This window comes from Bradyrhizobium sp. HKCCYLRH1034 (assembly GCF_051168375.1).
Taxonomy (GTDB): domain Bacteria; phylum Pseudomonadota; class Alphaproteobacteria; order Rhizobiales; family Xanthobacteraceae; genus Bradyrhizobium.
Genome location: NZ_JBNPUW010000013.1, coordinates 1 through 55,257, shown reverse-complemented (window position 1 = coordinate 55,257; position 55,257 = coordinate 1). Strand labels below are relative to the sequence as shown.

The following is a 55,257-nucleotide window of genomic DNA, read 5'->3' as shown; positions in this document are numbered from 1 at the left end:
CTGCGCGGCGCCAGGCGGCAAGACGGCTCAGCTCGCCCATGCCGGCGCCCGCGTCACCGCGGTCGACCGGTCGCCGGCCCGGATGAACCGGCTGAAGGACAACATGACCCGGCTGCAGCTGACCGCCGAGACGGTCGTGGCCGACGCCGCCGAATGGCAGCCCGCCGACAGCGGCGGCTTCGACGGCCTGCTGCTCGATGCGCCCTGCACCTCGACCGGCACGATTCGGCGTCATCCCGACGTCGGCTGGTTGCGCAGCGAGGCCGACATCGCCGCGTTGTCGGGCTTGCAGGCGCGGCTGTTGACCAGGGCGGGCAGCCTGATCAAGCCGGGCGGAACCCTGGTCTACTGCACCTGTTCGCTGGAGCCCGAGGAGGGCGAGCAGGTGGTCGAGCGCGTGCTGGCCCAAACCACCGAGCTGCGCCGCGTCCCCGTCACCGCCGGCGAGGTGGCGGGACTGGCAGAGCTGGTCACCCCGGCCGGCGACTTGCGCACGCTGCCCTGCCATTTGCCGCACCAGGACCCCCGGCTCGGCGGTCTCGATGGTTTTTATGCGGCGAGACTGGAGCGGCGGCCGTGAGCGTGTCATCGTGCGCCGTGCGCCGGCCCTGCGTCGGCCGGGCTTTAAGGGCGTCGGCGTTGCGTTAGTCCGTTAAATCCTGATTTTGCACCAGATTCTGGTCCCGCGATGGTGCTGCACCGGGGCCAAAAATGGTGTATCGGCGGCAGTTGCGATCTATGAAGGATGCGCAACCGAATCCCCCTCTGAATCCAAGGCTTGGCGTGTCCGCCGCTCAACGCAGACGCATATCGACGCTGGTGATGGGCCGCTTTGCGCGCAGCCTGATGTCCAACGTCAGCGGTGTATCGGTATCCGTGTCCGGGTTGTGGCCCGGTCGCGCCGACCGACTCATCATTGCGCCGCATGACCTGCGCACGTCGGACGCGACGCGGGCGGCCGAGATCTACGCCGGCCGCTTCGTCTTCGCCGGCAAGATCGTGACCTGCCATGGCCGCTCGATCTTCGACCTGGAGCCGCCGTCCGAGGACTGGGAGGTGGCCCTGCTCGGCTTCGGCTGGCTGCGACATCTGCGCGCAGCCGACACCGCGCTGACCCGCGCCAATGCCCGTGCTCTGGTCGACGACTGGATCACCAACCAGATCGGCCGCCATCCGCTGAGCCGGCGCGCCGACGTGCTGGCGCGGCGGGTGATCTCGCTGCTGTCGCAGGCGCCGCTGGTGCTGGCCGATTCCGACGGCAAGTTCTACCGCCGCTATCTGCGCGGGCTGACCCGCGAGATCCGCTATCTGCGCTATTCGACGATCGACATCCCGGATGGCGCGCCGCGGCTGCAGGTGCTGATCGCACTGTGTTACGCCGCGCTGTGCCTCGCCAACCAGGCCAAGCACATCCGCAGCGCGACCCGGAAACTCTCCGACGAATTGCAGCGGCAGATCCTGCCCGATGGCGGCCACGTCTCGCGCAACCCGGGCGCGCTGATCGAATTGCTGATCGACCTGCTGCCGCTGCGGCAGACGTTTGCGGCCCGCAACATCGCCCCGCCGCCGGCGCTGCTCAACGCCATCGACCGCATGATGCCGATGCTGCGCTTCTTCCGCCACGGCGACGGCAACATGGCGCTGTTCAATGGCATGGGCGGCACCCCGTCCGACCTGCTGGCGACCCTGCTCGCCTACGACGACACCCACGGCACGCCGATGGCGAGCATGCCGCATTCCGGTTTCCAGCGGCTCGATGCCGGACCGATGACGGTGATCGTCGATACCGGTCCGCCGCCGCCACCGCATCTGAGCCATGAGGCCCATGCCGGCTGCCTCGCCTTCGAGATGTCCTCCGGACCGTGCCGCATCGTGATCAATTGCGGCATGCCGTCGACCGGTCGCGATAATTGGCGCGCCTTCGCGCGCAGCACGGTGGCGCATTCGACGCTGACCTACCACAACACCTCGTCCTGCACCTTCGTCGAGATGTCGGCGATGAAGCGCCTGCTGCACGGCGCGCCGATCGTATCGGGTCCGACGCGGGTCGAGAACTTCCGCGAGATCGTGCCCGACGGCACCGTGCTGTCGACCTCGCACAACGGCTACGCGGCGAAATTCGGCCTGATCCATCGTCGCGTGCTGGTGGCGGCCGAGGACGGCTCGCGGCTCGACGGCGAGGACACCGTGACGCCGGCGCAGGGCGCGCGGCTTCGCGGCGGCGGATCGGACTACGCGCTGCGCTTCCACCTGCACCCGGCCGTCAAGGCCAGCCGGCTCAGCGACGGCCGCGGCGCCATGCTGGTGCTGCCCAATCGCGAGGTCTGGACGTTCGAGACGTTCGACGATCGCGTCGACCTCGAGGACAGCGTGTTTCTCGCCGGCAATGACGGTCCGCGCCGCACCACGCAACTGGTGATCCGGCAGGACGCGCAGCAGGCCCCGTCGATCCGCTGGAGCTTCGTCCGCTCGTCGACGTCCCCGACCGAGACCAACGGGCGCCGCAACGGGCGGAGAGAGCCTGAGCTGCCGCTGTAACACCCTGGCTCTCGCTTCTCAGATCATCTCACATCACCGTCCGTCGAGACGTCCGCCTTCGGCGGGCCCTCGGAACGCGGCCGACGTTCGGGCGGCTCATCGTGAGACGTGCGGCCAAGGTGATCGTTCGATCGCCCACCCGTTGTCGCGGGCGGCAAAAGCTGATATGAGGCCCGCTCTCGCGCGACTGGCGACTTTGGATGGAGCACCATCGGGGAGCGCGGGATTTGACGCCGTGCGCCTGGGCATTTTGAACTCCTGCACAAGGACTCTGCCCATGACCAATCAGCTTCGTCGCGTTCACCGTGCCCTGCTTTCCGTATCCGACAAGACCGGCCTGGTCGACTTCGCCCGCTCGCTCGCCGCGCGCGGCATCGAGCTGGTCTCGACCGGCGGCACCGCCAAGGCGATTGCCGATGCCGGCCTCAAGGTGAAGGACGTCTCCGACCTCACCGGCTTTCCCGAGATGATGGACGGCCGCGTCAAGACGCTGCATCCGAAGGTGCATGGCGGACTGCTCGCGATCCGCGGCAATGATGAGCATGCCGAGGCGATGAAGACCCACGGCATCGCGCCGATCGATCTGCTCGTCGTCAATCTCTACCCGTTCGAGGCCACGGTCGAACGCGGCGCCCCGTTCAACGACTGCATCGAGAACATCGACATCGGCGGCCCGGCGATGATCCGCGCGGCGTCGAAGAACCACGAGGACGTCGCCGTCGTCGTCGACGTCAACGACTATCACGCCGTGCTGGACGACCTGGCGCGGCATGAGGGTTCGACCACGCTGCTGCTGCGCCGCCGGCTTGCCGCCAAGGCCTATGCGCGCACCGCCGCCTATGATGCCGCGATCTCCAACTGGTTCGCCGCCACCATCCAGAACGACGCGCCCGATTACCGCGCCTTCGGTGGCAAGCTGATCCAGTCGCTGCGCTATGGCGAGAACCCGCACCAGCACGCCGCGTTCTACGCGCTGCCCGGCCGCCGTCCCGGCGTCGCCACCGCGCGCCAGCTGCAAGGCAAGGAGCTGTCCTACAACAACATCAACGACACCGACGCGGCCTATGAGTGCATCGCCGAGTTCGACCCGGCGCGCACCGCCGCCTGTGTCATCGTCAAGCACGCCAATCCCTGCGGTGTCGCCGAAGGGCCCGATCTCGTCACCGCCTACCAGAAGGCGCTGGCCTGTGACTCGACCTCGGCGTTCGGCGGGATCATCGCGATGAACCGCAAGCTCGATGCCGCCACGGCGCACGCGATCACCGGCATCTTCACCGAGGTGATCATCGCGCCCGACGCGACCGAGGAGGCGATCGCGGTGATCGCAGCGCGCAAGAAGCTGCGGCTGCTGCTCGCCGGCGCCCTGCCCGATCCGCGCGAAGCCGGCCTCACCGCCAAGACCGTGGCCGGCGGCCTGCTGGTGCAGAGCCGCGACAATGCTGTCGTCGATGACATGGAGCTGAAGGTGGTGACCAAGCGCGCCCCCACCGAAGCCGAGCTGCGCGACCTGCGCTTCGCCTTCCGCGTCGCCAAGCATGTCAAGTCGAACACCATCGTCTACGCCAAGGAGTCGGCGACAGTCGGCATCGGCGCGGGACAGATGAGCCGGGTCGATTCGGCGCGCATCGCCGCGCGCAAGGCGCTGGATGCGGCCAGCGCGCTCAAGCTCGCCGAGCCGCTGACCAAGGGATCGGTGGTCGCCTCCGACGCGTTCTTTCCGTTCGCCGACGGCATGCTCGCCTGCATCGAGGCCGGCGCCACCGCGGTCATTCAGCCCGGCGGCTCCGTGAAGGACGACGAGGTCATCAAGGCGGCCGACGAGCACGGCATCGCCATGGTGCTGACCGGCGTGCGGCACTTCCGGCACTGATTGCGCCCACAATCTCCGCCGTCATTCCGGGATGCGCCGCAAGGCGCAGGCCCGGAATCCATAACCACGATCGTGAGTATGGATTCCGGGCTCGCCCTGCGGGCGCCCCGGAATGACGGCGGAGCAAGTTTCAGGCGCCCTGCCCCGCACGACCACCTGCATTCACCCGCGCCAGCAACACTAGCCCCACCGCAAAGAACAGCACCAGCACGGCCATGCCCGCCTTCTGGCTCGCGGTGGCCGCGGTGATGATGCCGATCAGCAGCGGGCCGATGAACGACGTCACCTTGCCGGTGAGCGCGAACAGACCGAAATACTGCGCCACGCGCTCCTTCGGCACCATGCGGATCAGCAGCGAGCGCGAGGCCGCCTGCAGCGGCGCGCCGCAGGCGCCGATGACGCAGCCGAGCAAGAGATAGGCGCGCTCCGGCAGCGAGGCGAACAGCGGGCCGCCCGGCACGGCCGGCGTAACCGAAATGAACAGAACCGAATCACGGCTCACCATGAGAATCGCGATGATCGCGAGCAGCAGCAGCGTCATGCTGCCGGCGATCACGCGCTTCGGCCCGAGAAAGTCATCCAGCTTGCCGCCGAGCCAGCCGCCAAACGCGCCGGCGGCGGCGAGGATGATGCCGAAGGTGCCGATCTGGATCGTGTTCCAGCCGAACGTGCCGGCGGCATAGATGCCGCCGAAAGCGAACAGCGACACCAGCCCATCGGTGTAGATCATGTTGGCGAGGAGAAAGAGCGCAACGTCGCGCTGCTGCGGCAGGCTGCGCAGCGTCTGCTTCAGTTGACCAAGCCCCTCGCCCACCGCCGCGCGCAGCCGGTGCCGCGCCGGAAAGTCCGGTGTGAACAGGAACATCGGCAATACGAACACGATGAACCAGAGCCCGGTGAGCGGACCGGAGATGCGGTCGCCTTCATGGCTCACGGGATCGAGCCCGAACAGCGGCTTGAATCCAAACAGCGTGCGGCCGCTGTCGGGATTGGCGGCGAGAAAGCCGAGCACGATGACGAGCGAGAGGATGCCGCCGACATAGCCGGTGGCCCATCCGGTGCCGGACAGCCGGCCGATGCGTTCCGGCGGCACCAGGGTCGGCATCATCGCGTTGTTGAACACGGTGGCGAACTCGACACCGATGGTGGCGATCACATAGGCCGCGAGCAGCGGCGGGATCAGCTCGGGCGCGCCGGGACGCCCGATCCACATCAGCGAGGCGCCGATCACCAGCATCGCGCCGAACGCCGCGATCCACGGCTTGCGGCGCCCGGTGGCATCGGCGATGGCGCCGAACACCGGTGACAGCAGCGCGATGACGATGCCGGCCGCGGCGGTCGCAAAGCCCCACAGCGCCTGGCCGCTCGCCGCGTCCGGCGCGACATGCGCCGCGAAATAGGGCGCGAAGACGAAGGTCGTGATCAGCGTGAAGTAGGGCTGCGCCGCCCAATCGAAGAAGATCCAGCTGACGACGGCCGCGCGCCCGGGATAGATTCGGCCGTCGGCAGGACCAGAGGTCTCGATCGTGATGACGGCCATTCGAAAATCCTCTGCAATCACAGCGTCGCATCTCGCGACGATCACGGCGTTGCGTTTTACGCCGGCGACGCGGCCCTATAACATCTGACGATCCCAGGCGGATGTCAGCAACGGCAGAATTGCGATGACCACGTTCACGATTGATCGACGACGGCTCCTTGCGGGTTTCATGCTGTTGCTGGCCGGCTGCCTGCCCGCGCGGGCGCTGGATTCGCAAACCTTCGATATCCCGCAGCCCCCCGGTATCACCGCGCCGGCGCAGCCGCCCGCACATGGCATGGTGGTGGCGCAGGAGCGGATCGCGGCCGAAGTCGGCCAGCGCATCCTTGCGCTGGGCGGCAACGCGGTCGATGCCGCCGTTGCCACCGGCTTTGCGATGGCCGTCACCTATCCCGTTGCCGGCAACATCGGCGGCGGCGGCTTCATGGTCATCCACATCGCCAGGACCAACGAGGACGTGGCGATCGACTATCGCGAGACCGGTCCCGCCGCGATCACGCGCGACATCTTCCTCGGCGCCGATGGCAAGCCCGACAACGTCAAGTCGCGCGATTCGGCGCTGTCGATCGGCGTCCCCGGATCGGTGGCAGGTCTCGCGCTGGCGCTGGAGAAATACGGCTCGGGCAAGTTCACGCTGGCGCAGGTGCTGCATCCGGCGATCGTGCTGGCGCGCGACGGCATCCCCGTCGCCGACGACGTTGCCGTCACCCTGCCGATGATGGCGCCGCGGCTGGCAAAATGGAAATCATCGGCCGCGATCTTCATCCGTCCCGATGGCACGGTGCTGAGGGAAGGAGACCGGCTGATCCAGCGCGATCTGGCGGCGACGCTCACCGCCATTGCCGAGCAGGGCCCGCGCGGATTTTATGAAGGGCCGGTCGCCGACCAGCTCGCCAAGGCGATCCAGGATGCCGGCGGCATCATGACAGCGGACGATCTCAAGGCCTACCAGCCGGTGCTGCGCACGCCGGTGCGCGGCACCTATCGCGGCTATGACATCGTGTCGATGCCGCTGCCGTCCTCGGGCGGCACCGTGCTGGTCGAGATGCTGAACATCCTCGAGGGCTTTCCGCTCGCTGAGCTGAAGCAGGGCTCGCCCGCCTCGCTGCATCTGCTGATCGAGGCGATGAAGCGCGCCTATGCCGACCGCGCGCGCTATCTCGGCGACCCCGCCTTCGTCGACGCGCCGGTGCGCGCGATGCTGTCGAAGGACTATGCCGCGCGCCAGCGCGCCGGGATCGATCCCGCGCACGCCACCAGCGCCGGCGACGTGCTCAACACCACGCCGCTGCGGGAGGGCAGCAACACCACGCATTTTTCGGTCGTCGACAATGACGGAAATGCCGTCAGCAACACCTACACGCTGAACTTCCCCTATGGCGTCGGCCTCGTCGCCGAGGGCACCGGCGTGCTGCTCAACAACGAGCTCGACGATTTCACCGCCGCGCCCGGCGCCTCGAATGCCTTCGGCCTGGTCGGCTTCGAGGCCAATCTGCCAGGCCCCGGCAAGCGGCCGCTGTCGTCGATGTCGCCGACCATCGTGCTGAAGGACGGCAAGCCCGTGCTCGTCACCGGCTCGCCGGGCGGCAGCCGCATCATCTCGACCGTGCTGCAGGTGATCGTCAACGTGCTCGACTATCGGATAGACGTCCGCCAGGCCGTCACCGCGCCTCGCCTGCATCACCAATGGATGCCCGACGAGGTCCGAATCGAGAAGGGTTTTGCCGAGGACGTGCTCGCCGGTCTGCGCGCCCGAGGTCACAAGCTCGAGGAGCCGATGGGACGGACCTCGGCCAACTCCATCCTGGTGACGTCGGATGGATTCGTCGGCGCGCCGGATCCGCGCAGCAAGGGCTCCACCGCAGCCGGGCGCTGAGGCGCCGGTTCCCAGGCGATGTCGGACATCGCGGCCCCGGATGACGATTTGCCGCCGCCCGGCGGGGCCCTGCACGCGCTTCCCTCCGTTGGCGTGGTGACCGAGGCGCGTTAGAAGCATACCAGGGCGCAGCGAGGCTCGCCCGCGAGACGGTGTCGGACGTTCTGGTGCATTTGCGAAGATTCGTGGTCGGTCTGCTGGTGTTTGCGGCCCTGCTGGTGGCGGGGTGGCTCACCTATCGGCCTGACCGGGCGCTGCGCGTCGCGACCAGCGCGGTCGCCGAGATGATCTGCGCCAAGACCTACGTCTCCGGCTTCGATCCGCAAACGGTGTTTGCGGAGACCATGGAACGGCCCGGTCTGCGCCGGCTGCGGGCCGTGATGCGCTACCGGGTGGAGCCCGACATGCGCATGGTGGAGGCGTCGCTGCTCGGCCTGCACGCCACCCGGGCCACGTATCATGACGGTCTCGGTTGCGTGACGCTCCAGGGCCAGAAGCCGCCTTACGTGCCTCACACCGACGTCGCTGCGCTGCGTGCCGCGGCGCCCGCTCCCGCGTTGCCCGACTTGGCGGAAGGCGCTGCAGTGGAGCCCGGCGATCCCGCGCTGAAGGCGGCGCTCGATCACGCCTTCGAGGAGCCGGCCAACCCGCCGTTCCGCCGCACCAAGGCGGTCGTCGTTGTCAAGGACGGTCGCCTGATCGCGGAGCGCTATGCGCCGAACATCAGCGTCGATACGCCGCTCTTAGGCTTCTCGATGACCAAGACGGTCACCAATGCGCTGCTGGGCATCCTCACCCGGCAGGGCAGACTGAGCCCGTCGGTCCCGGCGCCGGTCGCGGAATGGCGCGAAGCCGGAGATCCGCGCCACGACATCACCATCGAGCAGCTGATGCGCATGACATCAGGCCTGGCGCTGGACGAGACCAATTCCGGCTTCGACCCGTCGAGCCAGATGGACATCCACCGCGACATGGCGGCGTTCGCGGTGCATGCGCCGCTGATCGCGCCGCCCGGCCAGCGCTGGGCCTATTCGAGCGCGAGCACCCAGATCCTGGCACGCATCATCCGCGATGCCGCCGGCGGTCCCGAGCAGGCGATCGAACTCGCGTGGCGCGAGCTGTTCCATCCGCTCGGCATGCGCAGCGCGACGCTGCAGTTCGACGGCACCGGCACGCTGCAAGGTTACGGCAACATGCTGGCGAGCGCGCGCGACTGGGCGAAGCTGGGGCTGCTCTATCTCGGTGACGGCGTCGCCGGGGACAAGCGCATCCTGCCCGAGGGCTGGGTGGCGATGTCGGCGACCGCAACGCTGGACACCGACTATGGCGCGGGACTGTGGACGAACCGCAGCCAGCATTTTCACGCGCTGGGACGGGCGCGCGCCGGCATCCCGGCCGACGCGTTCTTCGCCTTCGGCCTGCTCGGCCAGCGGCTCGTGATCATGCCGAGCCAGCGCATAGTGGTGGTCCGGCTCGGCGATTCCGTGGATCCAGACGGCGACATCAAAGGCGTCGCCCGGCTGGTGCGCGAGGTGATTGCGGCGACCGCGGCGCCGGCGACGGCCGCCAAATAGCGCTCAGCGGCCGACCTCGTAGGGCCCGCCCTTCTCCAGCGCGATCTTGTAGGCCGGCCGTGCCTCGATGCGGGCGAGGAAATCCATCGCCCGCGGATGGCCCTGCTCCAGGCCGCCGCGCGATGCCGCCGCCTGCAGCGGGAAGCTCATCTGGATGTCGGCCGCGGTGAACGAATCGCCCGCAAACCACTCGCTCTTCTGCAGCTCGCTTTCCCAGAACGCCATGTGCTGCTTCAACTGCGGATTGACCAGCGTGCTCAAGGCCTGGTTCGACACCTTGCGCACGATCGGGCGCAGCAGCGCCGGCGCGCGCTTCGGCATGATGTTGAACAGCAGCTTCAGCAGCAGCAGCGGCATCGCCGAGCCCTCGGCGTAGTGCAGCCAGTACGAATAGCGCAGCCGCTCCGGCGTCTTCGGCGGCGGGACCAGCCGTCCCTCGCCATAGGTCTCGATCAGATATTCGACGATCGCGCCGGACTCCGCGACCGTGTTGCCGTCGTCGGTGATGACGGGCGACTTGCCGAGCGGATGGATGGCGCGCAGCTCCTTGGGCGCGCGCATGTCCGGCTGGCGCTCGTAGCGAATGATCTCGTAGGGCACGCCGAGCTCCTCGAGCAGCCAGAGCACGCGTTGCGAGCGGGAATTGTTGAGGTGGTGAACGGTCAGCATGGGGTTCCCAGGGACGGATCGGGTGGCGGGCGCCGTTCCGTAGCAGGACAGGATGGGTTCGGCGAGGCGTCCTCGGCACTGGAGGCGGCCACAATAATTATCCGGGTAATATTGACTTTAATTTCACCCGGGTCTTATTAGGCGCATCACAGGGACCAAGCCATGGACACTTTCACCGCGTTTGCCGGCCAGACCTGGGTCGCCGCCGGGCCCCTGCCCAAGGTGGCGCTGGTGCTGAAACACGCCGCGCCGAACACCGAGCCGATCGTGATCTTCAACGACCGCACCGGGCAGCCGATCGACATCGATCTGCGCGGCAGCGACCGGGAGATCCTGGCGCGCCTGCCGGTCGACGCCGGCGCGGTCGCAGACCAGCCGACGAGCGGGCCGCGCGGCCGCGGCCGGCCGAAGCTCGGGGTCGTCGCCCGCGAGGTCACCTTGCTGCCGCAGCACTGGGACTGGCTGAACGCGCAGCCGGGCGGCGCCTCGGTGGCACTGCGTAAGCTGGTCCACGACGCCCGCCGCGTCAGCGGCGACACCGACCGCGCCCGCGAGGCGCGTGACGCGGCCTATCACTTCATGTCGGGGATCGGCAGCAACCTGCCGCAATTCGAGGAGGCCTCCCGGGCGCTGTTCGCCGGCGATCTCGGCCGCTTCGCCGCGCTGATCGCGAACTGGCCGGCCGACATCCGCGACCATGCGGTGGCGCTCGCGCATCGCCACAGGGCCGATTGAGATCGGCTGATTTCAACAGCCAGCGAGAGCGGCCGTTCGCGGCGGCTCTCATTCCAATTCCTCGCAACGCGACCGTACTCCGAATGAAGAGCGGTCGACGGAGAACCATGCCGTGTCGTCGCCAACCGCCTCGCTGCGCAAGCCGTTCCTGATGTTCGTCGTCCCGATGATGCTGAGCAACACCCTGCAATCGCTGTTTGGCACCATCAACAATGTCTATCTCGGCCAGATGATCGGCGTCGATGCGCTCGCCGCGGTCTCGGTGTTCTTCCCGGCGATGTTCTTCTTCGTCTCCTTCGTCATGGGCCTCGGCTCGGGCGCCGGCGTTCTGATCGGACAGGCCTGGGGCGCCGGCGAGCCCGCCAAGGTGAAGCAGGTCGCCGGCACGACGCTGACCATTGCGCTGCTGCTCGGCTGCCTGATCGCGGTGCTCGGCGGCCTGTTCAGCCGCGAATTGCTGACCGCGCTCGCCACGCCCGCCAACATCCTCGATGCGGCCGCGGGCTATGCCCGCATCATGATGATCACGATGCCGCTGACCTTCGCCTACATCCTGCTGTCGTCGCAGATGCGCGGCGTCGGCGACACCGTGACGCCGCTGGCCTCGCTCGCCGCATCGACGACGCTCGGGCTGGTGCTCACCCCGGTGTTCATCCGCGGCTGGCTCGGCGCGCCCGTCCTCGGCGTCGCCAGCGCCGCCTGGGCGTCGACGATCTCGACCCTGACCACGCTGGCCTGGCTCCACGTTCATCTGCGCCGGCGCAAGCATCCGCTGGCGATCGATGCGGCCTTCCTGCAGGGCATGCTGCCTGATCCGAAGCTGCTGCGGGCGGTGCTGCGGCTCGGCATCCCCGCCGCGATCGGCATGATCGTGATGTCCTTGGCCGAGATGGTGCTGATCGGCCTCGTCAACGGCTTCGGCTCGGACGCGACGGCGGCCTATGGCGCGGTCAACCAGGTGCTGGGCTATGTGCAGTTTCCGGCGCTGTCGATCGCGATCTCGGTCTCGATCTTCGGCGCCCAGGCGATCGGCCGCGGCCAGGCCGAGCAGATCGGCGACATCGTGCGGACGGGCATCGAGATGAACGTGGTGCTGACCGGCGGCCTGGTCGCGATCGGCTATCTGTTCTCACGGGTGCTGATGGGTTTCTTCATCACCGACCCTGCCGTCATCGAGGTGGCGCAGCATTCGCTGCATATCGTGCTGTGGAGCTCCGTGCTGTTCGGCATGTCCATCACGTTCTCGTCGGCGATGCGCGCCTCCGGGACGGTGTGGATGCCGCTGGCGATCTCGGCGTTTGCGATCGCCGCGATCGAGGTGCCCGCCGCCACCTGGCTCAGCCGCAGCATCGGGCTCGACGGCGTCTGGCTCGCCTATCCCATCACGTTCGCCGCGATGATGCTGCTGCAGATGAGCTATTATCTCCTGGTATGGCGCAAGCGGACGGTGCGCCGGATGATCTGACGCACCACCGGCGTCTTCCGGCCGCTGGAATATGATGACCGTCATAAAACCCTGGACGGGGCTGCTGCGCTGGACCACAATGCGAAAAACCGAGGAGACCGCCCATGAGCCGTCCAGCGCCAGAATTCATGTTCGACTTCGGCAGTCCCAACGCCTATCTGAGCCACGAGGCGATCCCGGCGATCGTGAAGCGGATCGGCGTCCAGTTCTACTATGTCCCGGTGCTGCTCGGCGGCATCTTCAAGGCGACCAACAACAAGTCGCCCGCCGAGTCGCTCGCCGGCATCAAGAACAAGCGTGAGTTCCACGAGGTCGAGACGCAGCGCTTCCTCAAGCGCTACCACGTGCAGCCCTGGCTCTGGAATCCGTACTTCCCGGTGAATACGCTGAACTTGATGCGCGCGGCCATCGCCGCCCAGCTCGAGGGCGTGTTCGAGGCCTATGTCGACGCGGCGTTCCACCACATGTGGCGCGAGCCGAAGAAGATGGACGATCCCGAGATCGCGATCGCCGCGATCACATCGTCCGGGCTCGACGGGGCCAGGCTGTTCGCCCGCGCCCAGGAGCCCGAGGTCAAGGCGAAGCTCGTGGAGAACACCCAGCGCGCCGTCGAGCGCGGCGCATTCGGTTCGCCGACCTTTTTCGTCGGCAACGAGATGTTCTTCGGCAAGGAACAGCTGCGCGACGTCGAGGACTACATCCTAGGCAGGTAATCGCCGTCATCGCGAGCGAAGCGATCCAGAGCCACGACGAAGGACTGGATGGCTTCGTCGCTTCGCTCCTCGCAATGACGCCTCGGGAGAACGGAGACCAAGCATGCAGCAGCGCAACGCCACCGTCGCGGTCGTCGGGGCCGGCGACTACATCGGCGCCGAGATCGTCAAGAAGTTCGCGTCCGAAGGCTTCACGGTGTTCGCCGGCCGCCGCAATGGCGACAAGCTCGCGCCGCTGGTCGCGGAGGTCGAGAGCGCCGGCGGGCGGATCGTGGCGCGCTCGCTCGATGCCCGCAAGGAGGACGAGACCACCGCCTTCCTCAACGACGCCGACAAGCATGCGCCGCTGGAGGTCGTGATCTTCAATGTCGGCGCCAACGTCAATTTCCCGATCCTGGAGACCACCGACCGCGTGTTCCGCAAGGTCTGGGAGATGGCGTGCTGGGCCGGCTTCGTCACCGGCCGCGAGGCCGCCCGGCTGATGCTGCCGCGCGGCGGCGGCAAGATCTTCTTCACCGGCGCGACCGCGTCGCTGCGCGGCGGCGCCGGCTTCGCGGCCTTCGCCTCCGCCAAGTTCGGCCTGCGCGCGGTGGCGCAGGCGATGGCGCGCGAACTGATGCCGCAGAACATCCATGTCGCTCATCTGATCATCGATTCCGGCGTCGACACCGCCTGGGTGCGCGAGCGCCGCGCCCAGCTCTGGGGCGAGGAGGCGCTGGACAATCCGGACCTGCTGATGCCGCCGTCCTCGGTTGCCGGCGCCTATTGGCAGCTCTACCAGCAGCCGAAGAGCGCCTGGACCTTCGAAATGGAGATCCGGCCGTTTGGCGAGAAGTGGTAGGGGCGATAGGGAGTGGCGAGTAGCGAATGGTGGCCATCCCTATTCGCCACTCGTCATTCGCCACGCGCTTCGTCATGATGCAGCCTTGCTAACGGAGAGACCCCCATGCGTATCCTCGTCGTCGGCGCCGGCGCCATCGGCGGCTATTTCGGCGGCCGGCTGCTGCAGTCCGGAGCCGATGTCACGTTCCTGGTCCGCCCGCGGCGCGCGGCTGAACTCGCCAGCGCCGGCCTCGTGATCCGCAGTCCGACCGGTGACGTCACGTTGCCCAATCCGCGGACGGTGCAGGCGGATGGTTTGAAGCAGCACTTCGACGTCGTCCTGCTGAGCTGCAAGGCCTTCGATCTCGACGACGCGATCGGCTCGTTTGCACCGGCGGTGGGACCTGACACCGCGATCATTCCGATGCTCAACGGCATGAAGCACCTCGACGTGCTCGACGCCAGGTTCGGGCGCGCGCGCGTGCTCGGCGGGCTCTGCGCCATCGCCGCGACATTGAACGAGCAGCGCGAGGTGGTGCAGCTGCAGCCGATGCAGTCGCTGAGCTTCGGCGAGCGCGACGGCGGGTCGTCGGAGCGCGTCCGCGCGATCTTCGAGATCTTCCAGCGCGGCAATTTCAATGCGTCGGCCAGCGAGAACATCATGCAGGACATGTGGGAGAAGTGGGTGTTCCTGTCCTCGCTCGCCGCGTCGACCACCTTGATGCGCGGGCCGGTCGGCGTGATCCTGACCGCGCCGGGCGGCAAGGATTTCCTGCTCGGCATGCTCGACGAATGCAGCGCCACCGCTGCGGCCGCCGGCTACCCTCCGGCTGGCGCCTTCTTCCAGCGTGTCTCCGGCATGCTCACGGCGGAGGGATCACCGATGACCGCCTCGATGTTCCGCGATCTCCGCGCCGGCCTGCCGGTCGAGGCCGATCACGTCATCGGCGATCTCGTCGCCCGCGCCGATGCCGCCAAGGTCCCGGTGCCACGGCTGCGCATCGCCTATACCCAGCTCAAGGTCTATGAGGCACAGCGGGACAAGTAGCTCTTGGTGTCGCCTCGGTGTTCGCCGAACCGTTGGTCAGGCACGACGGCGCCACAGACTCCGATGTCGTCCCGGCCTCGCGCCGGGACCCATAGCCACCGCCCGTAGTGAAGCAGGTCAGTCTCACCGACGTCCCTCGATAGCCTCCACGGTATGGGTCCCGGCGCGAGGCCGGGACGACAGTTGTGATCTGGGCGGCGTCCCAGCTACAGATGCGCCAGATAATGCGCGAGCGCCGTGATCTCCTCGTCGCTCAGCGGATAGGCAACATCCGTCATCGCCGCCTGGCTGCCGCCGACGCGCTGGCCGCTCTTGTAGTCGTGCAGCGCCTTGACGAGATATTCCTCGCGCTGGCCGGCGAGCCGCGCCACGCCCTTGGTGCCGGCATAGCTGTCGAGATGGCACGAGGCGCAGCGGCGGCCGGCGGCGGCTTGCGCGCCTTTGGCCGACAGATCCGGATCATTGTCGGGCGGCGCCTTGGCCGGCTGCAGCGAGGCGAAATAGGCGCCGAGATTGCGGATGTCCTCGTTGGTGAGCTGATCGACGATCGGCTTCATCGCCTCGTTCTTGCGTGTGCCGGCGCGGAAGAACACGAGCTGCCACTGGATGAACTGATCCTGCTGGCCGGCGAGCGAGGGAATGTTCTCGGTCTGCGAGATGCCGTTATCGCCGTGACAGCCGGCGCAGAGCTGTGCCTTGGCCTTGCCCGCCTCGAGATCGGCGGCGTCGGCCGGACGCGCCGCAAGCACGAGCATGAGCGCCAGCGCGGCCGCTGCTGCCTGGCACATTCTGGAGGTCCCTGGAGTCATCGCGGGGGTTCTCGCTCCCATCATTGCTATGGCGCGCGGACCGGCCTTCGGTCGATGAGCGGTACCTCGCCCCCGGTCAACGCGCGACTGTCAAAATAGTTGGGGCTGCGGCCGCCGTAAGGCAGCGCGCAGCCCCGCTTTCACGACGAGCTCATTTCTTCTCGTAGCTGATGCGATAGATCGCGCCGGCCCAGTCGTCCGCCACCAGGATCGAGCCATCCTTGGCGAGGATGATGTCGTCGGGACGGCCGAGATAGCCCTGGTCGCCTTCGAGCCAGCCGGAAGCGAACACCTCCTGCTTGGCGTCCTTGCCGTCGGGACCGACGATGACGCGCATGATCCGCGCACCCTGGTACTTGTGCCGGTTCCAGGAGCCGTGCTCGGCGATCAGGATGTTGTTCTTGTACTCCGCCGGGAACTGGTCACCGGTGTAGAACTTCATGCCGAGCGGCGCCACGTGCGCACCGAGGTTCAGCACCGGCGGCGTGAACTCCGAGCACTTGTGACCCATCGCGAATTTCGGATCCGGCATGTCACCCTGATGGCAATAGGGATAGCCGAAATGCTCGCCGATCTTCGAGATCATGTTGAGCTTGTCGCTCGGCAGTTCATCGCTGACCCAGTCGCGCGCGTTCTCGGTGAACCAGTAGCGGCCGGTGCGCGGATCGACGTCGCCGCCGACGCTGTTGCGGACGCCGAGCGCCCAGATCTCGGCATTGCCGGTGCGTGGATCGACGCGGCGGATCTGCGACACCGATGTCGGCGGAATGCCGATGTTGAAGGGCGGGCCGAAGGGAATATAGAACCAGCCCTCCTTGTCGACCGCGATGTATTTCCAGCCATGCGCCGCATAGGACGGCATGTCGTCATAGACGACCTTGCCCTGGCCGAGATTGTCGAGATTGGCCTCGGCATTCTCGTATTTGATCAGCTTGTCGACGGCGATGACGTAGAGATTGCCGTCCTGGAAGGCAAGGCCGGTCGGCATGTTCAAGCCCTTGAGGACCGTCTTGACCTCGCGCTTGCCGCCCTTGTCGCTGATCGCATAGACGTTGCCGAGTCCGAACGAGCCGACGAACAGCGTGCCCTTGTCGCCCCACGCCATCTGCCGCGCGGCGAGCACGCCCGACGCCCAGACCTCCATCTTGAAGCCGTCGGGCAGCTTCACTTGCTTGACGATCTTCGCAAGCTCGGCATCGGAGGCGCCGGTCGGCGGGCCCGATGGCGGCGCCAGCCCCTTCTGCGCCTCGGTCTCGTCACCGAGGAACCAGTCGTCCGGCGGATGCGTCCAGAACTCCTTGGTGCCTGATTCGTATTTCTTCAGGCCCTTGCCCTGATCGGATTGCTGCTGCGCGCCGGCGATGCTGGTGCCGGCGAGAAGACTGATTGTTGCAAGCGCAAGAATGCTTCGGTGAAAAGCCGATGTCATCGCTTCACTCCCATGAGGCAGCTCATGTGGCTGCGTCTACTATTCGGAACGTATCTGAAGACGTCCTTTGGCCGACCACACCAGTGGTCCTGCTCGAAAATGGTAGCACATCCTGAGCGGGTGAGAAGCGGATTGCTGCCAGGTTCGCGCGAGGCTCAAGAGATGCCGTTCCACTCATCTCATACTGGATGCGCATGCCCATGCTCACGCCTGCGCCGCATCGGCGATTGTCCGCCACGCGGCACGGGCCTGCCGCCATGCGCTGTATTCATATGCTCCGATCGGCCCGACGATTGGCGCGCGCTTGAACACCCGATAGGATCGGAACAACCGGCTGCGACCGTTCACCGCGCGGCAATGAGATCAAGTCGACAGGATCGATGAATGTCCGAGCGTTTCCCTGTGTCCACGCCGAAGGCCGGTGCCGGCGTTCTCGAGCTGCTGCGACGGTTTGCAGCCGATCCGACAGCGGCCACCGCCTATGGCGAAGATTGCCTGAAGAAGACGCAGGCAATCGAACCGCGGCTGAAAGCATTCGAATATCTGCCGCGGGATGTCGCTCCAAAGACCGGCCCGCTCGGTGGAATTCCCGTCGCCATCAAGGATATCATCGCCACCTCGGACATGCCGACCACCAACGGCTCGCAGATCTACCGCGATCACGTGCCGGATGCGGACGCCTGGGTGGTCGAGCGACTGCGCAATCTCGGCGCAACCATCTTCGGCAAGACGGTCTCCACCGAATTCGCCTGGCGTCATCCAGGTCCGACCGTCAATCCATGGAACCCCGAGCACACGCCGGGCGGCTCATCGTCCGGATCGGCCGCGGCCGTTGCGGCCGGCCTGGTCCCGCTCGCGCTGGGCACGCAGACACTCGGCTCGGTGATCCGACCGGCGGCCTTCAACGGCGTCGTCGGCTTCAAGCCGAGCTTCGGCGCGATTCCACGCGTCGGCGTGCATCCCCTCAGCCCGTCGCTCGACCATGTCGGCTTCTTCGCCCGCCGCGTCGACGACGTGGCCTTGGCCCTCTCTCTGCTGGCCGGCACCAGCGCCGATGATCGCCACGGCCGGCCGCTGCCGGGCTTCACCGTCGACATCGACCACGGCCCCACACCGCTCCGCACGCCACGGCTTGCGGTGGTGCGCTTCGCCAAATGGGAGCGCGCCGAGGCCGAGCAGAAGGCGGTGTTCGAATCGGTCGTCGACAAGCTGCGCAGCGCCGGCGCGACGATCGACGAGATCGAACTGAGAGAGCTCGACGCGGTGAACTGGGATGCGATCACCACGATCATGCTCAGCGAGGCGACCACGATCTTCTCCGATCTGATCGCGCGCTATCCCGACCGGGTCAGCGAGGTCATGAAGGGCCACGTCGAGAGCGGGCGAAGCAAGACGGCCATGGAATATCTCGCCGCGAAGGCGGCCCAAGCCCTCAGGCAGAAGGCGCTCGCCGCTGAGCTCGACGGCTTCGACGCAGTGCTCACCTTGCCAGCCTTCGGCGAAGCGCCGCGCGGCCTGGATTGGACCGGGGACGCCGAATATTGCGCCCCTTGGACCTTCGTCGGAGCGCCGGCCATCTCCTTGCCGGCCGGGTTCGGCAACAACGGCCTGCCACTGGGCGTGCAGATCGCCGGCCCCTATCGCAACGACCTCCACGTGCTCCGCGTCGCGAAATGGGCCGAAGCGGTGCTGGCGTTCGATCCCGGCGTGCCGCTCCTGGCGCGCTGATCGCCGCCACGACCCCCGAGCAAGGATGCCGCCGCGCCACGAGGGCCTCCTCCGACAAGCCCAGTGGCGGGTTTGCGGCCAGCGCTGTAAAACGGTCACATGACAATCACAGACATCGCGAGCAGAACCTATAATCACGGTTGGCGCCTCGACCCGATCGTGCGCAGCCTGCTCGACACCGACTTTTACAAGTTGTTGATGCTGCAGATGATTCGGGAGTTCTACCCGAGTCAGCAGGTGACATTCTCGGTCATCAACCGGACCCGGCGGGTGCGGCTCGGCGACGTCATCGACGAGGGCGAATTGCGCGCCCAGCTCGACCACGCCCGCACCATCCGCTTCGCCAAGAAGGAGCTGATCTGGCTGGCCGGCAACACCTTCTACGGCAAGACCCACATGTTCTCGCCGGAGTTCATCGCCTGGCTCGCCAATTTCCGCCTGCCCGAATACGAGCTGCGCAAGTCCGACGGCCAGTACGAGCTGCATTTCCACGGGCCCTGGACCCACACCACGATGTGGGAGATCCCGGCGCTCGCGATCGTCAACGAGCTGCGCTCGCGCCAGGCCATGAAGGGCCAGGGCCGGTTCGCGCTCGACGTGCTGTTCGCCCGCGCCAAGGCCAAGCTGTGGGCCAAGGTGGAGCGGCTGCGCAAGCTCGAGGGGCTGCGGCTGTCGGATTTCGGCACCCGCCGCCGCCACGGCTTCCTGTGGCAGCGCTGGTGCGTCGAGGCCGTCAAGGAAGGTCTCGGCCCGTCGTTCACCGGCACCTCCAACGTGCTGCTGGCGATGGACAACGACCTCGAGGCCATCGGCACCAACGCGCATGAGCTGCCGATGGTGGCAGCGGCGCTCGCCAAGGACGATGACGAGCTGCGCTTCGCGCCCTATCGCATTCTCGACCAGTGGCGGCAGACCTACGCAGGCAACCTGCTGATCGCGCTGCCCGACGCATTCGGCACCAAGGCCTTCCTGCGCGACGCACCCGACTGGGTCGCCGACTGGACCGGCTTCCGTCCCGACAGCGCGCCACCGATCCAGGCCGGCGAGGAGATCATCGCCTGGTGGAAATCGAAGGGGCGCGATCCCAAGCAGAAGCTGCTCGTGTTCTCCGACGCGATGGACGTCGAATCGATCGAGCAGATCCATCATCGGTTCTCCGACCAGGTGCGGCTGTCGTTCGGCTGGGGCACCAACCTGACCAACGATTTCGTCGGCTGCTCGCCGGACGGCTCGGTCGACCTCGATCCGATCTCGCTGGTCTGCAAGGTGACGTCGGCAGACGGGCACCCCGCCGTGAAGCTGTCCGACAACCCGGAGAAGGCGACCGGCGATCCCGCCGAGATCGCCCGTTATCTCCGCGTGTTCGGCGATGCCGGCCGGGTGCGCACGCCGGTGGTCGTCTAGGTCGCCGACAGCCCACGGCAATTTCTCTTTCCTGCCACGATTCTTGTTCCTGCTTTGTTCGAAATGCGGTAAAATCGTCGCACGAGCAGATCGGGTGACAGGAGATCGTTGGCATGCGTCGGGTGATCGGCCGAGTTGGACAGCTGCTGTCTGCAACCATCCTTGTCGTCGGCGCGATCCTGATCTCGACCGGGCCCGCTGCCGCCGACAAGCGGGTGGCGCTGGTGATCGGCAACGCCATCCACGAGCACGCACCGCTGCTGGACGAGCCGGCGGCGGATGCCCGGCTGATCGCCGACAGCCTGTCGCGGCTCGGCTTCACCCTGAGCGGCGGTGCCGCGCAGATCGACCTCGACAGGCGAAGCTTCGATCGCGCGCTTGCCGAGTTCAAGGGCCGGATCGCCGACGCCGACGTCGCGCTGATCTATTATGCCGGCTATGGGCTCAACCTGGGCGGCGCCGATTATCTCGTCCCGGTCGACGCGGCGCCGGCGACAGCTGCGGATCTCAAGACCGAGCTGCGCGACCTGACTGCGATTTTGCGCGAGCTGGGCGGATCGAGCCCCCGGCAGAACGTGATCATTCTCGACGCCTTCCGCTCCAATCCGTTCGCCGGGCGCGGCATCGCCGGTCTTGCCGCCGGCCTCGTCCCGGTCGACGTTTCCGCACGGACCGTGATCTCCTTTGCCGCACGGGCCGGGACGGCGGGACAGCGCGGCCCGGACGGTCACGGCGTGTTCGCCGCCGCCCTTGCAGAGGCGCTGCAGCAGCCAAGCCAACGCCTGATCGAGACCTTCAACCAGACCAATGCGGCGGTGGAGCGTGCCACGGGCGGAGCGCAGCAGCCGCTCGTGATGTTCACGTCGATCGACGGCGGCGCTCAACTGAGCGCCGCTGCGGCAAAGCCGGCGCAGCCCGCTGGCCCCGCCGCCGCCCGGAGCAGCGCTCCCGTTTCGAGCTCGACCGCATCGTCCGACGTGGCAGATGCGCGGACGCCCGGACTTGCCGTGCTGTATGATGAGGATCTCTCCGACCCCAAGGGTAAGCGCTATTCCGGCTCGGTCACCTGGCGGACGGAGACGGTCAAGAACGCACAATCGGGACGGCCCACGCCGGTGATCCGTGGCGAGATCGACATTCCCGAGCGCAAACTGAAGGTCAGCCTGCAGTTGCGCCGCAACGACGATCCCAGCCTGCCGGCCAGCCATGTCGCCGAGCTCACATTCAGGCCCGCTGCCGATTTCGTCGGTGGCGGCATCAGCAGCGTCCCAGGAATGCTGATGAAGACGGATGAGAAGTCGCGCGGGACGCCGCTTGCCGGGCTTTCCGTCAAGATCACCGAAGGTTCGTTCCTGGTGGGCTTGTCCAACGTCGAGGCCGATCGCGCGCGCAACGAGGAGCTTCTCGCACGGCGCGAATGGTTCGACATCCCGGTCGTCTATGCGAACCAGCGCCGGGGCATCCTCGCAATCGGCAAAGGTCCCAGTGGAGATCGGGTATTCGCCGACGTGCTCGCGGCCTGGGACAAATCCCCGCCGACAAAATGATGAGGTACGAGACGAAGGAACAACGGAGCGAAATTTTTGGAGCGGGCGAAGGGGTTCGAACCCTCGACCCCGACCTTGGCAAGGTCGTGCTCTACCACTGAGCTACACCCGCATCCGTGACGCCTTGGCGGCGTGGCCGCCAGCGACGGGCAGACCTATGCCAAATGCCGCGGACGAATGCAACAGGTCTGCGACAGGTTTCGTACGCCGGCGACGTTCAAATTTTAGCGGCCGGGACCGGCCGAACCGGGCTGAGACCTGCCCATCACCGGACCGCGATGGGCGCTGATTGAAATTTCCAGCTGGACCGCCACTTAAAGTGAAAGAAAACGTGTATTGAGGCGCGGCGGCGGCCGGTTCCCGGTCGCCGTTCATCGGAATTTTTCGGACGAGGGACCCCGTGACCATTGTTGAGCAGGGCGGCGGACCGGCGCCGCAGGTGCCGGATCTGATCAAGGACACCACGACGCAGAGCTTCGTGAAGGACGTCATCGAGGAATCGAAGCGGCAGCCGGTCCTCATCGACTTCTGGGCGCCGTGGTGCGGACCGTGCAAGCAGCTGACGCCCATCCTGGAAAAAGCCGTCAAGGCCGCCAAGGGCAAGGTCAAGCTGGTCAAGATGAACATCGACGAGCATCCGGCCATCCCTGGCCAGATGGGCATCCAGTCGATTCCGGCCGTGATCGCGTTCGTCGGCGGACGGCCCGCCGATGGCTTCATGGGTGCCGTGCCCGAGAGCCAGGTCGCCGCCTTCATCGAAAAGATCACCAAGGGCGTTCCCGGCGCCGGCGAGCCCGACATCGCCGAAATCCTCAAGGAAGCCGAAGCGGTTCTCGCTGAAGGCGATGCGGCCGGCGCGGCCGAGATCTATGCCGAGGTGCTCGCGATCGATGCCGCCAACATCCCCGCGATCGCCGGGCTTGCGAAGTGCCAGGTCGAGCTCGGCGCGATCGACGAGGCCAAGCAGACGCTTGCGATGGTCCCGGACGCCAAGCGTAGCGATTCCGCGGTCTCCGCCGTGCAGGCCGCGATCGATCTGGCAGAGCAGGCCCAGTCGCTCGGGCCGGTCGGCGAACTCGAACAGAAGGTCGCCGCCAATCCGCTCGACCACCAGGCGCGTTTTGACCTGGCGACCGCACTGAACGCCGCGGGCAAGCGGAAGGAAGCCACCGACCAGTTGCTCGAGATCGTGAAGCGTGACCGCAAATGGAACGAAGACGGCGCGCGCAAGCAGCTCGTGCAGTTCTTCGAAGCCTGGGGCGGCGCCGACGAGGCCACCATCGAGGGCCGCAAGCGGCTGTCGACGATCCTGTTTTCGTAACCCGGCTGGACGGGACGCGCGCTCGTTCCAGCGGACACGAGGTATCGCATGCCGATCAATGCCGAATATCGCGGTCCCGCCGAGCTGCCGGAGATCGTTCCGGTGTTTCCGTTGGCGGGAGCCTTGCTGCTGCCGCGCGGCCAAATGCCGCTCAACATCTTCGAGCCGCGTTATCTCGCGATGGTCGACGATGCGCTTCGTGACGGCCATCGGCTCATCGGTATGATCCAGCCCGACGTCACGCACTCCTCCAGCGAGGAGCGCCCGGTGCTATTCAAGGTCGGCTGCGTCGGCCGGATCACGCAGCTCGCCGAGTCCGGCGATGGCCGCTACATCCTTGAGCTCACCGGCGTGTCCCGCTTCAAGGTGGTCGAGGAAATGACGGTGCTCACGCCCTATCGGCAGTGCAAGGTCGATTATTTCCCGTTCGTCGATGATTTCACGGCGCGCAAGGGTGAAGACGCGGTGGACCGAGAAGCGCTGCTCGCGGTTCTCACCGACTTCCTCAAGGCGAACAATCTCAAGGTCGACTGGGCCGGCATCGAAGCGGCGCCGAACGAAGCGCTCGTGAACGCGCTGGCGATGATGTCGCCCTATGGTCCGGCGGAGAAGCAGGCGATGCTCGAGGCGCCGGACCTGAAGACCCGCGCCGAAATCCTCATCGCCGTGACCGAGATGGATCTCGCCAAGAAGCGGACCTCGGGCGATCCGCCGCTGCAATGATCACTCGGCGGGAGCCGCGCGCGGCGCTGGCGGGGCCGCCGTCAGGCGCATCAGTGCGATGGTGGTGACGATCACCCCGATGTAGACTGCGAGCTGCATCGCGGTAGGCTGATCCGTATAGCCGATCAGAGCCTTGAGCGTCCGCCCGGCGACGCCACGCTCGGGCAGAACCGCGCTCGAATCCCACACCACATGGTCGAACGTTGTCAGCCAGTTGGCGCGGGCGAGAAAGAACACCGCCTGCGCGGCCATTCCCGCCGACAGCAGGGTGATCAGCACGGTGGTGGTCTTGAACAGCGCGCGCGGCGGGATGCGCATCAGGCCGAGATAGGTCGCGAGACAGACGGCAACGCCGAGCAGCAGGCCAAGGACGCCGCCACCGAGTAGCGCCCGCCCGCTGCCGTCGCCGGAGGCCGCCACCCCATAGAGAAACAGCGCGACCTCGCTGCCCTCGCGCAACACGGCGATGGCGATCACGGTCGCCAGCGCGACCAGCGGCTTGGCGCCGTCTGCCACCGCTTGGCCCATCGTCCGCAGCTCGGTGCTCATCTCGCGGCCGTGCCGGGCCATCCAGACATTGTGCCAGGTCAGCATGATCACGGCAGCCGACAGGATCCCCGCATTGAACAATTCCTGCCCCATGCCTTCAAAGAGCTGCGTCAACGTTCCCGCGAACGCCGCGACGATGCATGCGCCGACCAGGCCGGCAAACAGCCCCGCGCCGATCCAGCGCAGGCGATGCGGAACCGCGCTGGTGACGGCAAGCACGATACCGACGATCAGGCCGGCTTCGAACACTTCGCGGAAGACGATGATCAGGGCGGCGAGCATGGGATCTGGACCTATTGGACGTTGACGAAGCCGCGGGCCTTTTCGTTGAAGTCATTATAGAACTCGTAGCGCCCGGACTTCATGGCGCGGACGTTGAGCACCGCCTCGCTGTTGGCCGCGATCACCTTCTCGACCTTCAGGGTCTCGCTCTCGAACTCGATGGCCTTGCCCTCCATGTTCCGGACGCGGATGGTCAGCGGCGCGTCCGCGGGAACGGTCGGCTCCTTGGGCTCGAATTGACCGTTGGCATAGGTGAGGCAGATCTCGCTCGATCCCCCGGCGTGCGCCTGCGCTGCCATCAACAGCATGCCGACGCTTCCACCTACGACGACCAACTTCCGCACCACGTCGACCAACATCGATCCGTCCCCTCTCCTATCCAGACAAGCAAATCGGAGAACGGTTGTGCGCCCGGATCGATGTCGACGCCGGGCACCCGTTCGCGACGACGAACAGCTAAGCGGCTCGTCGCCGTGTCTGCAAAGAGACTCCTTCTAAGTTGGAACCATTCTTGGCGAATGTGTCGTGGCAGTGGCCTCGCGGTGAACGGAGTGCGGCCGAACAGCAGTTGAGGCGACGCGGCGGTTACGGAGCGTCGCGATGCCTTCCTCTCGCCGGGTACGTGGCGGCGCTGCGGTGGACCGGGATTCGCCGCGTCAGTAGCCGGCGATGGCGAGACTGACTACGCCGGCGAGCATGACCCAGCCGAAATGCCGCCCGCGCGTCGCGAGCGCATTGGCGCCTGCGGCGAAAGCGAACACGACGATGACCGTGGTCACCGTCCAATGCCGCGCCGACTCCGACGTCATTTGCGGGGCGACGGCGAGCAGCACGCCACAGCCGATCCACGCCACCGTGCCAGTCTGCCAGACCAGCCGCAGCAGGGTTCGCAGCCGCTCCGGCGAGATGGTGGCACGCGCGAAAACCGTCGTCTCGCCGAGCACGCCGTGGATCACGGCGACGGTGATCGCCATCAGCCCCGCGGTCACGAGCAGCGCATCGCGCATGGCACGCCTCCATACAGTTATGTATGGACAATGCACGAAGCCCTGGCGGTCGTCAATACAGCTGTGTATGGTCGTCTCATGGTGACGACATGACCGATCAGCTCTCGGCCGACGATTGGCTGACACAGGGATTGAAGGTGCTGGCCAGCCGGGGCTTCACCGCGCTGAAGGCGGAGCCGCTGGCGAAAGCCTTGGGCGTGTCGCGCGGCAGCTTCTACTGGCATTTCGCCGATGTGGCCGGGTTTCACGCGGCCCTCCTCAAGAAGTGGCGGGAGATTGCGGCCGAGCAGATCATCACCGGGGTGGAGGCGAACGCCGGCGACCAGCCGGCCATTGCCGTGCTCCTCCGCCGCGCGTTCAACGTCAAGCTCACCCTGGAGCGCGCCGTGCGCAACTGGGCCGGATCCGACCCCGCCGCGCGGCAGGCTGTCCAAGCCATCGACAGGCGCCGGCTGGGCTATGTCGAGAGCCTGCTTGCAGCCGAGGGACTAGTGCCGGCGATCGCGCGCGCACGCGCCCAGGTGCTGTACTGGACCTTCCTCGGCCACGCGCTGTCGGATCGGCCGTTGCCGGCCGAGCAACTGGACGCGGTCATCGACGAGCTGATCCGGATCGCCCGGCACATGCCTTGAAGCACGACAAGCGAGCGGACGTTATGCTACAGAGGCGCCCGCCGGAGACCCTTGCCATGAACGCCCCGCTCGAACGCCCCGCCAATTCCGTCGATCCCAAGCTGCTCGAGATCCTGGTCTGCCCGATGACCAAGGGCCCGCTGGAATACGACGCGGCGAAACAGGAGCTGGTCTCGCGGTCGGCGAAGCTCGCCTACCCGATCCGCGATGGCATCCCGATCATGCTGCCCGAGGAAGCGCGGAAGATCGACTGACCGATGCGGCCCGTCGTGATCCGCTGTGCGCTCGCCGTGGCGCTGATGGCCCTCGCTTCGGGGGTCTCGGCCGAGGAGAGCGCCGTCCGCATTGGCGCACTCGACGCCGTCCTGACGACGCCAGCGGGTGTCGAGCGCCCGCCGGTGGCGCTGCTGATCGCCGGCTCCGGGTCGACGGACCGGGATGGCAATGGGCCGCAGCTCAAGCCGGCGACCTTGAAGAAGCTCGCCGAGCAGCTCGCCACCCAAGGCATCGCCAGCCTGCGCTACGACAAGCGCGGCGCACGCGGCTGGAAGGCGGAGTTCGGCAAGCCGGAGGACTTCCGCTTCAAGGACTACGTCGACGACGCCGCCGCGCTGGTCGACTTCCTGCGCGGCAAGTTCGCCCGCATCGTTCTCGTCGGCCACAGCGAGGGCGGCCTGGTCGCCATCCTCACCGCCCGCCGCACCCCGGTCGACCGCCTCGTGCTGCTCACCACATCGGCGCGGCGGCAGGGCGACCTGTTGAAGGCGCAGCTCGAGAAGAAGCTGCCGGCCGCGAAGATGGAGCCGGTCGCCAAGGCGATCGACGCCATCATGGCCGGGCAGGTCGTGGACCCGCCACCGCCCGAGCTGCCGGTCGCACCGAGCATGCAGCCCAGCATCGGCTCCGCCTTTGCCGAGGACCCGATCGATCCACTGAAGCAGCTCACGATCCCGATTCTGATCGTCGGCGGCGCCCGCGACCACCAGATCGCACGCCTCGACATGGTCGCGCTCGCCGCCGCCGCACCGGCCGCCAAGTCGCTGTGGCTGCCGGAGATGAACCACGTCCTGGTCGACGTCGCCAACGAGGACGAGAACCTCGCCTCCTACAACGACCCCGACCGTCCGCTCGACCCCGACATGGTCGAGGCCGTCGCCGGCTTCATCGCCGCCGCAGGCCCGCGCTGAGCTCTTTGTTCGAGCATGATCTCCGCGCAAACGCCTTCGGCGTTTGTCGCGAGGGAAGACCGGTTCCCGTTTTTCCGGATCATGCTCTACAGCGCCTCACCCTTCAGCAGCCGTGGCATCTCTCCGGTGAGGCCCGCGGCCTGCTTGATGAACAGCTCCTTCAACGGCGGCGCGCGATCGACGATGCCAAGGCCGATGTCGCGCACGGCCCGCAACAGCGTCGACTTGTTCGAGAACAGGAAGTTCAGCGAATTGGTGGCAACGCCCATCGCCATCGTGTCGAAGCGGCGCCAGCGCTGGTAGCGTTCGAGGACATCGACCTGCCCCGGATCGATCCCCATTCTTGCCGCATCGACCACGACCTCGGCCAGTGCGGCGACGTCTTTCAGCCCCATATTGAGCCCCTGCCCCGCGATGGGGTGGATCACATGGGCGGCGTCGCCGACCAGCGCGAGCCGCGGCGCGATGAACGAGCGGGCGACGAAGTAGGACAGCGGAAAAGCGCGCGGCTGGTCGAGCACCTTCAACTCGCCGAGATGCAGACCCGCGCGCTTCTCCAGCTCGGCATGGAATTCATCCGCGCTGAGCGCGACGAGGCGCTTCGCCTCGGCGCGCCGCTCGGTCCACACCAGCGAGGAGCGCTTGCCGGTCAGCGGCAAGATCGCGAATGGTCCGGGCGGAAGAAAATGCTCCTCGGCGCGGCCGCCATGGTCGCGTTCATGACCGATGGTCGCGACGATGCCGGACTGGTCATAGTCCCAGCCATGGGTCTGGATGCCCGCGCGCTCGCGCAGCTTCGAACGCGCGCCGTCAGCGGCCACCAGCAGGCTCGCCTCGAGCTGGCTGCCGTCGCCCAGAGTCACCGCGATGCCGTCGGCCCGCGTCACGAAGCCGGTCACCGGCATCGCCTTGAGCTCGACGCCTGCGGCCTCCGCATGCCGCACCAGCGCGTCGATCAAGAGCCGGTTCTCGACCATGTGCGCGAACGGCTCTCCGGCCTCGACCTGGCCCGCGAACGTCAGGAACGACGGGCGGGTCGCGTCCTCGAGCTTGGAATCGGTAATGACCATGTCGAGGATCGGCTGCGCCTGCGGCGCCACGTCCGCCCAGACCCCGATCGCATCGAACAGCTTGCGGCACGCCGCGACGATGGCGCTGGCGCGTGGATCGCGGCTCGGCCGGTTGGCGAGCGCCGGATCGGCCACGATCACCGGCACTTCGGGACCGAGCCCCTGCCGAAGCGCGAGCGCGAGCGCCAAGCCGGCAAAGGCCCCGCCACAAATGACAATGCTTCGCTGTGTCGTCATGCCACCCTGCTCACAGTTACTCTTGCGGGAGGATTATAGCTGGGCGAAACAGGGGCGTGAACCAAGGGCTGCCACCCGAGGCCATCAATTCCGGATGCCTGATCCCGCGAGAACGGGACCGGAGCGGCCGGCCGAGCCAGCGAAAGCACCACGCCATGTCCAAGGGACTGATCGACCTGATCTCGATCCTCGATCTCGAGCCGATCGAGGTGAACCTGTTCCGCGGCAACAGCCCGAAGACGAGCTGGCAGCGCGTGTTCGGCGGCCAGGTGATCGGCCAGGCGATGATGGCGGCGTGCCGCACCGTCGAGGGCCGACTGCCGCATTCGCTGCACTGCTACTTCATCCTGCCCGGCGACCCGCAGGTGCCGATCATCTACCAGGTCGAGCGTCTGCGCGACGGCAAGAGCTATGCGACGCGGCGCGTCACCGCGATCCAACACGGCAATGCGATCTTCTCGATCATGGTGTCGTTCCACAGCGACGAGGACAGCGCGTTCAACCACCAGGACAAGATGCCGGACGTGCCGCCGCCGGAGAAGCTGACGGCGGAGGAGATCTCCAAGCAGCCGATGTTTCAGGAAGTCTTCCAAAGGATGCCGGACTTCATCCGCCGCTACTACGAATCCGACCGGCCGATCGAGCTGCGCCCCGTCGAACTGAACCGGTACTTCGGCCAGAAGATCGAGGATGGCCGCATCAACGTCTGGATCAAGACGGCGGCGAAGCTGCCCGATGATCCGGCGCTGCACATGTGCGCGCTGGCCTATGCCTCGGACTTCTCGCTGCTCGACGCGGTCATGGCGCGCTATGGCCGCACCTTGTTCGACAAGCGCATGATGCCGGCCTCGCTGGATCATGCGATGTGGTTTCACCGGCCGTTCCGCGCCGACGAATGGCTGCTTTATGCGCAGGATTCGCCGAGCGCGCAGGGCGGCCGCGGGCTCACCCGCGGCTCGATCTTCAAGCCCGACGGCACGCTGGTCGCCTCCGTTGCGCAGGAGGGCTCGATCCGCGAGCGCCGCGCCTAGCCGCATCACACCGGCTGTGCCGTCCGCGGGACGACCGCGAATTGCGACACGTACCAGGCGCTGTACCAGCGCAGCAGCCACGGGATCGGAATGATCACCGAGCAGCCGAGCACGAACGCGAAGGTGCGCCACAGCACCTGCAGGCCCGAGCCGGTGAACACGACCTCGCGCCGCGTCCCCTGGATGTTGCGGCAGACCCAGCGCATCCAGGCGGTCAGCACCCAGGCCCAGCCGATGACGGTGATGCCCGACACGATCATCAGCAGGTACCAGCCGGCATAGACGACGGGGCTGCCTTCGAAATGGATCGGCAACCGCTCGCCATTCGAGGCGAGGTTGCTCAGCAGCCAGCGCAGCACCATCCAGCCCAGGAACGCCGGGGCAACCAGCGAGATCAGGTTGAGGATCGGCCGGTCGCTGAGGCCGACATAGGCCAGCACGCCCATGGCGATGAAGACGTACCAGATGTCGAGCGGCTGGCCGGTGAAGGTGAGGTTCGGCCGGCCGGGCACCCGCATCCGCTCGATCACGTAGCGGTAGAGATAGACAGCGGTCCAGGGCGTGATCACCACCAGGAACTGGCCGACGACATACAGCAGCGTCCAGCCGAGATAGGACCAGGTGTCCAGCTTGACCGAGAGCGCGCCGCCCGACGCGGGCACGCCGGCCTCGAACGCGGGCGGGACGCCGGGAGAGATGCTCGGCACGCCCGACATCAGGCCGGGAATGCGCCCGGCCTTCTCCCAGCCGGCCATGCCGTCGCTCCACAGCAGCGTCTCGGCCGTGACGACACCCCGGGCGATCAGGTCGCGCAGTTCGTCTTCTGAAATGGGGCCCTGTTGCTGGCCTTGCGCCGCGTAATACCAGGAACGATTCGACATGGGATGTCCTTGAATGGAGGATGGCAGGAAAACGTCTTCAGTCTGTCGGGCGATGTCGCGTTCCGTTCAGTGATATCCGTCACTCCTTGACGTTTTCGCTTAACGCTGCGCTGATTTTGTGCCATTTGCCTAGGAACAGGCCAAAACGGCCATCCCAAGCCTGCCTCCGAAACAGGCTGCTTCTACCTGAGGAAACCAGGGCCCGCCCATGAAGCTCGTCGTCGCGATCATCAAACCCTTCAAGCTCGACGAGGTGCGCCAAGCCCTCACCGCGATCGGCGTCCACGGCATGACCGTCACCGAGGTCAAGGGCTACGGCCGCCAGAAGGGCCATACCGAGATCTACCGGGGCGCCGAATATATCGTGAACTTCCTGCCCAAGCTGCGCATCGAGATCGCGGTCAACTCTGACATCGCCGAGAAGGCGGTCGAGGTGATCACGACGCACGCGCGCACCGGCCAGATCGGCGACGGCAAGATCTTCGTGACGCCGATCGATCATGCCCGCCGCATCCGCACCGGCGAAACCGACACCGACGCACTCTAAGCCCGTCAAGCAGCCGCAACGGCTGCACGCCCGCCGCAACGGCGCGGCGGACTGCAAAATCCTAACATCTGACATGCCGGGGGGACTGTCATGGAGACCAGCGCGTCTCGTAGCCTGCGCGCGTCTGCAGCATTGGCTGCAGCGGGAGCGATTGCCTTCACCACGCCAGCAGCGGCCGCAGCGCCGTCCACGATCGAACCGGCCGACACCGCCTGGATGATCGTCGCCACCGCTTTGGTGCTGATGATGACCATTCCGGGTCTGGCGCTGTTCTACTCGGGCATGGTGCGCAAGAAGAACGTACTGGCGACGATGGCGCAGAGCCTCGCAGCCGTGATGCTGATCTCGATCCTGTGGGTCGCATTCGGCTACTCGCTGGCCTTCGTCGGCGACGGCACCTGGATCGGCTCGCTCGACCGCGCCTTCCTCGCCGGCATGGGCATGGACAGCGTCCATCCCGGCGCCAAGACGATCCCCGAGTCGCTGTTCATGCTGTACCAGATGACGTTCGCGATCATCACGGTGGCGCTGGTGGCGGGCTCGGTCGCCGACCGCATGCGCTTCTCCGCCTACCTCCTGTTCAGCATCGCATGGTTCATCTTCGTCTATGTGCCACTGGCGCATTGGATCTGGGGCGGCGGCTTTCTCGCGCAGGCCGGCGTGGTCGACTTCGCCGGCGGTCTCGTCGTGCATCTCTCCGCGGGCACCGCGGGATTGGTCGCGGCGCTGGTGATGGGACGGCGCCAGGGCTACGGCAGCGAGAACCTCTCGCCGTTCGATCTGTCGCTCGCGGTGGTCGGCACCGGCCTGCTCTGGGTCGGCTGGTTCGGCTTCAATGGCGGCTCGGCTTTGGGCGCGAATGCGCATGCGGTGATGGCGATCCTGACGACGCATCTGGCCGCCTGCGCCGGCGCCGTCACCTGGGGCGCGCTGGAATGGTCGACGCGGCGCAAGCCGTCTGTGCTCGGCATGATCTCCGGCGCGGTGGCCGGCCTCGGCACCATCACGCCCGCGTCCGGCTTCGTCGCCCCCTGGCATGGGCTGGTGATCGGCGCGCTCGCCGGTATCATCTGCTACTGGGCCTGCACCTCGCTGAAGCACCGCTTCAACTATGACGATTCGCTCGACGTGTTCGGCGTCCACGGCGTCGGCGGCCTCACCGGCACCGTGCTGGCCGGCGTGTTCGCGACCGCCGCGATCGGCGGCACGGCGGGGCTGATCGAGGGCAACCCGAAGCAGCTTACGGCCCAGCTCTACGGCGTCGCCGTCACCCTGGTGTGGTCGGGCGGCGTCACCTGGGGGCTCCTGAAGCTGGTCAGCGCCTTCGTGCCGCTGCGGGTGTCGCGTGAGCACGAGCTGGAAGGACTCGACATCTCCCAGCATGGCGAGGCGCTGCAATAGCTGCAGCAATTGACGCCAATTGACCTGTTCGGCGCCGCAGGATTCTGCCCGCGCGCTGAGCAGCATTGTGTCTTGAGCCTGACATGCGCAACTTTTGCGCATGCATGCCCATTCCTTGAGCGCGACGGAATAGCGCAGCCCCTGCTGCCCCTCCCGAGGGGTGAAAAGGCCAGGATTCACCGCTCGTTAGCCCTGACCAGCCGTCTGGCACGGCATTTGATTCTATCGCTCCCGGCTGTGCCCGCGTCGTGAAGATTTCTCCGCGTGGTGAACCTCAGTCGACAGGAAGCGCTCGGTAACGTCCGTGCCGGGCCCAAGCGGGGATAGGACCCATGAAAATTGTTATGGCGATCATTAAGCCATTCAAGCTCGAAGAAGTCCGGGACGCCCTGACCGCCATCGGCGTTCATGGTCTCACGGTGACGGAAGTGAAGGGGTACGGCCGTCAGAAAGGTCATACGGAAATCTACCGCGGCGCCGAATATGCGGTGAGCTTCCTGCCCAAGATCAAGATCGAGGTCGCGATCCCCTCCGACCAGGTCGACAAGACCATCGATGCGATCAGCTCGGCCGCCAAGACCGGCCAGATCGGCGACGGCAAGATCTTCGTCATCAGCCTCGACCACGCCGTGCGTATCCGCACCGGCGAAGCGGACGCTGCGGCCCTTTGATTTCGCGCTCAAACCAGAACACTTACGGAGTACAATAAAATGACGTTCAAGCGTCCAACCAGCGCGGGATGGGTTACGCTCGCAATTGCAGGGCTCTGCGTCGCAGGCCTCGTCGATGTGGCGTTCGCCGAGGACGCGCCTGCCGCCGCTGCCGCAGCCGCCCCCGTTCCCAACAAGGGCGACGTCGCCTGGATGCTCGTGTCCAGCGCGCTCGTCCTGATGATGTCCATCCCCGGCCTCGCGCTGTTCTATGGCGGCCTCGTCCGCACCAAGAACATGGCCTCGGTCCTCACCCAGGTGTTCGCGATCGTCGCCATGGTCGGCGTGGTCTGGACGCTCTACGGCTACTCGCTCGCCTTCACCGACGGCGGCAGCATGACCAAATATGTCGGCGGCTTCGCCAAGGCCTTCCTGCACGGGGTCGATGCCAACTCCACCGCCGCGACCTTCTCGAACGGCGTCGTGATTCCGGAGTTCGCCTACTTCGTGTTCCAGATGACCTTCGCGATGATCACCCCGGCCCTGATCGTCGGCGCCTTCGCCGAGCGCATCAAGTTCTCGGCAGTGATGCTGTTCGTGCTGCTGTGGGTGACCTTCATCTACTTCCCGATCGCGCATTGGGTCTGGTACGTGCCCGCGCCGGATGACGTTGCTGCCGCCGCCAAGGCTCTCGCTGCCGCTGGCGACGCTGCCGCCAAGACGGCCGCCCAGGCCAAGCTCGACGAAGTTAGCAGCAACGCCGGCTGGCTGTTCCAGGCGGGTGCCCTCGACTTCGCTGGCGGCACCGTGGTGCACATCAACGCTGGCATCGCGGGCCTCGTCGGCGCCGTCCTGATCGGCAAGCGCACCGGCTACGGCAAGGAGCTGATGGCTCCGCACTCGCTGACCATGACCATGATCGGCGCCGCGCTGCTGTGGGTCGGCTGGTTCGGCTTCAACGCCGGCTCCAACCTGGAATCGAACGGCGTCACCGCGCTGGCCTTCGTCAACACCATGGTCGCGACCGCCGGTGCGGCGCTGTCCTGGCTGCTGTGCGAATGGGCCGTCAAGGGCAAGCCGTCGCTGCTCGGTATCTGCTCGGGCGCGGTCGCCGGTCTCGTCGCCGTTACCCCGGCCTCCGGTTATGCCGGTCCGATCGGCGCGCTGGTGCTCGGCCTGATCGTCTCCCCGGTCTGCCTGTTCTTCGTCTCCACCGTGAAGAACGCGCTGGGCTATGACGACGCGCTCGACGTGTTCGGCGTGCACTGCATCGGCGGCATCATCGGCGCTCTGGCCACCGGCATCCTGGTCAACCCGGCTCTGGGTGGCGTCGGCATCACCGACTACACCAACATCACCGGCAACAACGCCGGCACCTACGACTTCGCCACGCAGATGCTGGCGCAGATCCAGGCCGTCCTCGCCACGCTGGTGTGGTCGGGTGTCGGCTCGGCGATCCTCTACAAGGTCGTCGACGTGATTATCGGCCTGCGCCCGACCGTGGAGCAGGAGCGCGAGGGTCTCGACATCACCGACCACGGCGAGCGCGCCTACAACTACTGAGTTCTCCCGGGACTTGGTCGTACGCGACCAGGTCCGCAACTTCGGTTCGGGCAAATACCCGGCAATGCCCTGACCGTTGAGGGGCTCCAGCGCAAGCTGGGGCCCCTTTCTTTTTGCCGGGTGGCGGCATCGCCGCACGAGTTCCAATTCCGAGTCCTGATGTCGCACGGTGCCCACCCTCCCCTGGAGGGGGAGGGTGGGCACCGCCCGCGGCTCTTCTAAAGGGCATCACAACAAGCGGCTCTTTGGCTGACTCCCGGACAAGCACTGTCAGTCTCGCGGCGCATTCGCGCCCGAGCTGTGCTGATGGTCTCGCCCTCCTCAAACAGAGGGCGCAGGGAAGGCCGGGCGCTGGCCGCGCCCGTGGCCCGCCAGCGAAAGAAAATGCTGGCGGCAGGTACCACAGGTCTGGCCGAACACACCCGGCCCTCCCTGCGCGATTGGTTTTAACGGCTGCTTCGCGTTCTCCCTGGTGCGCCGGCTTGCTGGCCACCATCACGAGCGCGACACGCTGAGGGCATCGGCACCCGCTTGATATCAGCGTCGGGATATCAGGACCGCGCGACTTGACCGTGCGTGCATCGCCGTTCGTCCGCGCGATCAGCTCACGCTGCGTCGACCCACGCCCATCGCATCCCACTGCCAACGATCCGTGACGGTCGCGAAACGTCCCTCATGCGGCAGCAGGGACGTGCGGAAATCTGCAGGTGATTTGCCCGACGGTGCAATGCCGGCAGCGTGCGACAAACTAACACGACGGGCAATTCGCGCATGACAGGCTTGCGGCGGCAGCCGTCTGCCGCGCGGCGTTCCGGGACGCCGAACCGAAATCACGGAACAAGGTCATGCCCCTCGTGCGGGGCATGACGCCGGACTCGGAAGCTCGATCCCGCTGCCGGTCCATCGGCCGACGGAAGATTCGACGGAAGTCGAGGGTCGATTCAACTCACGAACCTTCGAACTTGAACGACACGTTGAGCTTGGCCCGATAGGCTTCGACTTTCCCCTTCGCATCGAGTTGCATGTCGAGCTTGACGACTTCTGCAACGCGCAGGTCCCGGAGTGTTTTCGCAGCTTGTTCGACCGCGTTCGCGGCCGCCTTTTCCCACGATTCGCTGCTGGTACCGATCAGCTCGATGACTTTGTAGACGCTGTCAGACATGTCGGTCTCCTGTTCGGTATGGAGCAGGAAGCAGGTGCTCCCTGCCACAACTGAACGTAGCATCATCGCGCGGCGTCTGAAAGGACGCAGCCTACCCATGGCAGCCGCGGGTCCGGAGCTACCACGAATGGCGCTAACGCCTTGCGCGTCTCACAAGCCCTTGCGCCCCTACACGCCGCCCAGCTTGCAGACGTGCTTCCATTCCGCAGGCGTGACCGGCTGCACCGACAGCCGCGACTGCTTCACCAGCGCCATCTCGCTCAGCATCTTGTCGGCCTTGATCGCGGCGAGCGTCACCGGGGTCTTGAAGGGCTTGTGCGCCTTGATGTCGACGCAGACGAACTTGCCGGTCTTGTCGGTCGGATCAGGATAGGCTTCCTTGATGATCTCGGCGATGCCGACGATCTCCTTGCCCTCGTTGGAATGATAATAGAAGGCGAGGTCGCCCTTCTTCATCGCCACCAGGTTCTGCCGCGCCGTGTAGTTGCGCACGCCGGTCCAGGCCTCCCCCTTCGCGCCCTTCGCCACCTGCTGGTCCCACGACCATACCGAGGGTTCGGATTTCACCAGCCAGTAGTTCATAGTTCCGTTCTCTTTCCATTCGTCGTGGCCGGGCAAGAGTGCGAAGCACGTCAAAGGCCCGGCCATCCACGTCTCACCGCCAGCCATATTATCTTAGACATGGATGCCCGCGACAAGCGCGGGCAAGAGGGCGGAGATGGCTGCATGATCAGCGGCGTGGAGTCGCGCTACACCGCTCACTCCTCCGCCTTGAACGGGCGCATCATCAGCGCCTCGATCGCGGCATCGATCGTCACGGTGCCGGCGAGAATGGCGGCGACCGCCTGCGCCACCGGCATCTCGACGCCGCGCGACGTGGCGAGTTCGACCAGCACGGGCGCGGTGTATTGTCCCTCGGCGAGCTTGCCTGCGGGCAGCGGCTCGCCGCGGCCGAGCGCGAGGCCGGCGGCGAAGTTGCGCGATTGCGGGCCGGCGCAGGTGAGGATCAGGTCGCCGAGGCCGGACAGGCCGGTCAGCGTCTCGCTGCGCGCGCCATAGGCGCGGCCGAGCCGCACCAACTCGGCGAAGCCGCGCGTGGTCAGCGCCGCCAGCGCCGAGGCGCCGAGATTGCGGCCGGCAACGATGCCGGCGGCGATCGCCAGCACGTTCTTGGCGGCGCCGCCGATCTCGACGCCGCGCACGTCGGTCGAATGATAGGGCCGGAAGGTCGGCGAGCCCAGCGCATGGACGAGGTCGGCCGCGAGCGCCTCGTCGGGCGCGGCGAGCGTCACCGCGGTCGGCAGTCCTCGCGCGACGTCGTCGGCGAAGCTCGGGCCGGACAGGATCACCGGGATCGCGTTCGGCGCGGCCTCCGCGATCACCTCGGTCATGAATTTATGGGTGCCGTGCTCGATGCCCTTGGCGCAGGCGACGAGCGGCGTGCCCGGACGGAGCAGCGGCGCGAGATGCATCACGGCGCCGCGCAGATGCTGGGCGGGGACGACGATGAGAACGGCGTCGGCGCGGGCGGCCTCGGCGAGATCGGCGGTCACGGCGATGCTGGCGGCGAGCGGAATGCCGGGCAGGCGCGGGTTTTCGCGGGCAGCAGAGATGCGCGCGGCGTGGTGGCTGTCGCGCGCGTAGAGCGTGACATCACGGCCGGCACGCGCGGCGACGGCGGCGAGCGCGGTGCCCCAGGCACCGGCGCCGATGACGGAGGTCGTTTGGAAGCGAGTCATTCGCCGCGAATTCGGCTGCGCTCCCTCCCCCCTTGCGGGGGAGGGTTGGGGAGGGGGGTGCCACGAGCGAGAATCTTTATGGAGCCACCCCCACCCCCGACCCCTCCCCGCAAGGGGGAGGGGAGCGCACCGCGTGTGGTGCAGGAGCTTGCCACATCACAGCCGAGGGCGATCCAGCCGCTTCGTGCAGGATGAAAAAGCAATTCCATCACCCTCAAAACCCCGCCCGCGTATTCGCGAACTTGCCCGGCACGCTGGCATTGGCATCCAGCAGCCAGCGCGCGCGTGGCGCGGCGTCCATGCCGTCCACCATCCCTAGCGCCAACCGCTCCAGCCCGGCCCAGGCGATCATCGCGCCATTGTCGGTGCACAGCGCCGGCGGCGGCATGATCAGGCGGGTGCCGGCCTGCTGCGCGACATCGTCGAGTGCGCCGCGGATCGCCTGGTTGGCGGCGACACCGCCGGCGGCCACCAGCGCGGTCGGCGCGCCAAAACGCTGCTTGAACAGATCGAGGCCGACGCGCAGGCGGTCGGCGGTCGAGTCCAGCACCGCGGCCTGGAAGCTGGCGCAGAGGTCGGCGATGTCCTGCTCGCTCACCTTGCCGAGCCGGCCGATCTCGTTACGCACGGCGGTCTTCAGACCGGACAGCGAGAAATTGGCATCGCTGCGGCCCTGCATCGGACGCGGGAAGGCAAAGCGCTGACCGTCGCCGTTGCGCGCGGCCTGCTCGACCTGCGGTCCGCCCGGATAGGGCAGGCCCAGCATCTTCGCGACCTTGTCGAACGCCTCGCCCATCGCGTCGTCGACGGTGGTGCCGAGCCTGACATAGTCGCCGACGCCGGCGACCGCGACGATCTGGGTATGGCCGCCGGAGGCCAGGAACAGGCAATAGGGGAAGTCGATTGCATCGGTGAGGCGCGGCGTCAGCGCATGCGCCTCGAGATGGTTGACCGCGATCAGCGGCGTGTCGTGCACCATCGCGATCGCCTTGGCGGTGGTGAGGCCGACGATGACGCCGCCAATCAGGCCCGGCCCGGCCGCCGCCGCGACGCCGCCGAGCGCGGCATAGTCGATGCCGGCCTCGCGCATCGCCGCGTCGATGAGATGGTCGAGCATGTCGACATGGGCGCGCGCGGCGATCTCGGGAACCACGCCGCCATAGATGGCATGCTCGTCGGTCTGCGAGCGCACGACATTGGAGAGGATCTGCCCCTTGCCGTCCGAATCACGCGCCACCACCGCGGCGGCGGTCTCGTCGCAGGTGGTTTCGATGCCCAGCACGAGCGTTTGCGATTCGTTACCCAATCTCAACCCTTTTGGTCATTATGAGTGCGCAGAACCGCCTAACACCACGAGGTCGCCAGGTGCAATCGTCCGTCCGTTGCAGCCCGGCCGATCCATGTTCGACGGGAGCATAGCACATGGCCGTGCTGGTGACCCGTCCCGCCCCTGACAATGAACGCACCGCGAGCGCCCTGCGCGCACGCGGCTTCGAGGTGCTGCTGGCGCCGATGCTGCGCTTCGAGCCGGTCGCGCTGCCGCCGAACGTGGGCGGCGATGCCGCCGGACTCATCGTGACGTCATCGAACGCGCTGCGCGCGGCGGCGCCGCAGCTCAGGGCGTCCGCCTTGCTGCGCCTGCCGCTGTTCGCGGTCGGCGACCGGACGGCCGCAGCCGCACGCGAGGCCGGCTTCACGCAGGTGATCTCGGCCGCGGCCGATGCGACCGCGTTGCGCGACCTGATCGCAGACAGCGGCGTCATCGAGGCCGGGGCCACCCTGCTCTATCTCGCCGGCGCCGACATCTCGCGCGACCTCGCCTCCGAGCTCGCCGAGCGCGGCTTCGATGTGATCACCCAGACCGTCTATCGCATGGCGCAGGTGACCACCCTGCCGCGCGAAGTCTGCGACGCCTTCGCAGCCAACCGGATCGAGGCGGTGCTGCATTATTCGCGGCGGAGCGCGGTTGCGTTCGTGGCGGCCATCCGCGCCGACGGCGTCGAAATCTCGGCGCTGGCGGTGCCGCATGGCTGCCTGTCGGCCAATGTCGCCGAGGTGCTGCGCGAGGCCGGCGCCACCCAGGTCACAATCGCGGCGCATCCGGATGAAAACGACATGCTGGAGGGCCTGACCCGTGCGCTACGGTCGTGAATGGCGTAAGAGGGCCTGCTCAATCTTGCCTCAGCCAGGGAACTTCCACCATGGTCGATGAACCCGACACCGCTGCACCGGCCTCCGACACCGGGCGGCCGAAACGGCCACCGCCGACCATCGATTTGGAGCCGACCTCGCGCGAGGAGCGCCCGTCGGCCAGCGAGAGCGCGGCGGAGCGGCCGACCACGTCGCCCTGGTCCGCGCCGGCCGAAGCCTTGGCCGAGGGGTCGTCGGGCGCGGCGAGCCAGTCGCATCCGCATGGCGCCGGTGACGCCGAACCGGAATCGGCCGCCAGCGAGACGCCCGAGGAGACGGTCGCCGCGGCCGAGCCGCCGCACGCCGAGCTTCCTCCACCCCGGCCGCCGCGCCCGGTCTCGCCCTGGATCATCGCGCCGTTCTCCGGCGCGGCCGCGGCGGCGCTGGTGATCGGCGTCGGCTGGATGCTCGGCTGGCCGCCTGTGCAGCCGCCCTCGGCGATCTCGCCGCAGTCCGCCGCTATCGACGAGCTCACCTCCCGCGTCGCCGGGCTGGAGCAGCGCGTCGGCAAGTCGGACGGCGCCGTGACCGGCCGGCTCGATGCCGCCGACAAGGCGATTGCAGCGCTGCGCAACGACGTCGCCGGCCTGCGCGCGCAGGCCGACAAGACCGTGGCGGCCCTCAACGATGTCCGGGCGCAGCCGCGCGACGGCTCCGCGCCGGCGCCCGCACCCGAGCCGGTCGATCTCTCCGGCCTGACGGCGCGCATCGACGCGCTGGAGCGGGCGAGCAAGAGCCAGAGCGCGGCGCTGGCACAGGAGCGCGCCAAGCTCTCCGCGGCGGCAGAGGCGGCCAAGCCGGCCGACGACGCGCCGTTGCGCCGCGTGGTCGCCGCGACCCTGCTCGACGTCGCCGTGCGTCACGGCGATCCCTATGGAGCGGCGCTGACCACCGCCAGATCGCTGGCGCCCGACGCGGCCGCGCTGAAGCCGCTGGAGGCATTCGCCACGACCGGCGTGCCGAGCCCCGCGGCACTGAGCCGCGAGCTGCTCACCATCGTGCCGAAGCTCTCGCCGCCGGCGCCCGAGAGCACCACGGGGACTTCGATCCTCGGCAAGCTCTCGGCCGGCGCCTCGAGCCTGGTCAAGGTCGAGCGCACCGACGGCGCCGGCACCGATCGCGGCGCGGTCGTGGCGCGGATCACCGCGGCGGCGCTGCGCAACGATTTCGCCGAGGCCCGCCGCGAGCTGAAGGGTCTCTCGCCGGAGGATCGCGCCCCCGCCAATGACTGGCTCGCACGCGCCGATGCCCGCGACGCCGCGCTGTCGACCGCCCGCAAATTCGCCGACGACGCGATGACCGCGCTCGCCAAACCCGCGCAATAGGACGCCCATGTTCCGGATCGTCATTTTCCTCATCCTGGTCGGGCTCGCCGCTGCGGGCTCGGCCTGGGTCGCCGAGCAGACCGGCGACGTCGTCTTGAATTGGGGCCCGTGGCGGATCGCCATGACCTTGCCGGTGTTCGTGCTGGCGCTCGGCCTGACCATCGCGGCCTGCGTGCTGGTCTGGAACCTGATCAGCGCGCTGCTGCGGGCGCCCGGCCACATCCGCAAGGCGCATCGCGCCCGCCGGCATCAGCGCGGCCGCCACGCCATCACCCACGGCCTGCTGGCGATCGGCCAGGGCGATTCGACCGCGGCGCGGCAGCACGCGGACACCGCCAAGCGGCTGGCCGGCGATGATCCGCTGACGCTGCTCCTGCACGCCCAGGCGGCGCAGCTCGAAGGCGACCGCGACGGCGCCCGGCGCGCCTTCCGCGCCATGGCCGAGCGCCACGACACCCGCCTGCTCGGCTTGCGCGGCCTGTTCATCGAGGCGCAGCGCGCCGACGACGCCTATGCCGCGGTGATGATCGCCGACGAAGCGCTCAGGCTGGCGCCCAACGCCACCTGGGCCTCGCATGCCGTGCTCGGCTTCCGTTGCGCCGAGGCCGATTGGGACGGTGCGCTTTCGATCCTCGACGGCAACTACACCGCCGGCATGATCGACAAGCCGACCTACCGCCGTCAGCGCGGCGTGCTGCTGACGGCGCGCGCGCTGGCGCTGGAGACCGGGGATCGCGACCTGTCGCGCGCGAGCGCGATGGAGGCGGTGAAGCTGGCGCCGACCCTGGTGCCGGCCGCGGTGCTGGCGGCAAAGTTCGAGAGCGAGGCGCACCAGGTACGGCGCGCGATGAAAATCATCGAGGCGGCCTGGGCGGCCGGCCCGCATCCGGATCTCGCCGACGCCTACGCCCATGTCCGGCTCGGCGATTCGGCCACGCAGCGGCTCGCGCGGGTGGAGAACCTGGCCGCGCGGACGCCCGGCCATGTCGAAGGCGCGCTGGCGGTGGCGCGCGCGGCGATCGACGCCGCCGAATTCGGCCGCGCCCGCGAGGCGCTGGCGCCGTTCACGGAGGATCCGACCCAGCGCGTGGCGATGCTGATGGCCGAGCTGGAGCGCACCGAGCATGGCGACGCCGGCAAGGCGCGCGAATGGGCGCTGCGCGCGGTGCGCGCCCGCCACGACCCGGCCTGGACCGCGGACGGCTATGTCAGCGATCGCTGGCAGCCGATCTCGCCGGTCACCGGCCGGCTCGACGCCTTCCAATGGCAGACGCCGGTGGCGAGCCTGCCCTCGGAGCGCAGCAGCGTGATCGAAAGCTCGGCCTTCGCCGAAGCCGTGCTGGCGCCGCCGGCCCGGCCCACCGTGGCCGAAGCCGCGGTCGAGCCGCCGCGCGAGGCCGTGGTGATCACTCCGGCGCTGCAGGACAACGAGCCGCCGCGGCCGGTGGTCGCGGCCGATCCCGAGCAGGCCGAACAACCGGCCGAGGCCGTGGACAAGCCTGTCGACAAGCCGGTGGATATCCCTGTGGACATGGCTGAGGATAGCCGGTTGATCGAGGCCGTCGCCGCCGAGCCGGCGCCGCCGTTGCAGGCCGCGGGTCCCGTCGAGGCCGAATCGGAGCCGGAGACGGAGGCCGAGCCGAACGCGGTCGCCGCCAAGCCGGCCGAGACGGCGGCAGCCGCGCCGACGCCGCTGTTCCGCACCCGCAACGATCTCGCCCGGCCGGCGGAGACGCCGATCCAGGCGATCGTGCCGATCATGCGGCCGCCGGACGATCCCGGTGTCGATGACGATGACCAGCCCCGCGACGAGTTCGCCGAGCAGATCGCGCCCAAGGCCCAGGCCGGCGGCTGGCGCGGGTTCTGGTCGCGGTTCGGCGGCTGAGGACCGTCAGGCCCTCCCGCCGTCCCGGTCACACCGGTTCGTTTCGGAGCCGCGGCCGCGCGCGTTGTCCTTGCCAACGGGCCGTCCGCCCGATATCAGGAGCGCGTCCGCGTCGTCCGGCCTCGTGCCGGGCGCTCGCCGCTATGGTTCGCCGCAATAGCTCAGCTGGTAGAGCACGTCATTCGTAATGACGGGGTCGGGGGTTCGAGTCCCTCTTGCGGCACCACCCCCCTTCCGCAGCCGTCCTCCCTCGTTCGTTTCTCGCCGACAAGGTACTGAAAACAAAACATTTTCGGTCATTCGTGGCCGTCACGGTTTGTTCTCGTTCGTTGACAGCCGATGAAATTGTTGGCCTCCTTGTTGGCCTTTCGGGCGATGTAGCTTTGAAAAGGCCAACAGTTGGTGCGTGGCATGGCGAGTGGAAAACTTACGGACGCTGCCGTTAGGAACGCCAAGGCTAGTGGGCGGCTAGTGAAGCTCTCGGACGGGGGCGGCCTGCAACTGTGGCTTACGCCAAGCGGTGGCAAACTCTGGAATTTCGCGTATCGGTTCGGCAGCAAGCAGAAGAAGCTCGCCCTTGGCGAATACGGCAAGGCCCCGGCCGGTGTGCCACTGGAAGCTGCCAGAAGGCTAAGGGACGAAGCTGCGGGCCTCTTGCGGGACGGCATCGATCCCGCCATCCGGAAGCGCCAGGTGAAGGCGGCGCGCGCCGAGGCTCAGGCCAACACGTTCAGTGTTCTGGCCGATGAGCTGCTTGCCAAGAAGAAGCGGGAGGGCGTTGCGACTGCGACCGCTGGCAAGCTGGAATGGCTGCTCGGCCTGGCCAAGGCCGATCTGGGACCGCTGCCGATCGGCGACGTCTCCGCTGGCGAAGTCTTGCGGGTGCTGCAACCACTGGAAGCGGCCGGCAAGCTCGAAACGGCAAAGCGCCTGCGGGCGGTCATTGGTGCCGTATTTCGATATGCTGTCACGACCGCCCGTGCCAATGCGGACCCGACCCAAGCGCTGCGCGGCGCAATCGCAGCTCCAAAACCGAAGCACCGGGCGGCGATTATCGAGCCTGTCGCGTTCGGCGGCTTGCTGCGGGCGATTGACGGCTTTCAGGGCCAGCCAACGACGAAGGCCGCGCTGCAACTGATCGCCCTGCTAGCGCCGCGGCCGGGCGAGCTGCGCCACGCGACATGGGCTGAGTTTGATCTGGACGCTGCCGTGTGGAACATCCCCGCCGAGCGGACGAAGATGCGCAGACCTCACCGCGTCCCGCTTCCAGCGCAGGCTACCGCCATTTTGCGGGATCTGCATCCGATCACAGGGCGAGGCGTGGCCGGGCTTGTCTTCCCGGGCCTGCGTTCGGTGACGCGGCCGATCAGCGAAAACACGCTGTGTGCGGCGCTGCGCCGTCTCGGCTATTCGAACGACGAGATGGTCGCTCACGGTTTCCGCTCGACCTTTTCGACCCTGGCCAACGAAAGCGGAAAGTGGAGCATCAACGCCATCGAGGCTGCGCTGGCGCATGTTGAGCCGAATGCTGTGCGCCGGGCCTACGCCCGCGGCGACTATTGGGATGAGCGTGTGAAACTGATGACGTGGTGGGCCGACTATCTCGATGCGCTGCGCCAGGGTGCGCGCATATTGCAATTCAAGGAAGCGTCAGCGTGAGCAGTGGTGGGCCTAGTACGTTAAGATCGTGTGCGGGGATAGGAAGGCTATCCGATAATCCGGTCAGCACCTCCGGGTACACATCGATTGGGGTACGACACGAGTGAGCTTATGGCGGCGGCCCTTTTGGTGAACAATGGGACGCCGGCATTTCACCAAGAACGGATCAGAAAACGCGGAGTTGGCTGCGTGGAGAAGCCCCTCTGTCAGCGCAGGACAAGCCTGTTGCTATCAGCGCAGAACTAGGACCGATTGACGGTCCAATCAGCAACGGGCCGAAGACGCGCCTCTCTAAGGAATAGGGCAAGCTGCCGCCACGGCGGACGCGCGCGTTGTTGATCATGCGTTTCGAGGACAACGACGATTGACGTTCATCTTCTCGTCACCGGACTTCACCGAGCGCGCCCCTCGGTCGCCACGAGACAGGATCTGCGATCCACCGGTTGATTTCGGATTCATGCCAACCGCTGCCATTGGTGCTGATCTTGATCTGAACCGGGAATGTGCCCTCGGCGATCTTGCGGTAGATCGTGGACCGCGACAGCCCGGTCCTCGCGAGAACGGTTTTCAAACGGATGATGCGGTCCGCTTCGCGCATGGCCGGGCTGCCTCCTGCTGGCTGGTTCTGACGGCTGCTGAGAGAAGAGAGGCCACCGCCTGGCGGGCGTGCAATTGGGTTTTCGACTTGTCGGGGCGTGGCGCCCAAGCGGCGGCAGATAGGCCTAGTCAGCGTTCGAGGCCTCGGTCTTTTCCAAGGCCGATACCGTGGGCAAGGGCTAGCTCCTGGCCGAGCCGGCGGCCGGATTCGAACGCGATGCCGAGGTCGTTCTTGCGGCCGGCGAGGATGGATTCCAATTGCGGATCGCGTTCGAGGCTTTTGGCCATGTCGCCCATTGCCGAGCGCGCAGCCTTGTAGCCGGACATGTCGCCAGCTTGGTATAGGCGCTGACTGGTGTGGCCAAGCTTGTGCCAGCGCTCCACAAAGCGATCGGCGCGCCGGCTTGGATCGGTGCGAAGTTCGGTCTCGATCTGGAGCGCACGGATGGCGGGGCTGACCTGACCGGCCGCCGCCTTACGGGCGAGCTCCGGGTTGTTTCGGTAGGCGGCTTCGGCGTCATGCGAGCCATAAGGCCGCACCGCCTCGAAGGCATGGCGGGCCGTCTGTAGTTCTTTCACCTGCTCCGGACTTGCCTGCCTGCCTATCTTCCGCTCCGCGAAGATCGCATCCACGGCGCGGGCATGGCGCACGAGTGCCCGGGTCCGGACGCGACGTGCTTCCACCTCGGGATCTTGCGCCACGTTCCTTGCCGGCACTTCGGGTTCACGCCGGTCGGTTGCCGTACCACTCCTTTCCCTTTCCGGCGACCCGGGCTCGGGCCGTTGTCCGCCATATCGGTCGGACACCTCCCCAGGAACGCGAAGGCCGTCGAACATGTCGCGCAGCTTCTCCGGCATGACCTTGCGTACGATCTCGGCCACGCGCTCGCGAAACGTGATCCCACGCCGCTCGGCGTAGCTTTGGATCGGATCGGCACGGTCGTAGTCGGAAGCCATGTCCTTGGCGCGATCGCGCGACAGGGCGCGGACCAGCCGAACCTCATTGGCAAAGTCGTCACGGCCATAATGCAGGTCGACGCTGTCGCGATGCCGCGACAGGGAGACATAGCTGCTGTGGGCGTCCATGCCGGGCGTCGCCAGCACATGGACGCGGTCCACCGTCATGCCCTGCGCCTTGTGGATCGTCGCCGCATAGCCATGGTCGAGCCGATTGTAATCTTTGAGGTCGAAGCGCACGGATCGGCCATCGTCGGTCTGCACGGTCATGGATTTTGCGCTGACCTGCTCGACGGTCCCGAGTGTGCCGTTCTTGACGCCGAGCCCGCGCTCGTTCTGCAGGAACATGACCCGATCCCCGCCCGCAAAGTCTCTCGTGCCGCGCTCGACCGTCACCTCCACCTCGTCGCCGAGATTGCCCGCTGCCCGCATCCGCTCGCGCGCCGTCTCGTTCAGCGCATGGACCTCTTCGTTGGTATGGGTGAGGATGATCCGGCTCCGATCCGGCGAGGCCAGCCGGTCGCGGTCCCAACGCTCGATCAGATCCCCTCGAGCCTGCTCGCGGGTCTGGGCCTCGTGCACCAAGCCATGGGCGCGGTAAGCTCCGAGCGCATGATCCACCTTGCCGGTCGCTAGATCGCGCGTGGCACCGCGCTGCCAGTCCTCCCGCTGACGGCGCACTTCGCCGATCTCGGCGCCGCCGTGACGCTCATAAATCGACCGGAAGGCCGCTCCCGCTTCGATCGCCTGCAGCTGTTGCGGATCGCCGACGAGCACCACCTTTGCGCCAGCCTCGGCGGCATGGGACAGCACGCGCTCGAGCTGCCGCGTGCCGACCATCCCCGCCTCGTCGATGACAAGCACATTGCTCGATTTGAGCAGATCACGGCTCTGTCCCCAGCCGTGCTCCAGGCTGGCAATCGTGCGCGACGCAATGCCCGATCCGCTTTGAAGGTTTTCCGCGGCAATGCCGGACAGCGCCACGCCCCGGACCTCGAAGCCAGCCGCTTCCCACGCCTCCCGTGCCACCCCCAGCATCGCGCTCTTTCCCGTCCCGGCATGGCCGACCACGACGCTGAGATCGCGTCCACCCGTGACGTGCGCCAAGGCGTCAACCTGCTCGGATGACAGCACCAGGCCGCGCGCTTCCGCACGCGCCAAAGCCGCCCTGCGCTCCGCATCTCGCACCTCGAGGCGCTCCCCTCCCGCCAACAATTCAGCGGCACGGTGCAGGCGCTGTTCCGTCTCGATCATTCCGCGGGTTGTGAACCGATCCTCGCCGCGGGCGTCCTTACCGAGTTCGATCAGATCGGGCGTTCCCTGTATCGCGCCCATGACCGCATCGAACTGGTCGAGCCCGTCACTGTGCCGGTGCGCGAATTTTGCCAGGTCGCGGCGCGTGAAGGTCGATTGCTGCTGGGTGATCGCGTCCAGTCCAAGGGAGGGATCAGCGATGATCCGCGCGCCATTGTTGCGCGCGATCTCGCGGTGCATCTCGGCCCGGTCGGCCTCAGACTCGTCGCCCGCAATGCCTCGGATCTCAATCCGTTTGGCGGGCGCGCCGATCTGGCTTTGCGGCTCCAGCGCAATGCCCTGGGCTTCCAGGCTGCGATGGTCGATCCGCGCGTCGATGTCGAGCTGGGCCAGCCGCTCGTTGACAAGCTCGGCCCAGCGTCTGCGCCAGCGCTCGACCATCTCCGTACGGTTCCAGTCCCGTACCTTATTGCCAAAGCCGCTCTCGTCGACCCCGCGCATGGTCAGCATGACATGGGCATGCGGCTTGGGCATGCCGTCCTCGGCCATATCCCAGTGCACATTGAGATCGGCGATCATACCGAGACCCACGAACTCGCTCCGAACGAAATCGCGGGCTAGCTCGATGCCCTGCGCCTCACTCATCTCGCGCGGAAGCGCAAACTCCACCTCGCGGGCCAGCTGGGCATCTTTCCGGATTTCGTGCGCTTCGACGTCATTCCAAAGCCGCTCGCGGTCGCTCCATGCTTCCGGCACGTTCTCCGGCAGCATGACCTCGGAATGAACGACGCCGCGCTTGGCGGAGAAATCCTGATCGCGGCCGAGCCGCTCGTCACGCAGCCGCGAGCCGGAGCGGTAGGCCGCCGATGCTACCGCGCTGCTCCCGGCCTTTCGGCCAATGACCTTGACGTGAAGATGATAGATCGCCATCGCGACCAGATCATCTACACGGCGAAGCGCACGTCGGAACGACGTATAAGCGCGCCCTCCTCGAAAAAATCTCGGGAGGGACTACCCCGTCTCAGCTCGTCCTGATGACCTTACAGCATTCTGCGGTGTGCTCGCCTATTATTTCTCCATCGAGCTCATGGAGACGATGATGCGCAAGCCACGAGACTTTGATGCGGATCTGAAGGCACTCGAAGACAAAGCGCGCGGGCTGAAAACTCGAAAGGTGCGCCAGCTCGGCGAATTGGTCATCGCGACCGGAGCTGACACACTGACGGCTGAAGAACTGGCAGGCGCGCTGATCGTGCTGGCCGAGACGAAGGAGGCCGGGAAGAGGGAGGCATGGGCCAAGCGCGGCGCCGCGTTTTTTCAAGGACGGACGCGCTGAAATGCGCCAGCAACTGACCGCAACACGGACGGCGCTCCTGGGCAACCGGACGGCGCGCAACCGGCATCAAGCCGCAAAAGCGCGACATGACATGCGCGCGTGGCAGGTCGAACGCCGCAAGCGCACCCGGCACCTCATCGAACTCGGCGGCCTCGTGGTCAAAGCCGGCATCGTGGACCTGACCGGTGACGACCGTTCCACGATCTTGGGCGCGCTGCTTTGGATGGCTGACAAGCTTAAAAGCGGTGAGGGCGAACGGGCACGTGAGCTTTGGGCCGCGAAGGGAAAACAAGCGTTCGAAACGGACCCTGCAATGGAAACGCGCACAGTTCGTAGAATGCGCGACAATCGCACGTTGGCCGACTAACGCTTCCGCAGCAGCCCGCTTGGTGAATTGCACGATCCTAATATCAACTGCAAAGTTGGTTTGCCGCTTTACTGCAGCTCCCTTGCGACAGGAATTGAGAGCAAGGCAAACACAATTGCACCAAGCACAAGCGTGATCGCACCGACGAGAAGAAAAGCGGGTGGATACAGGCCGCTACCGCCCAGATTCAGGACGGCTCCTATCAGCGCGATGCCGAAAGCAAAGCCCACCTGACGCATTGTGACACACATGGCGGCAGCCGTCGCCGCTCGATCGGCTGGAACCGAGGAAACCGAGAAGGCCGTGATCTGAGCGTTGAACAGTGCGCACCCCGCTCCGCCCAGGAGCAGCATCGCGCCCACGGCCCACGTCGCTGCCGAGCTGGATAGATCCCTTGAAATGGCTCCCAGGAACAATGCCGCGACGCCAACCACCGTCAGTCCTCCGCCGAAGTAGAACCGTGCCGGCATACACTGCGACAAGCGCGCGCCCAGACTAGGCAGCAGGAGCATTGGTATGGTGAGCGCGGTTAGCAGCAATCCGGAGCGACTTGCATCGAGCCCCATCGGCCCGCGCATCATCTGCGGCAGATGGACGAGCAAGGACCAGTAACCGATCGAACTTGCAATAGCGGTGATACAAAGGGCAAGGAACGGAACCGACGCAAACAGTCCGAAATCAAAGGCCGGCCGCGGGTGCCTGCGCTCTACGACCCAGAACGCACAAGAAGCGAGCACGGTTGTAGCCAATGCTATCCCACGAAATCCGCCTGATGAGAGGAGCGCGTACGCTGAGGAACCGACGACTAGCGCTAGCAGGTTCGGCCCGAGCCAATCCATTGGCGGTTGAGAGCCGACACGTTCCGATTCCGCCAGCGGCGAGGCGAAGACCACGAGCGCCATACAGAGCGGAAGATTGATCCAGAAGATCCACGGCCAGCCAGCATAGGAGGCAATGATTGCTCCGAGCGGTGGTCCGACGACCATTGAGCCACCGATGACCGTACCCCAGATGCCGAAGGCCCAGGCGCGTCGCTTACCCGGATAAGCGGCCGCGAGTAGCGCCGCAGCCGCCGACGTGATCGCAGCGCCTGCGACGCCTTGCAGCACGCGCCACGCCAGCAGGCTCTCGAACGTGGTCGACGCCGCAGACAGTGCCGAGGAGAGAGCAAACAAGACGCCGCCGCCAATGAACACTCTTCGCCGCCCGTGTCGGTCTGCAAACGGACCGGCAACCGGAAGCGCGAAGATGAGAGCGAGGCTGTAGATGTCGATAATCCAGGCCTGGTCTTGCACCGGGACCCCTAAGCTGCTGGCGATGTCCGGTAGCGCTGCGGCCAGGCCCGTGAGATCGACCTGGAACAGGAATCCGCTGACACTCGCCGCAAGAAGCGCAAACCGCGGCAATCGTGAAGAAGAACCGTTATCCGCGATTGTCGGATCCTCAACCAGCGCAATTTCGAGATGTTCTGCCATCGCCTTAGGCTGGCGGAAAAACGGCTTGGCAGCGAATGAAGCATTCTCAAAATCTCATGAAACTGTATCATGTGGTTCTCATTGATCACTTCTTGCTCCGATGGTCCGTCGCCTTCCACCTTTTGCTCCATTGGTCGCGTTCGACGCCGTCGCGCGCCACCGCTCATTCACTCGCGCGGCTGAAGAACTTGGTGTGACCCAGAGCGCGGTCAGTCATCGAATTCGGCAGCTCGAGACATTTTACGGGACGACTCTGCTCCGCAGACTCAATCCCGGGGTCGAGCTGAGCGCCGAAGGAAGTTTGCTGCGAGCCGAACTTGCGATGTTGCTCGACACCATGGCCGGACTGGAGCCTCGTCTGCGCCGCCGCGCCAGCCGCCAAACCGTCAGATTGGGTTCAGGCCCGGCGTTCGCCGCGTGGTGGCTCGTCAGGCGACTTCCATCGTTTCAGTCGGAGCATCCCGACATCGATGTCGAGTTCGAGCCAATCCAAGCGGAGCAGGACGCGACGAGTTCAGTCGATCTTCGTATCGTCTGGACGTCGCTTGCCGAAGCACGGCCCAGTTCGACTCAAGCGCCATTGTTTCAGGAACGGGTGGTTCCGGTGTGCGCGCCACGTGTGCTGCCTGAAGGCAAGCCGCTGGCGAATCCGGCCGGTCTGATTGAGCTTCCGCTGATTCGCAAGGGGAGCGATCCCGCCGGTGAGTGGAGTTGGGAATTCTGGTTCAAGACACTTGGCGTGAACCAGGCCGTCTCCCGCGGGCCGGTTCTGCGTGATATCGGGCTTTGCCTCACCTCTGCCGTCGAAGGCGGCGGGGTCGCGCTTGGACGCTCGCTTCTGATCGCCGACGCAGTCGCCGATGGCCGCCTCGTACCGGCGTTGTTGGCGACGCCTCACGTGTCTTCGAGCAAAGTCCATGTGGCACGTTGGCGTCCAGAACTCACCGGTGATCGAGCTATCCGGACTTTAGTCAATTGGCTTTCTCGAGAAACATTGGTTACGGCAAACTGCCCCTCGGCTTGAACACGATGCGCAGAACGCAGACCTCTGAATTGCTCCGCAACTACGGTGTACCCAATCGAAATGGCGCACCACGGCCGATGAAGATGGGCACTACTGCTTCGCTATACCTCTATGATGCAGCGGCCGCCAAAGCGATCCGGCCGGATAACCAGCGACGGACTACGATCTTCCGCTACGCCTCATGGGCGACTGTCTTCCCGATTCCGCTGGTGGTCCGGTTACCCCTCGATAGCGGCCATTTCGATCAATCGCAGGATCGACGTGATGGGCCAATAGCCGACCACCAGTCACCGTCCCAGGCGCGATAGGAGCGCGGCCGCGTTCGGCTGCCTCGCAGCCCACGTAATATTATGTTCGCCGTCGACCTGCACAAAACCTGTACGTTCAGGCATGTCACTCCCATCAAGTGAGTTGAAAGTGCATGTTGCGCTTTCGCGAATGATGGCACCGATACGATCCTGAGCTTGGTAATCGATGAGCGCGATATACTGAACCGGCGAAGCTCGCTCGACTTGGGCAATGGCTTTCTTGGCTGCCTCGGACACTCGCCGTATCGGGTCTTTGAAGAACTCGTCGAACGTGATTGTCTTCCGAGACTCGTCTACGCTGATCCGCTCATAGGTGGACGGAGCAACCAACCGCTCCTTGATTGCTCTATCACATGTCTGCACAAATTGAGCGGTGAAGGGTGCGTAGCCGCGAAGGTACGCGTGGCCTAGAACGATCACACCGAAGCTCAGAAGCATTGCAATTGCGAGCTTTGTTCTCATCTTCCTGGTCGCTTGCCGACATTGCCCACGCCGCACTCAATACCGCTCTTGGACAAGGAAGCGGAAATCGAAGGAGAGCATCTTTTGTGCGGCCGTTACTAAAAACTAACGATGTCCGATTCGAAAAGCTGCCTTCTGATCGTCTGACGGCTCGCTTCCGGTTAAACCGCGAAAGCGGACATTCTCAATGCCGCTCTGGATCGTCCGTAGGGGGCCAGAACCGGAAGTGAACGCGACAAATGGGCTAACGCGAAGGGCTATTTGTCGCCATCAATACGGTGAGCAATGTAAAGATGCGTTTCATAATCGATGTCGAGGCCGCCTCCTTGATCGTCGATTGCTTTTGCAATTTCATCGAGCAGGTCTTCACGCGTCTCTGCCGCGAGTAACCGAACGTCCGACCGCGTGCTCAGAAACTCGGTGTAGCTGGACGCCGTGTGCTGCCATTTCCACAGATAGCACTTGTGTTCAACGGGCCCGAACAACTGCGACTGGTCAAACCAGTCCTTAAACGGGCCGTTCGGTAGGTACCAAGCTTCGGGCGGCGCCCCCCACGAGCCCGTGTGACGTAGCCAAATTTGCTTAAACCGTTCCAGTAAATGTGAGGGTAGTCCGACAGGCACGTGCCCGAAGACGGCCAGTGTTCCGTTAGTCGAAAGCAGTTGGGCGGCTTTTACGAACCGCACTTCCGGGGATACCCAGTGCCACGCCTGTGCCGCAAAGATTAGAGCGAACACTGAATTTCCAACTGGCCACGCCTCGAAAGTAGCCTCGGCTAGTTTCACGTTGGCAAAACTCGCCAAAGTCTCGCGCGCGTAGCGGATCATTTCCGATCCGGGATCAATGGCGACGATCTGCAAACCCCGCTTCGCAAAGCTTTTTGTTGCTTGACCCGTTCCACAGCCAATTTCAAGAACGGCATCGGTTGGCTCTAGGTTTGCAAATGACATGACATCGTCAATCAGAGCCTCAGGGTAATCGGGTCGTGAGGCCCTGTATACGTTCGCGACCTGATCGAATGTGAAACGCTGCTCCATCGTTTGCCCCCTTTTGGCGGTTAGGGAACATAACCTGAGCGGCGTCTGCCCGTCCAACAGCCCACTTCCGCTTCGGGTCAAAAAGCCGGCGGTCGGTGCCCGGCTCCCTTATTCCGGTCGAGGCCCGGAAGCCGACATCACCGGCGGGACCGAAGGTCCGGGACGGGCCAGCAGCGGAAGTAAACGCGACAAAAGCGAAGGGCTACTTGTCGCCGTCACCTCTTTGGCAGCGCATCGATAGCCGCTGCATACGAATCAGCAGATTGCAGAAGCCTGATGGCCCGTGCCGCCGGTGCCTTATCGGAGTCATATTGATAGCGAATCCTGATCGCGCCGATCAGCGTTTTCTTAAACTCGGACAGCGGCAGCCTCGCTTCATTGGCCAGCACCGGAATCGCAAAAATCGAACGCAGCAACCATGGTCCGATGGCTCTGATGCCGCCGAACGGGCGAACACGAATAAAGTCTAGAACATCGAACGACCGGCCGTCGGCGTCTACTAAGTGCCATTCGCCAGCGCGGGCGCGTTGGGCCGTCTCCTCAAACATCGAGCGGGGATGTGCACAGAGTTCGAGTGGCGTCGCAGCCAGATAGATGTAGCCCTCTCGCCAACAAAGCACGGGATACGAGATGTCGGGCAGATCGGCCGTCGTTTGACTCACTGGTCGCCGCAAAGTGCCAAATTGCTTGTACTCCAGGAGGCCACGATGCCTCGGTACTCTCCCTCAACGTACCAGCATACGTTGACTGAAGCTTTGCAACCCCAAAATGACAGCGGTGCGAACGAAGGTCCGGTTTAGGTCAAAGCCGGTCCTTTTGCCCCCTGGACGGCTTGCTTCCGGTCGACCTCCGGGAGCAGACGTCACCGTCCCGACTGGAAAGGTCCGCGAGGGGCCAATAGGCGACATGCCGATTGCCGACCTTTTTGGCTAGACGGACATTTGACCCGGGAAAGTGGTCACATTCTACGCCAGCAAAGTACTTCAGCAACGAGATGCTTCTGCTTCAATGTAATCTCGTTAGCGGTGCTTAGAGCCACACCAGCACCGAGGATGTGAGTCCCAGCACCGCTAGCGGCACGGCGTACAGGTAGAAAACGTAGATGTGAGTCCGCTGTTGTCTCTCGAAGTAGAACAAAAGCTCCGTTGCCCTTTTGCTGCCTCGTGTCGCCCAGACGAGCGCCAAGAAGATCAACATGATCAGAAATGGCAGGCCGAAAATAACCCCGGTTAACCAGGCGTTGCGCCACGGCGCGTCCTCACTCCCTATGGCAAGAGCCAACAAGGGAGTGGCAAACCCCAAGCAGCCACTAGCCAACAGGTAACGATAAAGCCGGCGGTTCTGCCGCTGGAGTGTTTCAGCCGGAACTTCGGCAAATTCGCCACCCTGTCGCGCAGGAGCAATCTTAGAAGCGACCTCTGCTGCGAGGCTTCCGAGAATGCCGCTCAGCAATTCATGAGGCATGTGCGGTTACCAGGGTCATACGGACACTGATTAGTGTGCTAAAGTTGCTGCCCGATTAAGCGTTCGGCTCAATTCTGATTAAGTCGGCTTCGGGTCTTGGTCGTGTAAAAACGGCCTTGCGGACGTCCGTCCTGACCACGAGGACGCGGGCGTTTCTCAGGCTGTGAT

Annotated in this window: 49 protein-coding genes, 2 tRNA genes, 1 pseudogene and 1 riboswitch (1 of these 53 only partly in view); of the genes and pseudogenes, 31 read left to right on the top strand and 21 right to left on the bottom strand. The window is 66.1% G+C overall.

What is annotated here, in order from left to right; genetic code table 11:
- From ACQR0W_RS26400 to purH, 3 genes are all read left to right on the top strand, one after another.
- On the top strand, window positions 1-580 hold the 3' portion of the coding sequence (locus ACQR0W_RS26400) for an RsmB/NOP family class I SAM-dependent RNA methyltransferase (protein WP_316169960.1). It extends 773 nt beyond the left edge of the window; 580 of the gene's 1,353 nt are visible here — the last part of the coding sequence; its start codon lies beyond the left edge, outside the window; the stop codon is at window positions 578-580.
- Window positions 581-822: 242 nt separating this feature from the next.
- The gene (locus ACQR0W_RS26395) at window positions 823-2,538 is read left to right on the top strand and encodes a heparinase II/III family protein (protein WP_315825829.1); all 1,716 of its coding nucleotides are present in this window, start codon (window positions 823-825) and stop codon (window positions 2,536-2,538) included.
- 173 nt (window positions 2,539-2,711) lie between these two features.
- A riboswitch (ZMP/ZTP riboswitch) is annotated at window positions 2,712-2,792 on the top strand.
- 23 nt (window positions 2,793-2,815) lie between these two features.
- Window positions 2,816-4,408 (top strand): bifunctional phosphoribosylaminoimidazolecarboxamide formyltransferase/IMP cyclohydrolase, encoded by a 1,593-nt coding sequence (gene purH / locus ACQR0W_RS26390; protein WP_315825747.1) that lies wholly within the window; start codon window positions 2,816-2,818, stop codon window positions 4,406-4,408.
- Window positions 4,409-4,538: 130 nt separating this feature from the next.
- Here purH and ACQR0W_RS26385 read toward each other — a convergent pair whose 3' ends face one another.
- Window positions 4,539-5,948, bottom strand: a complete 1,410-nt coding sequence (locus tag ACQR0W_RS26385) for an MFS transporter (RefSeq protein WP_316169961.1) — start codon at window positions 5,946-5,948, stop codon at window positions 4,539-4,541.
- Between the two features lie 169 nt (window positions 5,949-6,117).
- Here ACQR0W_RS26385 and ggt point away from each other — a divergent pair, with 169 nt between their 5' ends.
- Together ggt and ACQR0W_RS26375 are read left to right on the top strand one after the other, a co-directional pair.
- Window positions 6,118-7,824 (top strand): gamma-glutamyltransferase, encoded by a 1,707-nt coding sequence (ggt, locus tag ACQR0W_RS26380; RefSeq protein WP_316170086.1) that lies wholly within the window; start codon window positions 6,118-6,120, stop codon window positions 7,822-7,824.
- A gap of 167 nt (window positions 7,825-7,991) precedes the next feature.
- Window positions 7,992-9,398 (top strand): serine hydrolase domain-containing protein, encoded by a 1,407-nt coding sequence (locus ACQR0W_RS26375; RefSeq protein ID WP_316169962.1) that lies wholly within the window; start codon window positions 7,992-7,994, stop codon window positions 9,396-9,398.
- A gap of 3 nt (window positions 9,399-9,401) precedes the next feature.
- Here the strand turns inward: ACQR0W_RS26375 and ACQR0W_RS26370 are convergent, their stop codons facing one another.
- Complete coding sequence (locus ACQR0W_RS26370) at window positions 9,402-10,067, bottom strand: glutathione S-transferase family protein (RefSeq protein ID WP_316169963.1); 666 nt, start codon at window positions 10,065-10,067, stop codon at window positions 9,402-9,404.
- Between the two features lie 162 nt (window positions 10,068-10,229).
- Between ACQR0W_RS26370 and ACQR0W_RS26365 the strand changes: the two genes are divergently transcribed.
- The 5 genes from ACQR0W_RS26365 (at window position 10,230) to panE (ending at window position 14,850) form a co-directional block, all read left to right on the top strand.
- Window positions 10,230-10,802: a DUF2239 family protein gene (locus ACQR0W_RS26365; RefSeq protein ID WP_316169964.1), complete on the top strand. Its 573-nt coding sequence runs from the start codon at window positions 10,230-10,232 to the stop codon at window positions 10,800-10,802.
- Window positions 10,803-10,953: 151 nt separating this feature from the next.
- Complete coding sequence (locus ACQR0W_RS26360; RefSeq protein WP_316170087.1) at window positions 10,954-12,267, top strand: MATE family efflux transporter; 1,314 nt, start codon at window positions 10,954-10,956, stop codon at window positions 12,265-12,267.
- A gap of 104 nt (window positions 12,268-12,371) precedes the next feature.
- A complete protein-coding gene (locus ACQR0W_RS26355) occupies window positions 12,372-12,980 on the top strand; it encodes a 2-hydroxychromene-2-carboxylate isomerase (RefSeq protein WP_316169965.1) in 609 nt (202 codons plus the stop codon).
- A gap of 103 nt (window positions 12,981-13,083) precedes the next feature.
- Window positions 13,084-13,821, top strand: a complete 738-nt coding sequence (locus tag ACQR0W_RS26350; RefSeq protein WP_315750583.1) for an SDR family NAD(P)-dependent oxidoreductase — start codon at window positions 13,084-13,086, stop codon at window positions 13,819-13,821.
- A 105-nt stretch (window positions 13,822-13,926) separates the two neighbouring features.
- A complete protein-coding gene (panE, locus tag ACQR0W_RS26345; protein WP_315715862.1) occupies window positions 13,927-14,850 on the top strand; it encodes a 2-dehydropantoate 2-reductase in 924 nt (307 codons plus the stop codon).
- Between the two features lie 206 nt (window positions 14,851-15,056).
- Here panE and ACQR0W_RS26340 read toward each other — a convergent pair whose 3' ends face one another.
- Both ACQR0W_RS26340 and ACQR0W_RS26335 read right to left on the bottom strand, forming a co-directional pair.
- Window positions 15,057-15,638, bottom strand: coding sequence for a c-type cytochrome (locus ACQR0W_RS26340; protein WP_316169966.1), 582 nt, complete (start codon window positions 15,636-15,638; stop codon window positions 15,057-15,059).
- 172 nt (window positions 15,639-15,810) lie between these two features.
- A complete protein-coding gene (locus ACQR0W_RS26335; RefSeq protein ID WP_315715860.1) occupies window positions 15,811-17,088 on the bottom strand; it encodes a PQQ-dependent sugar dehydrogenase in 1,278 nt (425 codons plus the stop codon).
- 384 nt (window positions 17,089-17,472) lie between these two features.
- Between ACQR0W_RS26335 and ACQR0W_RS26330 the strand changes: the two genes are divergently transcribed.
- From ACQR0W_RS26330 to ACQR0W_RS26320, 3 genes are all read left to right on the top strand, one after another.
- Entirely contained in the window at window positions 17,473-18,816 is a 1,344-nt protein-coding gene (locus ACQR0W_RS26330) for an amidase (RefSeq protein ID WP_316169967.1), read from the top strand.
- A gap of 99 nt (window positions 18,817-18,915) precedes the next feature.
- Complete coding sequence (gene pncB / locus ACQR0W_RS26325) at window positions 18,916-20,220, top strand: nicotinate phosphoribosyltransferase (RefSeq protein ID WP_315715858.1); 1,305 nt, start codon at window positions 18,916-18,918, stop codon at window positions 20,218-20,220.
- A 113-nt stretch (window positions 20,221-20,333) separates the two neighbouring features.
- Window positions 20,334-21,767 carry a caspase family protein gene (locus tag ACQR0W_RS26320; protein WP_316169968.1) on the top strand — a complete coding sequence of 478 codons (1,434 nt, stop codon included), beginning with the start codon at window positions 20,334-20,336 and terminating at the stop codon, window positions 21,765-21,767.
- Between the two features lie 37 nt (window positions 21,768-21,804).
- On the opposite strand, the gene ACQR0W_RS26315 is transcribed toward ACQR0W_RS26320, so the two are convergent.
- A tRNA-Gly gene (locus tag ACQR0W_RS26315) sits at window positions 21,805-21,879 on the bottom strand.
- A gap of 288 nt (window positions 21,880-22,167) precedes the next feature.
- On the opposite strand from ACQR0W_RS26315, the gene trxA reads away from it, so the two are divergent.
- Together trxA and ACQR0W_RS26305 are read left to right on the top strand one after the other, a co-directional pair.
- Window positions 22,168-23,088 (top strand): thioredoxin, encoded by a 921-nt coding sequence (gene trxA / locus ACQR0W_RS26310; RefSeq protein WP_316169969.1) that lies wholly within the window; start codon window positions 22,168-22,170, stop codon window positions 23,086-23,088.
- 48 nt (window positions 23,089-23,136) lie between these two features.
- The gene (locus ACQR0W_RS26305; RefSeq protein ID WP_315715855.1) at window positions 23,137-23,811 is read left to right on the top strand and encodes an LON peptidase substrate-binding domain-containing protein; all 675 of its coding nucleotides are present in this window, start codon (window positions 23,137-23,139) and stop codon (window positions 23,809-23,811) included.
- Here ACQR0W_RS26305 and ACQR0W_RS26300 read toward each other — a convergent pair whose 3' ends face one another.
- The 3 genes from ACQR0W_RS26300 to ACQR0W_RS26290 all read right to left on the bottom strand — a co-directional run bounded on the left by ACQR0W_RS26300 (window position 23,812) and on the right by ACQR0W_RS26290 (window position 25,649).
- Entirely contained in the window at window positions 23,812-24,642 is an 831-nt protein-coding gene (locus tag ACQR0W_RS26300; RefSeq protein ID WP_315750577.1) for an FTR1 family iron permease, read from the bottom strand.
- 11 nt (window positions 24,643-24,653) lie between these two features.
- Window positions 24,654-24,950 carry a cupredoxin domain-containing protein gene (locus ACQR0W_RS26295; protein WP_315715853.1) on the bottom strand — a complete coding sequence of 99 codons (297 nt, stop codon included), beginning with the start codon at window positions 24,948-24,950 and terminating at the stop codon, window positions 24,654-24,656.
- A 348-nt stretch (window positions 24,951-25,298) separates the two neighbouring features.
- Window positions 25,299-25,649: a hypothetical protein gene (locus ACQR0W_RS26290; RefSeq protein WP_316169970.1), complete on the bottom strand. Its 351-nt coding sequence runs from the start codon at window positions 25,647-25,649 to the stop codon at window positions 25,299-25,301.
- An 89-nt stretch (window positions 25,650-25,738) separates the two neighbouring features.
- Here ACQR0W_RS26290 and ACQR0W_RS26285 point away from each other — a divergent pair, with 89 nt between their 5' ends.
- Genes ACQR0W_RS26285 through ACQR0W_RS26275 form a run of 3 tightly spaced genes read left to right on the top strand, consistent with a single transcriptional unit; the run spans window position 25,739 to window position 27,468 of the window.
- A complete protein-coding gene (locus tag ACQR0W_RS26285) occupies window positions 25,739-26,281 on the top strand; it encodes a TetR/AcrR family transcriptional regulator (protein WP_315715851.1) in 543 nt (180 codons plus the stop codon).
- Between the two features lie 56 nt (window positions 26,282-26,337).
- Window positions 26,338-26,535, top strand: coding sequence for a Trm112 family protein (locus tag ACQR0W_RS26280; protein WP_006613415.1), 198 nt, complete (start codon window positions 26,338-26,340; stop codon window positions 26,533-26,535).
- Window positions 26,536-26,538: 3 nt separating this feature from the next.
- On the top strand, window positions 26,539-27,468 hold the full coding sequence (locus tag ACQR0W_RS26275; protein WP_316169971.1) for an alpha/beta hydrolase: 930 nt from the start codon (window positions 26,539-26,541) through the stop codon (window positions 27,466-27,468).
- Window positions 27,469-27,554: 86 nt separating this feature from the next.
- On the opposite strand, the gene ACQR0W_RS26270 is transcribed toward ACQR0W_RS26275, so the two are convergent.
- Entirely contained in the window at window positions 27,555-28,775 is a 1,221-nt protein-coding gene (locus tag ACQR0W_RS26270; RefSeq protein WP_315715849.1) for a ubiquinone biosynthesis hydroxylase, read from the bottom strand.
- Between the two features lie 155 nt (window positions 28,776-28,930).
- Here ACQR0W_RS26270 and tesB point away from each other — a divergent pair, with 155 nt between their 5' ends.
- Complete coding sequence (gene tesB, locus ACQR0W_RS26265) at window positions 28,931-29,806, top strand: acyl-CoA thioesterase II (protein ID WP_316186418.1); 876 nt, start codon at window positions 28,931-28,933, stop codon at window positions 29,804-29,806.
- 5 nt (window positions 29,807-29,811) lie between these two features.
- Here the strand turns inward: tesB and ACQR0W_RS26260 are convergent, their stop codons facing one another.
- Window positions 29,812-30,687: a DUF4339 domain-containing protein gene (locus ACQR0W_RS26260; RefSeq protein WP_315750571.1), complete on the bottom strand. Its 876-nt coding sequence runs from the start codon at window positions 30,685-30,687 to the stop codon at window positions 29,812-29,814.
- Between the two features lie 208 nt (window positions 30,688-30,895).
- On the opposite strand from ACQR0W_RS26260, the gene ACQR0W_RS26255 reads away from it, so the two are divergent.
- From ACQR0W_RS26255 to ACQR0W_RS26240, 4 genes are all read left to right on the top strand, one after another.
- A complete protein-coding gene (locus tag ACQR0W_RS26255) occupies window positions 30,896-31,234 on the top strand; it encodes a P-II family nitrogen regulator (RefSeq protein WP_172112996.1) in 339 nt (112 codons plus the stop codon).
- Between the two features lie 90 nt (window positions 31,235-31,324).
- Entirely contained in the window at window positions 31,325-32,635 is a 1,311-nt protein-coding gene (locus ACQR0W_RS26250; RefSeq protein ID WP_316186419.1) for an ammonium transporter, read from the top strand.
- Between the two features lie 332 nt (window positions 32,636-32,967).
- Window positions 32,968-33,306, top strand: coding sequence for a P-II family nitrogen regulator (locus tag ACQR0W_RS26245; RefSeq protein ID WP_006611147.1), 339 nt, complete (start codon window positions 32,968-32,970; stop codon window positions 33,304-33,306).
- 39 nt (window positions 33,307-33,345) lie between these two features.
- Complete coding sequence (locus tag ACQR0W_RS26240; protein ID WP_316186420.1) at window positions 33,346-34,848, top strand: ammonium transporter; 1,503 nt, start codon at window positions 33,346-33,348, stop codon at window positions 34,846-34,848.
- A gap of 946 nt (window positions 34,849-35,794) precedes the next feature.
- On the opposite strand, the gene ACQR0W_RS26235 is transcribed toward ACQR0W_RS26240, so the two are convergent.
- From ACQR0W_RS26235 to tsaD, 4 genes are all read right to left on the bottom strand, one after another.
- Window positions 35,795-36,010 carry a dodecin family protein gene (locus ACQR0W_RS26235; RefSeq protein ID WP_316186421.1) on the bottom strand — a complete coding sequence of 72 codons (216 nt, stop codon included), beginning with the start codon at window positions 36,008-36,010 and terminating at the stop codon, window positions 35,795-35,797.
- A gap of 168 nt (window positions 36,011-36,178) precedes the next feature.
- The gene (locus tag ACQR0W_RS26230; RefSeq protein WP_315750837.1) at window positions 36,179-36,592 is read right to left on the bottom strand and encodes an EVE domain-containing protein; all 414 of its coding nucleotides are present in this window, start codon (window positions 36,590-36,592) and stop codon (window positions 36,179-36,181) included.
- Between the two features lie 176 nt (window positions 36,593-36,768).
- The gene (locus ACQR0W_RS26225; protein WP_316186422.1) at window positions 36,769-37,749 is read right to left on the bottom strand and encodes an NAD(P)H-dependent glycerol-3-phosphate dehydrogenase; all 981 of its coding nucleotides are present in this window, start codon (window positions 37,747-37,749) and stop codon (window positions 36,769-36,771) included.
- A 214-nt stretch (window positions 37,750-37,963) separates the two neighbouring features.
- A complete protein-coding gene (tsaD, locus tag ACQR0W_RS26220; protein ID WP_315715842.1) occupies window positions 37,964-39,031 on the bottom strand; it encodes a tRNA (adenosine(37)-N6)-threonylcarbamoyltransferase complex transferase subunit TsaD in 1,068 nt (355 codons plus the stop codon).
- Window positions 39,032-39,171: 140 nt separating this feature from the next.
- Here tsaD and ACQR0W_RS26215 point away from each other — a divergent pair, with 140 nt between their 5' ends.
- The 5 genes from ACQR0W_RS26215 to ACQR0W_RS26195 all read left to right on the top strand — a co-directional run bounded on the left by ACQR0W_RS26215 (window position 39,172) and on the right by ACQR0W_RS26195 (window position 44,808).
- Window positions 39,172-39,900, top strand: a complete 729-nt coding sequence (locus tag ACQR0W_RS26215; protein WP_316186423.1) for a uroporphyrinogen-III synthase — start codon at window positions 39,172-39,174, stop codon at window positions 39,898-39,900.
- A 50-nt stretch (window positions 39,901-39,950) separates the two neighbouring features.
- Window positions 39,951-41,264, top strand: a complete 1,314-nt coding sequence (locus tag ACQR0W_RS26210) for a COG4223 family protein (protein ID WP_316186424.1) — start codon at window positions 39,951-39,953, stop codon at window positions 41,262-41,264.
- Window positions 41,265-41,271: 7 nt separating this feature from the next.
- Window positions 41,272-43,149, top strand: a complete 1,878-nt coding sequence (locus ACQR0W_RS26205; protein WP_316186425.1) for a heme biosynthesis protein HemY — start codon at window positions 41,272-41,274, stop codon at window positions 43,147-43,149.
- 150 nt (window positions 43,150-43,299) lie between these two features.
- Window positions 43,300-43,375: transfer RNA gene (locus ACQR0W_RS26200), tRNA-Thr, on the top strand.
- Window positions 43,376-43,560: 185 nt separating this feature from the next.
- Window positions 43,561-44,808, top strand: a complete 1,248-nt coding sequence (locus ACQR0W_RS26195; protein ID WP_315715838.1) for a tyrosine-type recombinase/integrase — start codon at window positions 43,561-43,563, stop codon at window positions 44,806-44,808.
- 382 nt (window positions 44,809-45,190) lie between these two features.
- Here the strand turns inward: ACQR0W_RS26195 and ACQR0W_RS26190 are convergent, their stop codons facing one another.
- On the bottom strand, window positions 45,191-45,406 hold the full coding sequence (locus ACQR0W_RS26190; protein ID WP_315715837.1) for a helix-turn-helix transcriptional regulator: 216 nt from the start codon (window positions 45,404-45,406) through the stop codon (window positions 45,191-45,193).
- A gap of 128 nt (window positions 45,407-45,534) precedes the next feature.
- Complete coding sequence (gene traA / locus ACQR0W_RS26185; RefSeq protein ID WP_316187939.1) at window positions 45,535-48,546, bottom strand: Ti-type conjugative transfer relaxase TraA; 3,012 nt, start codon at window positions 48,544-48,546, stop codon at window positions 45,535-45,537.
- Window positions 48,547-48,715: 169 nt separating this feature from the next.
- On the opposite strand from traA, the pseudogene ACQR0W_RS26180 reads away from it, so the two are divergent.
- Together ACQR0W_RS26180 and ACQR0W_RS26175 are read left to right on the top strand one after the other, a co-directional pair.
- Window positions 48,716-49,042: pseudogene (locus ACQR0W_RS26180) on the top strand (conjugal transfer protein TraD).
- 1 nt (window position 49,043) lies between these two features.
- On the top strand, window positions 49,044-49,319 hold the full coding sequence (locus tag ACQR0W_RS26175) for a conjugal transfer protein TraD (RefSeq protein WP_315715835.1): 276 nt from the start codon (window positions 49,044-49,046) through the stop codon (window positions 49,317-49,319).
- Between the two features lie 68 nt (window positions 49,320-49,387).
- Here ACQR0W_RS26175 and ACQR0W_RS26170 read toward each other — a convergent pair whose 3' ends face one another.
- The gene (locus ACQR0W_RS26170) at window positions 49,388-50,794 is read right to left on the bottom strand and encodes an MFS transporter (protein WP_315715834.1); all 1,407 of its coding nucleotides are present in this window, start codon (window positions 50,792-50,794) and stop codon (window positions 49,388-49,390) included.
- Between the two features lie 100 nt (window positions 50,795-50,894).
- Between ACQR0W_RS26170 and ACQR0W_RS26165 the strand changes: the two genes are divergently transcribed.
- Window positions 50,895-51,818 carry a LysR substrate-binding domain-containing protein gene (locus tag ACQR0W_RS26165; RefSeq protein WP_315715833.1) on the top strand — a complete coding sequence of 308 codons (924 nt, stop codon included), beginning with the start codon at window positions 50,895-50,897 and terminating at the stop codon, window positions 51,816-51,818.
- A gap of 287 nt (window positions 51,819-52,105) precedes the next feature.
- Here the strand turns inward: ACQR0W_RS26165 and ACQR0W_RS26160 are convergent, their stop codons facing one another.
- From ACQR0W_RS26160 to ACQR0W_RS26145, 4 genes are all read right to left on the bottom strand, one after another.
- Window positions 52,106-52,588, bottom strand: a complete 483-nt coding sequence (locus ACQR0W_RS26160) for a hypothetical protein (RefSeq protein ID WP_315715832.1) — start codon at window positions 52,586-52,588, stop codon at window positions 52,106-52,108.
- Window positions 52,589-52,845: 257 nt separating this feature from the next.
- Window positions 52,846-53,625: a class I SAM-dependent methyltransferase gene (locus tag ACQR0W_RS26155; RefSeq protein WP_315715831.1), complete on the bottom strand. Its 780-nt coding sequence runs from the start codon at window positions 53,623-53,625 to the stop codon at window positions 52,846-52,848.
- Between the two features lie 215 nt (window positions 53,626-53,840).
- A complete protein-coding gene (locus ACQR0W_RS26150) occupies window positions 53,841-54,287 on the bottom strand; it encodes a hypothetical protein (RefSeq protein WP_315715830.1) in 447 nt (148 codons plus the stop codon).
- Between the two features lie 367 nt (window positions 54,288-54,654).
- Window positions 54,655-55,089, bottom strand: a complete 435-nt coding sequence (locus ACQR0W_RS26145) for a hypothetical protein (protein ID WP_315715829.1) — start codon at window positions 55,087-55,089, stop codon at window positions 54,655-54,657.
- Window positions 55,090-55,257: the final 168 nt, after the last annotated feature.

What these genes read in the sequence shown, in the direction of transcription:
- ACQR0W_RS26260 (WP_315750571.1), bottom strand. Translation starts at nt 30,687, where the DNA reads ATGTCGAATCGTTCCTGGTATTACGCGGCGCAAGGCCAGCAACAGGGC.
- ACQR0W_RS26330 (WP_316169967.1), top strand. Translation starts at nt 17,473, where the DNA reads ATGTCCGAGCGTTTCCCTGTGTCCACGCCGAAGGCCGGTGCCGGCGTT.
- ACQR0W_RS26210 (WP_316186424.1), top strand. Translation starts at nt 39,951, where the DNA reads ATGGTCGATGAACCCGACACCGCTGCACCGGCCTCCGACACCGGGCGG.
- ACQR0W_RS26320 (WP_316169968.1), top strand. Translation starts at nt 20,334, where the DNA reads ATGCGTCGGGTGATCGGCCGAGTTGGACAGCTGCTGTCTGCAACCATC.
- ACQR0W_RS26355 (WP_316169965.1), top strand. Translation starts at nt 12,372, where the DNA reads ATGAGCCGTCCAGCGCCAGAATTCATGTTCGACTTCGGCAGTCCCAAC.
- ACQR0W_RS26195 (WP_315715838.1), top strand. Translation starts at nt 43,561, where the DNA reads ATGGCGAGTGGAAAACTTACGGACGCTGCCGTTAGGAACGCCAAGGCT.
- ACQR0W_RS26395 (WP_315825829.1), top strand. Translation starts at nt 823, where the DNA reads ATGGGCCGCTTTGCGCGCAGCCTGATGTCCAACGTCAGCGGTGTATCG.
- ACQR0W_RS26190 (WP_315715837.1), bottom strand. Translation starts at nt 45,406, where the DNA reads ATGCGCGAAGCGGACCGCATCATCCGTTTGAAAACCGTTCTCGCGAGG.
- ACQR0W_RS26280 (WP_006613415.1), top strand. Translation starts at nt 26,338, where the DNA reads ATGAACGCCCCGCTCGAACGCCCCGCCAATTCCGTCGATCCCAAGCTG.
- ACQR0W_RS26370 (WP_316169963.1), bottom strand. Translation starts at nt 10,067, where the DNA reads ATGCTGACCGTTCACCACCTCAACAATTCCCGCTCGCAACGCGTGCTC.
- pncB (WP_315715858.1), top strand. Translation starts at nt 18,916, where the DNA reads ATGACAATCACAGACATCGCGAGCAGAACCTATAATCACGGTTGGCGC.
- ACQR0W_RS26170 (WP_315715834.1), bottom strand. Translation starts at nt 50,794, where the DNA reads ATGGCAGAACATCTCGAAATTGCGCTGGTTGAGGATCCGACAATCGCG.
- ACQR0W_RS26350 (WP_315750583.1), top strand. Translation starts at nt 13,084, where the DNA reads ATGCAGCAGCGCAACGCCACCGTCGCGGTCGTCGGGGCCGGCGACTAC.
- ACQR0W_RS26175 (WP_315715835.1), top strand. Translation starts at nt 49,044, where the DNA reads ATGCGCGCGTGGCAGGTCGAACGCCGCAAGCGCACCCGGCACCTCATC.
- ACQR0W_RS26255 (WP_172112996.1), top strand. Translation starts at nt 30,896, where the DNA reads ATGAAGCTCGTCGTCGCGATCATCAAACCCTTCAAGCTCGACGAGGTG.
- ACQR0W_RS26225 (WP_316186422.1), bottom strand. Translation starts at nt 37,749, where the DNA reads ATGACTCGCTTCCAAACGACCTCCGTCATCGGCGCCGGTGCCTGGGGC.
- ACQR0W_RS26230 (WP_315750837.1), bottom strand. Translation starts at nt 36,592, where the DNA reads ATGAACTACTGGCTGGTGAAATCCGAACCCTCGGTATGGTCGTGGGAC.
- ACQR0W_RS26240 (WP_316186420.1), top strand. Translation starts at nt 33,346, where the DNA reads ATGACGTTCAAGCGTCCAACCAGCGCGGGATGGGTTACGCTCGCAATT.
- ACQR0W_RS26385 (WP_316169961.1), bottom strand. Translation starts at nt 5,948, where the DNA reads ATGGCCGTCATCACGATCGAGACCTCTGGTCCTGCCGACGGCCGAATC.
- ACQR0W_RS26365 (WP_316169964.1), top strand. Translation starts at nt 10,230, where the DNA reads ATGGACACTTTCACCGCGTTTGCCGGCCAGACCTGGGTCGCCGCCGGG.
- ACQR0W_RS26305 (WP_315715855.1), top strand. Translation starts at nt 23,137, where the DNA reads ATGCCGATCAATGCCGAATATCGCGGTCCCGCCGAGCTGCCGGAGATC.
- ggt (WP_316170086.1), top strand. Translation starts at nt 6,118, where the DNA reads ATGCTGTTGCTGGCCGGCTGCCTGCCCGCGCGGGCGCTGGATTCGCAA.
- traA (WP_316187939.1), bottom strand. Translation starts at nt 48,546, where the DNA reads ATGGCGATCTATCATCTTCACGTCAAGGTCATTGGCCGAAAGGCCGGG.
- ACQR0W_RS26295 (WP_315715853.1), bottom strand. Translation starts at nt 24,950, where the DNA reads ATGCTGTTGATGGCAGCGCAGGCGCACGCCGGGGGATCGAGCGAGATC.
- ACQR0W_RS26340 (WP_316169966.1), bottom strand. Translation starts at nt 15,638, where the DNA reads ATGTGCCAGGCAGCAGCGGCCGCGCTGGCGCTCATGCTCGTGCTTGCG.
- ACQR0W_RS26300 (WP_315750577.1), bottom strand. Translation starts at nt 24,642, where the DNA reads ATGCTCGCCGCCCTGATCATCGTCTTCCGCGAAGTGTTCGAAGCCGGC.
- ACQR0W_RS26290 (WP_316169970.1), bottom strand. Translation starts at nt 25,649, where the DNA reads ATGCGCGATGCGCTGCTCGTGACCGCGGGGCTGATGGCGATCACCGTC.
- ACQR0W_RS26275 (WP_316169971.1), top strand. Translation starts at nt 26,539, where the DNA reads ATGCGGCCCGTCGTGATCCGCTGTGCGCTCGCCGTGGCGCTGATGGCC.
- ACQR0W_RS26155 (WP_315715831.1), bottom strand. Translation starts at nt 53,625, where the DNA reads ATGGAGCAGCGTTTCACATTCGATCAGGTCGCGAACGTATACAGGGCC.
- ACQR0W_RS26215 (WP_316186423.1), top strand. Translation starts at nt 39,172, where the DNA reads ATGGCCGTGCTGGTGACCCGTCCCGCCCCTGACAATGAACGCACCGCG.
- ACQR0W_RS26145 (WP_315715829.1), bottom strand. Translation starts at nt 55,089, where the DNA reads ATGCCTCATGAATTGCTGAGCGGCATTCTCGGAAGCCTCGCAGCAGAG.
- ACQR0W_RS26205 (WP_316186425.1), top strand. Translation starts at nt 41,272, where the DNA reads ATGTTCCGGATCGTCATTTTCCTCATCCTGGTCGGGCTCGCCGCTGCG.
- ACQR0W_RS26360 (WP_316170087.1), top strand. Translation starts at nt 10,954, where the DNA reads ATGTTCGTCGTCCCGATGATGCTGAGCAACACCCTGCAATCGCTGTTT.
- ACQR0W_RS26270 (WP_315715849.1), bottom strand. Translation starts at nt 28,775, where the DNA reads ATGACGACACAGCGAAGCATTGTCATTTGTGGCGGGGCCTTTGCCGGC.
- panE (WP_315715862.1), top strand. Translation starts at nt 13,927, where the DNA reads ATGCGTATCCTCGTCGTCGGCGCCGGCGCCATCGGCGGCTATTTCGGC.
- ACQR0W_RS26235 (WP_316186421.1), bottom strand. Translation starts at nt 36,010, where the DNA reads ATGTCTGACAGCGTCTACAAAGTCATCGAGCTGATCGGTACCAGCAGC.
- tesB (WP_316186418.1), top strand. Translation starts at nt 28,931, where the DNA reads ATGTCCAAGGGACTGATCGACCTGATCTCGATCCTCGATCTCGAGCCG.
- ACQR0W_RS26245 (WP_006611147.1), top strand. Translation starts at nt 32,968, where the DNA reads ATGAAAATTGTTATGGCGATCATTAAGCCATTCAAGCTCGAAGAAGTC.
- ACQR0W_RS26285 (WP_315715851.1), top strand. Translation starts at nt 25,739, where the DNA reads ATGACCGATCAGCTCTCGGCCGACGATTGGCTGACACAGGGATTGAAG.
- ACQR0W_RS26335 (WP_315715860.1), bottom strand. Translation starts at nt 17,088, where the DNA reads ATGACATCGGCTTTTCACCGAAGCATTCTTGCGCTTGCAACAATCAGT.
- purH (WP_315825747.1), top strand. Translation starts at nt 2,816, where the DNA reads ATGACCAATCAGCTTCGTCGCGTTCACCGTGCCCTGCTTTCCGTATCC.
- ACQR0W_RS26165 (WP_315715833.1), top strand. Translation starts at nt 50,895, where the DNA reads ATGGTCCGTCGCCTTCCACCTTTTGCTCCATTGGTCGCGTTCGACGCC.
- ACQR0W_RS26250 (WP_316186419.1), top strand. Translation starts at nt 31,325, where the DNA reads ATGGAGACCAGCGCGTCTCGTAGCCTGCGCGCGTCTGCAGCATTGGCT.
- ACQR0W_RS26160 (WP_315715832.1), bottom strand. Translation starts at nt 52,588, where the DNA reads ATGAGAACAAAGCTCGCAATTGCAATGCTTCTGAGCTTCGGTGTGATC.